This window comes from Flavobacterium circumlabens (genome assembly GCF_004345565.1).
Lineage (GTDB): Bacteria > Bacteroidota > Bacteroidia > Flavobacteriales > Flavobacteriaceae > Flavobacterium > Flavobacterium circumlabens.
On the sequence record NZ_SLWA01000002.1, the window covers coordinates 288,356 to 346,026 of the forward strand.

A 57,671-nucleotide genomic window follows, 5' to 3' on the forward strand; every position below is an offset into this window, starting at 1 on the left:
GTTAGGCAATTTTAGTAGTGTTGGATTGGCTCTTGTGGTATAGCAGCACAGGTAAATTACTGAAACAAACGTGTACCAAGGAAGTATCCGACCCTTGTAAAATGAAAAAATTTTCATAATTTTGGATTAGTTAAGTGAAACAATGTTTTATTTATTCTCCGGCTCTCTATTCGTGCGTCAACAGTGGATAGAGGGCCTTTTTTTGTTTAGTTTCAACAGGAAACCTTGTTGAAAATGAGAAAGTAGCATGAGATTTAAAAAGCCCATACTGTTTTACTAATTCAAATAAATTTAAACAGTACAGGCAGTAAATATCACAAAGGTTATTTCATAGGCAGGCAAATGATTAATTGTTAGACAAAAAAATTTATGCAACACTAATGAAATAAAGAAGATTGCTAAGAATAAAGCAGAGAAAAATTAAGACCTAAAAAAAGGCGCGGAACTCAGCTTATATTGTATAGGAGGTACTGGCGGTACCTTTACCACAAATAAGTGAGCCCACGCCATAAGCGTGAGCATCTTACTTATCTTCTCGTGGTATTTAAAAACGCCAGTTTTCCTATACGAGATTCAAAGCGAATGCTTCAATATTGTTTTGAAGAATCGCAAAATTACATTTTCATATTTAATGTAATGACAAATATAAGAAAATATTTTAAATTACCGATTTCGGTAATGAAATAATTCATTATAAAATACAAATTGCAGAATAAAAGTGCAATTATGGAAGAGTTTCAAACTGAAAGAATTAAGGAATTAGTAGCTGCAAAAATAAAGGAGATAAAAGGAGTTACCTCATATGCCGAAATAGCTGGAAAATGCAATACGAGTCAGGCTAAAATTAGCAATGCAGCAAATAATAAGATAGATTGCAGATTAAGTACTTTTATTGAAATAGCAACTGGAATGCGAATACATCCAAAAGAGTTATTTGATATAATGTTTGATTTTGATAGTTATTATGCGAATCTAGATGGGGCATTAGGAAATGAACAGAAACAAAAAGAGTTGCCTTGATTTCGACTTAAAAAAATATATTCATAAAATAAGACGCTGGTCAGCATCTTTATTCTTCGAATAATTTTAACATCATAAATTTAAGCTATGCAAAAAACAACTAAAGATACTAGTGCAGTTCAAGCTATAACAAACCTTGCTAGAATCAAGAATTCAGAAATCGGATATTACATTGAGCATTATTTAAGTTTCGGATATTATCGGGTGCGGGTTAGAAATGGTGGATTGAATATATCATTCGAAAAAGTTCAAGATTTTAATGCAACTGGAAAGTTGACAGACGAGCAAATTCAAGAGGTTGCGAATAGCTTTGTAAAAATGAAATAATTTCTAAAAAATATAAAGATGCTTGAAAGAGCATCTTTTTTTATTATACGGAAAACCGTAATAGATAATTATAATTGTTTTGTATTTTTATAATATTCAATAAAAAATAATGATATGAAATATAAATTTGGAGGTAGAAATAAATAGTCAACAATGTCTCTACTATTTAGATTATAAGTGTTAAGCAGCAAAAATTAAATCAATTGAAGAAAATATGAACGAAAATAGAAAGAAATCAAGCGAACTACTGAAAAAGATAATTTCAAGTGATACTTTCAAGCAACAGGAAAATCTTGTTGCAGAAAGAAGAAAAAGTATTAAAACCGGCGATAATGTTATCCATTTACAATATCTAGGAGTCTTTGAAAATGAAGAGATTGAAGATATAAATCAAATACTAAAAAAAGCGGAACTTGAATTGAGTTCATATAATTATAGTGGGATTGCGCAAAATAATATTGAAAGCTATACTTTAATTACATTTTTAGTAATAAATCAACCTTTAATTATTGAACTTTTAAAAGGTTTAGCGACAAATGCAGCTTGGGATATTATTAAAGAAACTATATTTTTCGCTAGAGATAAAATTAAGAGAAAGAAAATCAGTAAAGTGACTTCTGCATCTGTTGAAGAGAAAGACATAACATTTGGTTTAAAAGTTAATTTAGATGAAAACACAAGTTTCAGTTTTGAACTAAAAGGAAATCTAAGTGACGAAGTTATTGAACACTCATTAGACAAAGTACTTGATTTCCTAAAAGATCAAAAGATCAAGACTACTTATCAAATTCCGGATTTTGTGAAGTTTTCTGAAAAAGATAACAAATGGGTTAAAATTGATGTGATGAAAGAAATTAAAAAGAAAAGTAAGAAAGGAAAATAATTAGAAATAGACTGTGACTTATAAATAATTATTAAATGGCCACTATTTCAACAAGTTTCGTTATGTTAAAAAATGTAATATAAAATGTTGATGAATAGTCGTACCTATAATTCAATAAGCTCTTATATTTTGGTTATTTCCTAAAAAATCACCAGCTAAAAGAGAACGACAAATATTTAAAATTGGAGTGGAAAACTATAAAAAAGGTAAGGATTTTGAAGACTATATTGAAAAAGTATATAGGCTACTTCTGATATTAGAAACAAACACGGATGAAGAACCAGTTGTAATTTCAAGAAATGTAAAGCTTCTGAGGAATGGTTACACGGATGAGATTGACATTTTATATGAATTTGTAAAAGCGAGAGTCCGCCATAGAGTGGCAATTGAATGCAAAAAACATTCCTCACCGATAGCAATAAACCAAATAAGAGATTTTCATGCTAAAATTTCAAAATCACAAAACATAACTGGTGTATTTATATCTAATAGTGGCTTTCAATCTGGAGCAAAAAGTTATGCATCGGAACACGATATAATTCTTATGACTACAGATGATCTTCCAAATTTTTTCAATCTGGTTGGAAGTCGTTTAAAGCAGATATTTTTACCAAACGAGCATATTATTGGAGAACCATTTTATGTACTTATGGAGCATAATAATGGAGAATTAACTGGAACTTATCATATTGTAAGCTTTGAAAAGACTCCAAAAGTAATTATGTTATTTTTGTCAAAAAAACTAGCAAATGAATTTATCACTAGAAATAAAGAATTTGATCTTACTCCGAGAAGCTTAAAAAAAGAATCCTATGATTATATAATACTTTTAGCAAAAAAAATCAATGTAAAGTTTCAATTGATTCTAATGTATGATGACTCTAAAAGAGAAAACTGTCATTCTTTATGTATAGAACCCGAAGATTTAAAAAGAGAATTTTATGAATAAAAGCAATGTATTCTTGGATTCAAAATAGATGGATTACTCATAAAGTTAAATAACAAATAAATGGAAAGAATTACCCCTGATAACTACAGTCAAGTTTTAAAATCATTTTTAAGTCAAAATAAATTAGAGGTTCGAAAAGTTTCAAAAGCAATAAATTGCTCGATTTCAACTTTGGAAAGATTATTAAACAATCAAACTACTCCGACTAATGAAATGATAAAACAAACTGGACTATTAATTACTTTAGGTTTTGTCAAATATTCTAAATTAAGTAATGCTGAAAAAGAAAAGTTTTCTGAAAGACTTGGAACTGTAAGTGGAGCTGGAATTGGATTCGGAAGTATTACAGCTGTAGTTGGCGGGTTAGGAACTGCTGGTTTATCTGGTGCAGGAATAATGTCTGGGCTAGCCGCTATTGGTGGCTTTGTTGGCGCTGGTGCTGCAACAGGAATCGTAGTTGTAGCTGCAGTTCCAATCTTAACTGGAATTGCTGGTTAGGGGTTAATAAAAGGAGTAAAAAATCTTACTGGAAATTATAAGCAAAAAAACATCGTTATTGATGATCACTGGGAAATAACTAAATAAATATACTAGCAATAACAGTGATTCGCAAGATTAAGGTTTTAGCAGTTAAGCTATAGTCTCAATATTCAGATAAAAAACTATTCATCATATTTCTTTTTTTATTAATATTGTTAATATCAAAACTAAAAAAATGAATAATAATTCCGATCCAAATAAAGCTAATAAGGATAATCGCTCTAATCAATTAAATCCAAATAATTCTGCTTACGATAAGTCTCGTCAAGAAAATAATTCTAATACTAATTTCGATGATGATGACGATTATAGTTATGTTCCACCAACTAATAATAGCGGTAATGACGATGATTTTGATGATAATGAAACTTACGGGGATGATTGGGAATTTAATCATGATTAGAATTAAGCTATAGCTATTATCTTAGACCAATTAATCTTACTCATTAAATCGCAAAACTATGACTAAATATAAAATTGGAATTTTAGCATATGGTTCTCTAATTGACAATCCTGGAAAAGAAATCGAGCCTATAATTATCGATAGAATAAATTGTAAAACTCCATTCAAAGTTGAATTTGCACGCACTAGTAGCTCTAGGAGTGGTGCACCAACATTAATTCCTTTTGAGACAGGAAATGAAGTTAAAGCTGTTATTCTAGTTTTAGAGAATTCTACCGATTTATCTCATGCAAAATCAATATTATGGAGGAGAGAAAGACATAATTTTGATGATAAAAAATATGTAGAAGTTATAACTCCAACAAATAACCAAGTTGTAGTGAAGTATATTAGAGATTTCGAAAATGTTGAAACAGTTATTTATACATCAATTGGGAAAAATATTGACGGAAAAGTAACTGCTGAGAAACTTTCGCAATTAGCAATTGAATCCATACTCAGCAAAGCCGGCGAAAATAAAAAAGATGGAATTCGATATCTATATGAATCAAAGAACAATTCTATTGTTACAAATCTTAGTCAGGAATATGAACAAGCAATTCTTGATAAGACTGAAACCAAAATACTAGAAGAAGCTATTAATAAATTGGATTTACAAAGAAAAAATATAGCCGATAGGTAACGGAGTGCTTTACGAGTAAAAGAGTTGTTTGAATTTTAAGTAACTATTTACTTTTATATCATTTAATATATTCTATCATCAAAACATTTAATAATAGTAAGCTGCGAATATGTTTAAAGCTATTTAGTTGTTTCAAACTCAAAGACAGTTTTCCCATCACCAGCAATCGCAATATAAGCATTGAATTTTTTACCAGATTTACTTTTCATTCCTTTAATAAGGGAGGTTCTTTTTTCATTGACCAATTTCTCTATATCAGCTATGCTCAAATGGATTCCGCAAACATTACGAAACTGTATCCATTTGCAATTGTCATCGGGACATTTGACAAGTATATCTTTGATGAGTAATTGGTTGTTTCTGCATTTAGGACAAATAAGAGCAGGTAAATTTTCAGTTGCTATGGAAGCATTAAGAAGTTCTGCAGTGATAGAAGTTGCATAAGCTTCAATTTCCTTTTGGAAGACATCAAAATCAATTTGATTATGTTCTATTTTTTCTAAAGCCAATTCCCATTCGCCGGTCATTGCTACATCTGCAATTTTTTTATCTTTCACAAGATTATACACTTGCAGTCCTTTTTCAGTTGGTATCAGGGATTTTTTTTGCCTCTGAATATACTTTCTGCTAAAAAGTATCTCTATGATACCAGCTCTTGTCGCGGGCGTACCTATTCCAATATTTTGTAACGCTTTTCGTGCATATTCACTTTCAATTTCCTTTCCGGCAGTTTCCATAGCAGATAAAAGCCCCGCTTCTGTATATAAAACAGGAGGCTTCGTTTTCTTTTCCAGTACAACGGCTTCTTTGATTTTAACTTCATCGCCAACTTTTAGTTCTGGCAGCTCCTGAATGTGTTCACTGTCTTCGTCAAAAAAACTTCCTTTAATGGCACGCCATCCTGCCTGCATGACTTTAGAACCTTTCAAAGAAAAATCATAATGCAAAACATTTAACGTTATGTCTGTAATTTCTTTTATGCTAGCCTCGGAAACCGCTTCTAATAACCGTAGGGCAATCATATCATAAATAGAATTTTCTTTAGCAGGTAATACAGAGGGTATTTTCTCTGTAATAAGAAGTCCATGATGATCGGTCACTTTCAGGTCGTTAACTATGCGTTTATTCAATCGTCCCCATTTTATTCTGGCAAAGGCTTCTTTACAAGAGGGTTTGTTTTCCAATGCTCTGACCAGATTAGAAATTTCATCCCAAAGATCTTCCGGGATATATTTGCTTCCGGTCCTTGGATAGCTGATGAATCTCTTTTCGTAAAGGCTTTGGACAATAGAGAGCGTTTCTTCTGCTGAAAAGTTCAGCTTTTTATTGGCCTCTTTCTGTAGGCCCGTTAGATCAAAAAGAAGAGGCGGATGCTCTGTAATGGTTTTACTTTCTACGGAAGTAACATTGGCAGTTTTGCTTCGCTGAATGGACTTGAAAATAGCATCAGCTTGTTTTTTATCATCCCATTTGTTTTTGGAGAGGCTAATAAAGTTAATAAACTCTTTTTGATGGCTAAGCTGCAGCTGCCAGTACGTCTGAATTGTAAAACTTTTGTTTTCCAAATATCGTTTACAGATTAAAGCCAGCGTTGGTGTTTGTACTCTTCCTAATGTATAAATACTATTACCTGCAGAAATACTGAGTGCCTGCGAGGCGTTGATACCTACAAGCCAATCGGCACGGCTTCTTGCCCTTGCGGCCAGATACAAACCATCAAAATCACTGCCTGGTTTAAGATTATCAAATCCCTGTTTGATGGCTTTCTCAGTAAGAGAGCTAATCCACAACCGTTCAAATGGTTTCTTACATTGCAGGTATTGGTAGATATAACGGAAAATCAATTCTCCTTCACGTCCGGCATCAGTAGCCACAATAATGCTTTCACAGCTTTTTATTACCTGTGCGATGATTTTAAGCTGTTTTGCAGCACCTGTATCAGTAACATAGCCTTTCTCATTTTTTACTTTTCGAACTTTTAACAGAAAAGGCTTAGGCAATATTGGTAAGACATCTTTTTGAAAGCCTGAAAATCCATAATCTTCAGGCAAACCAAGTCCTACTAAATGCCCTAAAGCCCAAGTGACTATATAACCATTTCCTGTAAAAAAACCGTTTTCCTTATTTGTTGCGCCTAATAATAAGGCTATTTCACGGGCAACACTTGGTTTTTCAGTAATCACTGCTTTCATATCTTAATGTTTTTTATGATTACATTTTTCTACCTTTGCTCTTGGCTGGTGTGTTGTCTTGCTCTTCCTGTTGTTTCTTGCTGTCAGGTTCTTTCTGTCCTGATTTTAGTGGTTCTGTGCTATTTTTAGTCGCCTCATTGGTTTTACCTTCGGAATTAACAGCTGTCTGGGTTTTATGTTCTTCGGCTGGCTGAACCTTCACACTGTTAGGATTACTAAATGAAAACCCGGCTTTACCGGTATCTTTATTGAAAGTCAGATACCCTTTGTATTCTTTACCTTGTTTATCCACCAATCCGTCTACATAAATGGTTTTTCCTGCTGCAAATTGTTCGTACTGCTGCTCACTGAGCTCTTTCCCTCGTATGGTTTTTGGAACTTCTTGGTTTTGCTGCTGGTTATTTTGGGTTTGACCAGTACTCTGGGTTCTGTCAAATTGGAATTCGACATATCGTTTATCGGCATTAAACTGGACAGTAGCATTAAATGGATCCCCTTTTTTGGAGATCATCCCCTCGATGTAAAGCGGTTTGCCTTCCAGTAAGGTTTGTTTTTGTTCTTCATTAAGTTTGATTCCTTTGATTTCATCCGGGATCTTTATCTTATCCACATGAAGGGCTACTAATTCATTGGTAAGCCTGTCTACACTGATAATTGAGGGAACTGGTTCTCCTGTTTTGAGATTGGTAAGATCTACAACACGCCCCATATTGCCGGTTTTAAGCAGGTTGTCCTTATCTTCTTTGCTAAATTCATGCCCGAAAAATGGAAAATTTAATGTTGGTTCTTTCCTTATACCGTGAATGGCAACTACAACCTGTCCTTCTTCATTTGACTGTAATGACAGCCTTGCATCCATTCGTGTGATAGCAGTTCCTAAATTAAGGCTGATGGGAACCAGTTCATTTGACTTGTAGCCTTTAAGTAACGGTTCAAGCAGATTCATCTTTTCTAGTTTTTCTTTGCTGAGCCCCAGATTGTTCATGGTATCCCAATCGATTTGTTCTGGTTTAAAACGATACTCGCTTGTTTCTGTTGTTGTTTGTGTTGTTTCCATGTTTTTATGATTTTCTACTTTGTTATCTTTTTGTAATTCCATCTTAACTTCATATTCTTTCATTAGTTTTTCGCCTTCGGGCTTTGGATTATCAATCTGTTTTTGCATTTCTGCAGCAATACCTACAGACAGCAATTGTGGCACTTTGAAAAAATTGAAACGGGTCGGATTTTTTAGCTGGCTAAAGAAATTGGAAAAGAAGTTGGACAGCAAATCTCCTTGTTTATCAACCCGCATAAATTGATTTTGATTTTTTTTATCAGCGGGAACTGTTTCCAATTCTCCATTTTTATCAATTCCTTTTACATCCACAATTTTCATTTTTTCCTGGTCCAGTACTAAAAGAATGTCTGTCAGTTGCTCTGGAGTTTCTTGTTTGGGTTTCTCTTGTTCACTCATAATATATTTTCAGTTTTGTTAAAGTAGGATCGAAAGTAAACCAAAGCTCAATAGCCAGACTGTTCAAGTCTTTTTGAGGCTTTATTTGTCCGGAATTGTCTTAATCTGTTTTCTAAGTGGAGCAGAAAAGCTATCGCGGACAAACTGGTTTACATCAGATAGTTTATAGTACAGTTTGCCGCTAATGGTATAATAAGGAAGCTTACCCGAGGATCGGTAACGCTGTAAAGAACGTGAGCTGACCTTGAGCATCATAAACAGGTCCTGACTGTCCAGCAATTCTTCCCCATCAATAGCGCTCTTTTGTTTTTGGGTATTTTCAAAGTGTTCGCCCAGTATATCGAAGCGATCCATTATACGCTCCATCCATGACATAAATTCCATTCTGTCGATATTCATAATAGCTATGTTTTATCAATTACTAATTCTCGATTAATGATCTATGCAAAATTGGAACGCATTAATGACATTTTCTGCCAAGGCTTGCCAATTGAAAAGTATTTTTTTTGAGATTTCAGAAAAACAAACAATGGCTTGTTTATCAACGTTTGTTCATTTTTGTTGGTTGATAAACTAAGGCCGCAGGAGTATTCTGCCAATGGGTGGATATGGGCAGGTAATAAAAAAAGCAGTGTTTTTATGACACTGCTTTAGCTAAGAATGATATGTATGAATTTTATAGATCTTTATCCATATACTGATCTAAGGAAGTTTTGAGCTGGTCTAAAAACAAAGTGCGATTACCTGAGCGTTCTTTCATACGGTGAAAAGCATGGTGGATATCTCCTAATTGGATACGAAACACGATTTGAAAGATTAAGCTGATTTTGCGGATTCCAGTTTTACCGTTAGAAATTGCCCCCGATACATAAAGTGCATAAATCAACTCTATCAGTGCATTTTTCGATTCTGTCCAGAAAACATCTTTTGTGGATTCAGCATTCTGCAAAACCATATCGGGCTTGTCAACAGGATTAATTTTGATAATCAGGTAATTGTAGAGCAGTTCATCCGCTATGATACGGGAAACTTTATAATCATAGTAAGTAGAAAATTGAGTATCAACTTCAAAAATAAAACTGTTAAGACCAGTGTTTAGATTTATTTTTCCTAATTTAAAAAAGTCATGGTCTCTGTCGGTTCTCCCTGACCGATAATACCGGTAAAAATCAGAATTGCAAATATGTTCTTTATATTCATTCTTCAAATGCTGCAATTCACCGGAAAAATATTTATAATACATTTTTCCTCCATTTACCGGACAGGATGTTTCTATCCTGTACACTTTATTATAGTAAATCAACTTTCCAAGTATTTGTGGCTTAATAATTCTGAAGAATTCGATTTCTTCATTTGCCTCTGTAAAATGATGCTCCAAAACTTGCTTTTTCATTCCTGACAATAAATCCTGCAGGAAAATAATCATACGATAGGACTCGTCTATTACATGCACGGATTCCAAACTGATTTCCTGTTCTTTTTTTACGATACTGTAAAGGACATCTTTGTAAGGGGATTGTATCATATTAATAATATTATGCAAACAATATAATTCCATCTTTCAGGTTCATTCAGATCTCAGCCTTAAACGGTACTCCGAGGGGGACATGAAAGTTGATTTTCTAAAAAAATTGCTAAAAGATGAGGAATTACAAAAATGTAATTCCTCAATAATCTGCAAAATGGTCAAGTCATCATTTTGAAGCAAAATTTTAGCTTCCAAAATAAGTGCTTCTTCGATAAACTGCTTAACGGTCTTATTGGTGACCTGCTGTACGGTTTTACTAAGGTGTCCTTTTGTTATTAATAATGCATCAGAATAAAACTTGACACTATGCTCTTTTGCACAATGAAGCTCTACTAGTTGTAAAAATTGGAATACCAGTTTTTCCTTTCGGGTATGTTTTTCTTTTACATTACAGGAATCTTTGCTGTATATTGAAGCAAGCACATACAACAAAAGATTGAAGCTCAGCGACAGTACTTCGTTATAAAATGGATATTCATTTGTTTTGTATCTTTTGTTTCCTGTTAAAGCAAACAAATCATTCAGCAAAAGAGAATCCTCATCCTTGAGCTTTATTTTCGATGGAAATTTTGCGATAAAAAATTCAAAGAAACCTATGTTTGGCTTTCTTATTGTATTCTTAAAGATAAAACCTGGTGTAAAAGAAAGTAGGGAAATCTCCAATGTTTCACTCATCAATACAATCTCGCAAGAAGTTCTAACCGGTATTACAAGCAGTTCACTTTGGCATAAGTAATACTCCACATGATTTGCCCGCAAGGTTATACATCCTGAATTTATCAAAATTATAATGAAGTAACTGCTGTTAAAATATTGTTCCAGTGCAGCTTTCGAACAAAACCTTTCAAAAGTAAAGACCTGCAGGTCTGAATGCCGGTATAATAAACTTTTCTTTATCAAAACATTAATTTTAAACATTTGCTGTGATAAACCCTAAAGAAAATTTTGGATCATCAGTCTTGATAGGAACTATTGGACATTAATATCCACATCAAGGAAACGGACACAAATAATAAGTTGGCAAGGTTATCTGTAAAAAACAGAAAAGCCAGCGGTCGTACATTACGGGTTTTAACCTCATTTATGGATGGATAACCAATCATTTCATCAAATTTCGACAGCTCATAAATGAAATAAAGCTCGATAAGATTAAAAATGATTAAAAACACGCAAAAAACAGTTACGATTCTTTTTTCAATCTTGGGTGATAGATACATGATTTCTCTTTTTATAAATTATTTTGAATAATTCCGGACAGCAAAGCCATTCTTACCGTTTTAAAAGTAATTTCATCTGTGGGGATAAAATTATCATCCCTGTTACCAATAGCTGTGTCCCAATCTTTATCCCCACGCTTTTTTTCGTAAAAAAGGGAAGAGCCTGCAATCGAAGATATAGCGAGTATGACACACTTATCTTCCGATGTATAGGAAGTATCAGTGCTAATATTAGATTGATAAAGTGCTATTGACTGGAGCATACTTTGGTAATCACCATTATTGAATTCCATAATGTTTTCAATAAAGTTTGACAGACTGGCTTTCCCTGCTGCTGTCATAGAAGGATTATCGACGTTTAATTCAAATAGTCCCTGCGATTGGTTTACTGCATTTCTGATTGCATCGATTGATGAATTGGTCAGGTTTAAATTACCCGCAACCAATGATACTGTTGTATTTCCAGTGGGATGGATCGCCTGATTAATTGAAAGAATTGATTCAGAATCGAAAGTACTCTGATCATAAAATTGTGATAGCAGCTGATCGATTTGCAGAGTAAGTGAATTTTTAGCGAAACTGGATACATTGGATTTACTCAGCTTAGAGGTTGAGCCCTCAAGGGAATTAATTTCTTTTAATTCGCTATCCGCTGTAAAATCATTTGTGCAGGAAATCGACAGAATTGTAATGGTAAGTACCCATAATGATAAATTTTTCATGATTAAATTTGTTAAATGTGACCGGCTACTTTTTTTTTCGCCAGTTCATTTCCCCGGGAAGCAGAACTTTTATTTAGCACGATGCCAAACATTTTTGCTTTTGAATTCGGGACAAAGCTAGAAGCTGGATTTCAATCTCGCAAAAGATGTATTGTCGATTTTCGGAAAATAGCATATCGATTTTCGGAAAATCCATACCCTATTTTTTAAAAATATTCATCTCATTATCAATTGTTTATATTATATTTGATGTTCTTTTTTTTAGAAAAACTGTTCAAGAACATTTCTGGAAGACAAAACCCCTTTCTTTAGAAATTATCTTACAATAAAATAGTATACACTTTTATCTTAACCTATGATTAAAAAATATCTACTCGTTTTTTTCCTATGCCTGGGAAATCAGATTACAGCACAAGAAAGTGCCTTTAAAATTCCGGACTCACTTCTACGTAAAGATTATGACTATCTCTATGATAGGATTGACCAATCGCAAGGTGATACTATCAGGCAGTCCTTGTATTTAAAATCATTTTTATTAAAATCGAAGTCTGAAAAAAATTTCGAGGAGATAGTCAATGGATACAAAAATTACCTCCATCATTCACCCGATAAACTAAAACTCATTTATGCCGACAGCATGATATACAGTGCTAAGCAGTCTAAGGAGAATAATCTTATCGGTTCTGCTTATTTGTCAAAAGGGATCGTTTACTATGGACTGAAACAACATGATCAGGCATTGGACAATTACCTCATTGCAAATGATTTTATTTCAAAAACCAAAGACAATTATTTAATTCATAAAGTAAAGTATACAATAGGCCATATAAAATATTATCTAGGTTTTTATGATGAAGCCATATCGTTATTTCGGCAATGCATTGCTTTTTTTGAAAAAGAAGATCCAAGAGGTTATCTAAACTCACTTCATTCACTTGGATTGTGCTACAACAGAATTGGGAATTATGGCTTATGTTCCCAAACAAATAAAAAGGGTTTGTCAGAAGGAAAAAGGTTGGGTATCACTACGATGGATTCTTATTTTATTCATTCTGAAGGAATTAATCAATATGCGCTCAAAAATTATAGGGAGGCTATCAAGCAAATCAACTATTCTTTAGCTATTATAAAAGAAAAGAAGGACTTTGCAAACCAGGCTGTTGGTTATTTTTACATTGGCAAAAGCTATTGGCAGTTAAATGAATATGAAACAGCATTGCCTTACTTTAAAAAAGTAGTTCAGATTATTGAAACTAAAAATTATATTCGGCCAGATCTTCGTGAGAATTATGAGCTGATGATACGTTATTATAAGTCTAAAGACGATCTGAACAACCAGCTTTATTACATACAAAAGTTACTAAACATAGACAGGATATTAGATCGCAGGTATCGATATCTATCCCATAAGATCCATAAAGAGTATGACACCAAAAAGCTGTTGGCAGATAAAAAAAGTATAGAAAATATTCTTAACAGAAGAAAACACAATGATTTGATTCAGGGTTTGGTTATTGCCTTCTTATTTTTTTCCTTAATCCTTTTACTATACCGGAATATAAGAAATAAGCGTATATACAGACAAAAATACGAAGAACTAATGACTAAAGGTAAATCCCCCAAAGTTGAAGAGAAACAAATAACAAATGTAATTGCTGATATAAATCAGGATAAAATAAAAACATTGTTGAAGCAATTGGAGAAATTTGAAAAGGACGACAAATTCCTCGAAAAAGACTTGACTTCTAGCAAATTAGCTGTAGCCTTTGGCGCAAATGTAAAGTATCTGTCAAAAATAATTTATCACTATAGAGGAAAAAAGTTCGTCGATTACATTAATGACCTCAAAGTAGACTATTTAATTTCTCAACTGCAAAATGATAAAGCAGTTAGAAAGTATACCAATAAAGCTTTGGCTGAGGAAGTGGGATTCAGCAGTACACAAAGATTCACCAACGCTTTCTTTGCCAGAACCGGAATGCCAGTTTCCTTTTTCATTCAGGAAATTAAAAAAGAAGAAATGACTCATTTAGATGAAAAACAGAATTCTAATTTGAAATCCAATTAAAATAATTTAATTAAAAGTTACTTAAAAACTATTCTACTATTTAATTAACAGTTTTACCAATAATTAAAATTATACTAGAATTTTCTATTATAACAATATAAGGTAATTGCACTTTTTTTATTTTAGATGTAATATTAGGGTATTATAATTCAAAAAAACGAGCATAATAGCACCTAATACGGATTAAAACTCTGGGAATTTATTCTAAATCAGTAACTTCTCTATTTCATTCTTTTAAATTAATATAATTTGGATTTTAACGCGGATAAATATATATTGATAAATAGTCTTCTTACGTTCGTAAATGTAAAATTCAAGTTCTCTTGGATGTCAATTTCAGATATATTTGAGTGGACCAATAATAGATAAAATATTCTTTATTTTCTTTTTATAAATAAAAAACATGTTCTATGTATTAAGAAAATTTTCAATAATTATACTCAACGGGCTATATATAAATCTGAATATAACAAATAAGATTTCAAAATCGGGTTAAAAAAACGAGATAAATATTTCTCCAACTTAACTTGGTTAATATTAATTTTTTATCTTAAAAAAATATTTTATTTTATGAAATACTTTATGTTTTATTAAAAAATTTTATTCTTAATTTTTTTTTATGTTATTTATAATTTTACTTTTGGCAAAAATAATCTCACTTTAGTCTCCTTAGTAATTATCAAGTGCACGTGATAAAAAAATTTGGAAAAAAATGTGAATATTTTAGAAATGTAAATTATTTATTAATCATCTAAAAAAGAACGATGAAAAAATTAGCATTAAAAAACTTAAAAGTTAAAAAGGTTTCCAACGAGGAACAAAAATCAGTTAAAGGTGGACAAGAGGCAGAATTTTTATCTTTATGGAGCTGTAGCGATTCAACCAAATGTTGGAACGAAAAAACAGTTACATTATCTTGTTCTAGCTGTGATTTTGGGCAAGCATAATGATTTAATCAATTAATGTTTTGTAAATAAGGTAATACTTATAAAATCTATTTATTGGAACTACCTTCATTTAGGTAGTTTCCTTCTTATAAATTGAATATTAAAATCCTCTTGATTAATATTCTTTGCTTGGGTACTAATTTATGGCAAAAAATTATAGCTGTTTTATCACATAATTTTATGTCGTACATTTTATTATTTATACCAGTATTTTTAATGAACTCAAACATTTATGTTTTCTCAGGAGACTTTTAGTTCCAAATCATATCTAATCAATGCAAAAATGATTATTCTCTTTTAGAAAATAAAGGAAATTGTTTTATTTAGGAGAGCAAACGCATAGAGATGAGACTACTTTCGAGGAAAAAGTAAAAAATTATAAAAGAACTTAGTAACATATCTTAAAAAAAATATTTTATTTTATAAAATTAAGAAAATACAATGTATTTTCTTAAAATTTTTATTCTTAAAATTTTTTTATGTTATTTATAATTTTACTTTTGGTAAAAATAATCTCACTATAGTTTTCTTAATAATTATCAAGTGCACGTGATGAAAAATTAGAGAAAAATGTGAATATTTTAGAAATGTAAATTATTTATTAATCATCTAAAAAAAGAACGATGAAAAAATTAGCATTAAAAAATTTAAAAGTTAAAAAAGTTTCTAAAGAAGAGCAAAAAGCAGTTAAAGGTGGTTTTCTATCTTTATGGAGCTGTAGTGATTCAACTCAATGTTGGAATGAAAAAACAGTTACACTATCTTGTTCAAGCTGTGACATGGAGCCATATCTTCAATAAAATAATTATAACAAAAAGACCAATTGTTTAAAGGAACTACCTTTATTTAGGTAGTTCCTTTTTTTAAACATGTTATTTACTATTTTCTATGGATATTTTTTCGTTAGGTGCTACTTTATTGCAGAAAGTTAGATTAGTAATTCCACATACTTTTTGTATAAGGTTTTTTATGATTTTTGCAGGAATTGTAATGAATTCAACTTCTATGTTTGCCCAATATTCTTTTGGCTCTAAACTCTATTCGATGAGTGAAAAAAATGATTATTCTTTTTTGGAAAAAATTCTAAAAAACAAGCAAGTCGTTTTATTAGGAGAACAAAGTCATGGCGATGGAGCTACTTTCGAGGAAAAGGTCAAAATTATTAAATACCTAACAAATAAAGGAAAGTTTAATACAATCGTTTTTGAAAGCGGGATGTATGAAAATTATAAGGCGTGGAAATTATATTCTACAGGGAAAGCAACTTCATCAATTTATTATCAAAGCATTTATTCCTTATGGTCAACAACTCAATCGTTTCAAAAATTGTTAGATCATATTGATCGTAGAGCTATTTTAAAAGATTCAATTAAAATCATAGGTTTTGATTCGCAAGAGAAAGGAGAATTGTTTAAGAAATATTTTATTGATGATCTAAGAAAAACTTTTAATGATCGTCAAATTATTATTAATGATCAAACATATAATACAATAAAAAAAGTTTTTATTGATAAGGATTTGAAAGAATTTGCTGATAATAAAAAAGATTCCATCTATTTATATCAACAATATGAATTGCTATTAAGTTCATTTCAAAAGATGCATAATCTTAGTAAAGATGAGAAAATGATCAAGCAGGTCGTGCTGAGTCAGATTGCTCAAGTTGATTTTGATATCAAAGTTTTACAGGGCTATAAAATTGCTTTTCAAAATCCCAGAGATGCTCAGATGGCAAGAAACCTTATATTTTTAACAGAGTTATATCCCAACGAAAAAATGGTTTGTTGGGGAGCTTCTTATCATTTTTCAAATCGTATCAAGGATTTTGATTATACAGATATAACCGAAGATTATCTAAAGAGGCAAGTCGCTTTGGAGCAAACAAATTCAGTTAATCCCATTTCGACTTTTGAAGATGTAAAAATGCTTGGAGATGCACATCCAATGGGTGAGTTTTTAAAGAATCATTTCAAAAGTAAAATATACAGTATTGCTTTTTCGAGTTTTGAAGGAGAATACGGAATTGCGGAAGGTAAGTCTTATCCTATTTTAACACCACCTGCAAAAAGTGTTGAGCAAACTCTTGCTCAGGATAGCAACGATAAAATCTTTCTTAATTTTGATAAAAAATTTATGGGAAAATATTATTGTTCCGCACTTGGAAATATGCCTTTAAAAGCAAATTGGAATTCCATTTTTGATGGTTTGATTTTTATAAAAACAGCATTTGCTCCTCCATTGAGCTCTTATAAAACTCGTGACATTTCTTCTGCGGATAGTCAGAATTTTTCGATATCTGGTGAAACTTTAGATTTAGAAAGTGATAAAATTATTCCAAATGCAGATGTCTACCTAATGAATTGTAATAAAAGTGTAGTAGCCAATGACAAAGGGATGTTTCATTTTACAATACCAAAAAGTAGTTTTAATGATAAATTGATTATTTCAGCAATGGGTTATTATTCTGATACACTATCAGTTTCACAGTTAGAAAAATCCAATAAGGAATTATTGCAAATTAAGCTCAAGAAAGAAACTGATATAGGATTTTCTTTGAATGAGGTTTTGATTTCTTCTTCAAGAAAGAAAATGAATAATTTGTCCGCGAAAACAATCTTAAAAAAGGCTAAATCGGCTATCCAGTACAATTATTATCAGGCACCTTTTAATCAGAAATTCTTTTTTAGAGCACAAACCAAAAAACAAAGTGGTCTCACGTCTAATGAAAAAGCTTTTATAAATACTTATAGTCCCAATGGCTTTAAAGTCTCTCAAGATCCTGCAAGTAATTATTTTGGAGAGATACTTCAATATAAGAATATTGCAAATACTGAATCAAAGGAAAATTGGAAAGGAATTGGTTATTTAGGTGTAATTATTTTTAGAAGCATCTTATTAAGCAACCAAAATGTACTTTATAAGACGTCTTCATTTGATCTACAAAAGGAAAAAATCATAGAGTATAATGGTAGAAAAGTTTATGTAATCAGCTTTATCAATAAAGCTCCCGATGTATTTTCAACTGGCTTTGGAAACCCTCCTGCCAAGTCAGCTACAGGATATATTTATATAGATGTAATGTCCTTCGCTATATTGAAATTCGAACATTTTGTGGTATTGTATCCAGATCAACCTAATGATCAGGAAAATGTGATAATAGAATCAACTCATAAGATTACCGAGACATTTAAATTAGTGAATGGAAAATATTTTATGAATTACTGTAATGAAAAAGTAGAAAACAAATATTTATCCAAAAAAGACAAGAAACTTTTGAGCGAATTGAATACTAACTATGATTTGATGTCGGTAGACATATTAACCAATAACGTTGAGGTAATTTCCCGCCCGATTGACCGTTTGAAATTAGATATTAAAATCAAAGATAATCCCGTTAATTTGGATTATAATAACTTTCTTTTGGAAGATGAAGACATCAAGTTTTAAATATTTATAAAGAAAATGCAGAACATAGTTTTTGAAATTGAAAAACAAATTTGGGCAACAGTACCCAAAGAAAACAGAATAGGTATACTTAATGGTCTTTCAGGGATTGCATTGTTTTATAATTCACTTTTAGAAATTGATAATAATAATGAGTTTCAGGAAAAATTAATAAAAATTATCGAAAGGATTAATGATATCATCTCAGATAATGTCTCTCTACCATCTTTCTGTTCAGGATTAGCAGGTTATGGATGGGTTTTATTGAGGATTAATAATGAGATAATTGATATAGATGAAGATTACTTTTTGTCACTCGATGAAATTTTGCTAGAAGAATTGACAGGACAAGCTAATGAAGATGACTATGATTTTTTGCATGGGTCTTTAGGTATTTCTATGTACTTTGTTGAAAGATTTAAGCAAACAAAAGATGAGAGTATAAAAAGAATTTTGATTGATTATATAACAGAATTAATCGGGAAAATATCTAAAAATTTAGAAGGAGTATTGATTAGAGAAGATGGTGTAGACAAGTGTCATTATATTTATTTTGGTATGGCACATGGTATTGCAGGAGTAATAAATATAATGCTTTACATCAAACAAAATTTAGAAGTTCAAATAAATAATTTTGATGAATCAATTAGAACATGTATCGATTATTTAAACAAATTCAAAGGTTATAATGATAAATCAAAACAATTTTATCCGAATCATTACCTGACAGAAAATAAAACTTTTGCTCAATCTCGACTATCTTGGTGTCAAGGAGATCTTGGAATAGGTAATGCACTATATAACGCAGGGTTGTTTTTTAAAGATGCTAAATTGCAGATCGAAGGCGCTGAATTAATTGAATTTACAAAAAAAATCTCCTTAACCGATTCAGGAGTTAAAGATTTCGGTATCTGTCATGGAACTACTGGTATTATAATGCAGTATTATCTGGCAGGTAAAAGAAGTGAGTCAGATTACCAGAGTGTCATCAGTATATGGCTTGATATTTTACGAGATCAAACCAATGATTTCACCAGTTTTCTTGCGATGAATCATAAAGGTTACTTGGGGGAGACGAATATATTAGAGGGGTCAGCCGGATTAGGTCTGGTTTTACTCTCATTAGATGATAGAATAAAGCCGGATTGGCTAAACTGTTTAAATATCTACTGATAAAAAATAACGAGGTTTTTAGACATTCCTTTGTAGTGTTTTATCAATTGATACAAAATCATTATAAATCAGTAATTAATATAAATGCAGTTTTTTGATCACATAGTTATAAGGGCAGTTTCTTTACCAATTCAGTCTTATGAAAAAAATAGAGATGATTTGATTAAATTTTTCTCTGAAAATAAATTGTTTCATTTATCTCTCTTGGTTTCTTCAAGAACATTATATGAAGACATTAAAAAAAATAAAGCAGCTAAGATTAGTTCCACACTAGGAAAATATTTTTCCAGAGCGCATTTTAATCCAGTCCCTTTCGGTACTTTCAGCAGCGTTAGCTGTTTGAAATGGGGCGATAATACAAATATATCTAAATCTGATTTTCTTTCATTAAAGGTTGATTTTGATAGTTTTTATTATTTAAAGAAAGTTCAGAATTTATTAAAAGAGGAATGGAGAAACTATTCTTTTTTCACTAATCCCTCTATTCACTTTTTAAGTGAGTCTAAAATCAGTTTCTATAAATATGAGATTAAATCAAATGGACTTTTTGAGTCCAGTTTTGTTGAAATTGATTATGATGAAAATATAGAATGGTTAATAAATAAATTTGAAAGAGGAGCTAAAATTGCAGAAGTTGTAATTGATCTTTTAGAAAATGGTTTCCTGGAATCTGAAATAGATAACTTCCTTTTAGAAATAATTAATGCTGGCCTTATCATTAATGAAGTAAGTTATTTTCCATATAACAAGAAATTAAAAATTAATTTCAAAGGAATAAAGTCTGCCTTAATCAGTGAAAATGTTCATCATTTGAAAAGATCTGATGATTTTGATAATTTTATTCAGGAATATATAAAGGAACAAGATACTGATTTAAAAGAAGATAATATAGGATCTCAATTGCATAATGTAACCTCTTTCGAAGAAAATTTTGGAGTGCTAGACTCAAAAATAAAAGATAAAATTAAAAACTACATTGATTTTTGTCTCCATTACAATAAAAGTAATACAATTAATGAACGTTTAACTGAGTTTGGAAGTGTATTTTACCATAATTTTGATGATGGTTTTGTTCCTTTGGGTAAGGTATTTAATCCATATTCAGGTTTAAATTACAGTTCAATTAAAAGCAAAAAAAATAAAACTTTAAATTCGGAATTGCTTACTAAAATTGTTTTAGCTAAAACAGGTGAGGTTCACTTCTTATTGCCAAAAAAAGCTAGCGAAGAAATAGAAAACAACAGAAAAAGGCTTCCTGCAACTTGTACAGTTGTTTTTGAAGTTCTGTTTTGTAAAGAAACTGGAAAAGAAATAATTTATTTTAAACACTTAGGTGAAGCTTCTGCAATAAATTTAATAGCAAGGTTTGGTCACGTTACTGACAAAGTGATTGAAGATATTGTTAACTACGAAAAAAAGGTTAATGAAGGTAAAATTATTGCAGAAATCAACATGATTTCTAATTCAAGAAGCATTAATCTTTTTGCAGAACGACAGTATTATGATTACAATGTAGCATTAAATACTTCGGGTACTGTAAACTCAAATAGTATTCCCTTGTCTGATATTTTTATACGTTATGATGGAAAAAAGTTTATCCTTATCTCAAAAAAATACAACAAGGAAATTATTCCTAGAGTTACTTCAGCAATTAACCACAAAACATCCTCTTCGGAAATTTATAAATTTTTAAATGAGTTAAGATCACAAGATGGTGAGATTTACTCTGTTTATTTTGATTTTAATTTGTATAAAGATACATTAATGCAATATGTGCCAAGAATTTATCTTCAGGATGACATACTACTTCATCCTGCCCAAATTATGCTTGTTCATGATAATTGGAATCTTAAAGATTTTAAAGACTATTTATGGAGCATAATAAAAAGATACTCTTTTACTTCAAAAGTAACTCTGCAGGACCCAAAAGGAAATATAATCATAGACTTAGAAAGAGAAGATAACTTAGTCTTATTATTCGAACGGTTAAAAGAGACGGAGAAATTATATGTAACAGAATTTCTGTATGATTCGTTTGTCCCAGCAGTTACCAGAGATAATGATAATTTTTCTCATGAATTAATGGTTAGTGTTAAAAATACTCTATTTGAAAATAAAAAGACAAATCTAAATTTTTCAGAAGATGTTTCAGAGTTTAATAATACTCCAATTTTAGCAGATTGGCTGTATTTTGAGTTGTATTGCAATACATATGCAGAAAATGAAATCTTAAATTATATATATGATCAAATTATTTCGAAAAATAAAGTAGAGCAGTTCTTTTTTGTTCGATACAATAATCCTGATAATCATTTAAGAGTACGATTTAAAACTAATTCAACAGCAGTAAAGAAATTTATTATCTCAAAATTGGAACAATTAAAAGTTCAGAATTGGGTAATTAAATATCAGATACTCCCTTACAAACAGGAACTTTACAGGTATGGAGGAATGGATTTAATGTTGCTTACTGAGAATTTTTTCACTCTAGACAGTATAGATACACTGGAAAATGTTTTAAAGAAAGACTTAGAGATACAAGAAATATTTATTATCTCAGTGCTGAAACTAAAATATTATTTAAAGTTTTTTGATCTTAATATTGAGGAAATGATATTGTTTTGCGAGAATAATATACTTTATTTTTCTAATGAGTTTAATTTAAATGCAGATATGAGAAAATCTTTTAATAAAGACTTTTCTAAAATTAAATCTGAAATAGATCTATTTGATTATAAGAACTTTTTATATGATTCAGAATTTAAAATAGTTCTTAATAATGCCTTGGATAATAGCTATCTGGTAAAATACAGTTATATATCAGCTATTTTACATATGGGTGTGAATAGGGTTTTTAATGAGAATCAAAGATTTCATGAATTTAAAATGTACTATTTAGCAAAATGCTATTTGAATCAATTAAAATATACAACTAAAAACATAGAGTAATGATAAACGATAATTTATTAGAAAAAATTATAAGCCCTTCTAGTTTACAGGATTTTATGGAGAACTATTATGGCAAAAAGACACTGCACATTCAAAGAAATAACATTAGCTACTATGACTCGATAATATCTGCTTCAATTTTAGATGAAATTTTGACATCTACTATTTTGACTGAAAAGAATTTGAGAGTTTCTAAAATTGATAAACAGATTCTTAAGAAAGAGTATAGTGTTCATGATGAATTCTATAATGAAGATCAAATTAATATAGGTAAGATGATGGAACTTTTCAATGATGGGGCTTCTATTATTATTGATAACATATCCAAGTTCAGTCGTAATATCCTTGATCTTGAAATAGAGATTAGCAAAAAAATAGGTTATATTAAAAATATTTCATCAAATTTATATCTCACGCCGTCAGATTGTCAAGCTTTTCCTCTCCATTATGATACTTCCGAAATTTTTATTATTCAATTAGCAGGAACTAAAACATGGGAGCTATATGAGTATTCCAAGGAAGTTTATCCTTTGAAGAATTCTATAAACCATACTCTCCCAGAAAATACTTCCTGCATTAAAATTACATTGCAGCCAGGAGATATGATTTATATGCCTCGAGGGGTATCTCACAAAGTATATACAAATGATGAACCATCACTCCATCTTACTATAAGTTTGTTTCCTCAGACTTTCGTAGACCTTTTTGAATTGATGCATACAACACTCAAAAATAATGATAGTAATTTTCGTAAAAATATTACTAAACAGTCTTCTGTCACGGAGATTAAAAAGTTATTTACAGATAGTTTAGATCAAACTCAACTAACTGTTTTTTTAGAAACACTGATTAGTAGAAACAGATATAGTGAACTTTACCAATACACAGATATTATAAATAGTATTTTTGAAGAAGTTGATTTTAAGAAAACGGATTTTAAGTTTAGAAAATATGCGAATATTAATTATTCTCAGGGTACAAGTTTAATTCTATATGGAACTAAAAAAGTCGAAATTGAAGGTGATTTTTCTAATTTAAAACTGTTTCTCAATAATGATAGTGTTCTTAACTTAGAGAATATGAAAGTTCATTTTGAAGAAGAATTATCCGAAGAATTACTTTATTTATTATTACAAGAAGGTATCATCTATAGAATATGTTAAAAAAATTCCCAAATTTTATTCAGGCAGATTCTAAGGATTGCGGTCCAACTTGTTTAAAAATAATTTCCAAATACTACGGTAAAAATGTAAATATTCAGGAATTGAGGAATTACAGTGAAACTACCCGTGAGGGAAGTAATTTATTACTGCTAAGTGATGCTGCAGAGAAGATTGGATTTAGAACTTTGGGGGCTAAATTATCGGTAGTTGAACTTGATGAAATGCCAATGCCTTGCATTTTACATTGGAACAATAATCACTATGTAGTTTTATATGAAGTAAAGAAGCTAAAGTTTGAAAAAATCAAAAAGAAGTTAGGTAGAATTGGATTTAAATTTGATTTGTCGTTAGGTCAGGTATTTAAAGTTTCAGACCCTGGACGTGGTTTACTGGAATATAACAAAGAAGAATTTACCAAATCTTGGATTGGAAATAATGCTACTGATTTTACCCAAGATGGAATTGCTTTATTAATTGAATCTACTCCAAAATTTTTTGAATCGGAATTTGAACAAGATCGTAAAGGATTCGGATTTGAAATGCTGTCAAAATATGTCTTGCGATACAAATCATTCTTGGTGCAATTAGCTATCGGATTGTTTGCCAGTAGTATTTTACAATTAATCATTCCGTTTTTAACCCAAAGTATCGTTGATATTGGAATACAGAACCAAAACATAAATTTTATTTATTTAATTCTTTTCGCACAATTATTTCTTTTTGCAGGAAAAACTGGTTTGGAGCTTATCCGTAGTTGGATATTATTACATCTTTCCACAAGAATAAATATTTCTCTGATTTCTGATTTCTTCATTAAATTAATGAATTTACCCATTTCATTTTTTGATGTCCGAATGACTGGAGATATTATGCAACGTATTAATGACCATCGAAGAATTGAGAAAATCCTTACTTCTTCATCTTTGAATGTTTTGTTCTCTGTAATTAATATGTTCGTTATGGGCGGAGTTTTAGCTTATTATAACATCAAAATATTTTTTGTTTTTTTTGTAGGAAGTATTCTCTATTTCGGCTGGATTCTTTTATTTTTAGAGAGGAGAAAGGATTTAGATTACAAACGATTTTCGCAAGTTTCAGAAGAACAAAGTAAAGTTATGGAGCTTATTAATGGAATGCAGGAGATAAAATTGCATAATGCTGAAAAACAAAAGCGCTGGGGATGGGAATATGTGCAGGCTAGGCTTTTTAAGGTTTCTATAAAAGGTTTAGTTTTAGAGCAGACCCAAACTATTGGGTCGTCTGTCATTAATGAATTGAAAAATATTTTAATAATTTTTCTTTCTGCTAAATTGGTTATTGAAGGGGAGATTACACTTGGTATGATGTTGGCTATCAGCTCTATTGTAGGGAGTTTAAATGGGCCTATTATACAAATTATAGAGTTTGTCAGAGAACTTCAGGATGCAAAAATAGCATTGGCCAGGTTATCTGAGATTCATGATAAAGAAGATGAAACTGATCATGAATTTCTGCAAACTAATGATGTTCCTTTTAATGATGATATTAAAATTGATAATATTTCGTATCGTTATTTAGGTTCTGATGTTCCTGTTCTCAAGAATCTCAGTTTAATTATTCCAGCCAAGAAAATAACCGCAATTGTAGGAACGAGTGGCAGTGGAAAGACAACATTGATGAAATTGCTTCTTAAATTTTATGAACCTAATGAAGGTGAACTAAATATAGGGAGTACTAAATTAAAAAACATTTCCCAAAAAGCCTGGCGATCAAATATTGGAACAGTAATGCAGGAAGGATTTATTTTTAGTGATACTATCGCCAATAATATAGCTATTGGTGTTGATAAGGTTGATAAAGAAAGATTGGCTTACGCTGCGGATGTAGCTAATATTAAAGAATATATAAGCAGTTTACCTCTTGGATATAACTCAAAGATAGGTTCTGAAGGATTAGGAATGAGTACAGGACAAAAACAAAGACTACTTATTGCAAGGGCGGTTTATAAAAACCCTGAAATATTGTTTTTTGATGAGGCAACATCTGCTTTGGATGCCAATAACGAAAAAGAAATTATGCAAAAACTTGATATTTTCTTTAAAGACAAAACTGTCGTTGTCATTGCACATCGATTAAGTACAGTTATGAATGCAGACCAAATTGTAGTTTTGGATAAAGGAAAAATCATTGAGATTGGTTCTCATTCCGCTTTAGTAGAACAAAAAGGAAATTATTTTGAGCTAGTTCGAAATCAATTACAATTAGGAAATTAATTATGGCTGAAGATAATACTACATTTGAATTAAGAAGTGAAGAAGTTCAGGACATTCTAACAAAAGTACCGCATTGGATGATACGCTGGGGAACTGTTGTGATATTTGCTATTATATTTATGCTTTTTTTCGTGTCCTGGTTTATCAAATATCCGGACGTTGTAAATACCGAAATTGTCATTACAACCAATATTCCACCAGAGAAGATAGTCTCAAAGTCATCGGGTAGAATCGAAGCTATTCTGGTCAAAGACAAATCGATAGTTTCAAAAAATAGTACCTTGGCCATTATTGAAAGCACAGCCAATTACAATGATGTTTTTTTATTAAAAAAAATCGTTAATAATTATAATATCAACGATTCAAAAAAAGCTTTTCCTTTTCCTTTGCTAAAAAATGCGCAATTGGGAGAAATTGAAACTGCTTTTGCCGTTTTTCAAAAAGATTATGAGGCTGAACAATTAAACAAAGAATTACAGCCTTTTCAGGTTGAAAACAGAGCGCAGGTTTCAGAAAAAGTGCAGATCAAGGAAAGACTGGAAATTCTACAACAGCAAAAAGTTATTAACGAAAGCGAATTGCAGTTGCAGAAAAATGAAATTTCCCGTTTTGAAACCTTATTCAATAAAGGAATTATTTCGGCCCAGGAAATGGAAGCTAAAAAATTAGTTTATCTTCAGGCTCAGAAGAACTACAAGGGACTTTTATCGTCTATTTCTCAGTTGAGGTCTTCTTTGATTGACAATTCAAAATTAAGTCAAAATTCGCAGATAAGCGGCACTAAAGAGGAAGTTAACCTTGGTCGTAACATGGCACAATCTTTTTACCAACTTAAAAAAGTAATAAAAGATTGGGAAATGACTTATACACTAAAATCATCAATTAGTGGAGTGGTTACTTTTTTACAGGTTTGGACAGAAAACCAAACTATAAATGTTGGTGATAATGTTTTCTCTATTATTCCGGTCACTAAAAATGGATTTATCGGAAAAGTTAAAGCACCTGCTTTGAACTCAGGAAAAATAAAATTGGGACAAAAGGTTAATATAAGATTAGCTAATTTCCCAGACAGAGAATTTGGAGTTTTAAAAGGCAAAATTCAGAATATTTCATTAGTTCCCGATAAAGATGGGAATCTATTATTGGATGTAGCCCTTCCTGACGGATTACAGACTTCTTATAAAAAAGAAATCGTATTTCAGCAGGAAATGAAAGGAAGTGCTGAAATTGTTACAGAAGATTTACGCTTAATCGAAAGAATCTTATATCAGTTTAAAAGTATTTTTGAACAGGTATAGATTAGGTTTTGGGAATTGGCAAAAATTAAAAAAAGAAGGAATATTTTAAGTGAGCATATTATAAGAAATATCGATTATTTCAGTGATGATTATCAATATTCCCTATTGTAACATTCTTTAAATGGATAAAACAAAATTCAGTAATAAAAAATTAGGGATATTCATAAAAAGCTGTCAAAATACACATTTGGATTGCCATTTTAAACTATTTAATTGTTGCGTATGTGTGAAAAATATGAAAAAAGCGAATTATCAATCTATCAGATTATGCAAATTTTAATCACATCAGATTTTGACAAAACTCCTTTTAGGTAATTATTAAATGAATTTAAAAACAATCAAAATGTCAATGATTAATAATATAATATTTTTGATGATTTTAATTTTTTTTAACGCACCAGCACTAATTTCAAATAAAGAATAACCAATTGCTATTTTCAATATATTTTATTATTAATTTTCATATCCAACCTTAACAACTATACGCATGCCTTTGATATCCAAAGAAAAGTTTTCTGAAGCAGCCGGCATTTCTAAAATTCCTATCCCTGGATTTTCCTCTTATTTAATGAAAGTATTTAAAATCAATGATTTAAATACTATTGTAAAAGAGGGAAGCAATCTCGAGGGTGCTGATTTTGCTAATTATGTTTTAACGAAAATTGGTGTGAAAGTCCAATTTGATGCTTCAGAATTATTAAATATTCCCAGCGAAGGAGCATTTATAATTATTGCAAATCATCATCTATTCTTTTAGAGTTTGATTTTCTTTGAATCTTCAAAAACACACATTTTCTCTGAAATGCTGCATCTTCTAAACTGTAATCCAAATACGCACTATCGCCGTAAATAGAAGCTTCAGCTGGTAATTTATCTATCATTTTTCCAAGTGCTTTTGCATCGGCTGTTTTTCCTGGAGTGAAATGAAAAGCTATTGGTATTCCATCTTTTGTGGTCACTAATTGTACTTTAACCCCGTAAAAACAACTTTTCATACTTGCTGTGTAACCTCTCCATTTCTTCTCCTTAAGTATTTTGCAATTTGTGATTCTCATATTATTACAAACCGCAACTGGAAAAGAATCAATTATATACTGCATTTCACAGCAAAAGGTTTTAAATAAGAACTTACAATCTCAAATAGCTCATAAAGAAGCTTTCCAATTTTATGAAGACGCCTATTGAATCTACTTTTCTCTAACATATTGGGAATAAAGCAAAAAAACCAGTAAATCCTTGGATTTACTGGTTTAAGACATCTTTTTGAGGCTTTTTGAAAAAAATGAAAAAGGTTAGTTTTTCATGCTTTTGGCCTTCTGGGATCAAAACAAGAAAACCCCCTGTATTTGCACGGGCTTTTTATTCCGCGGAGAAAGAGGTACCGCTAACCATATATAGATCCCAGCAATTACTTGTGTTTTTAGATTTTTTTTAAACTTGATACACCCATAGGTACAGTACAAATTTAAATCTCAAATTTTCGTACAAATATAAAATTTCTGTCAAAAAAAGGATTAAAATGCCAATAAATCTATTGACTTTTTATGCGGTTTTATGTTTAATATGTTAATTAGCAATAGTGTATGTGAATTTTTAATTTAGCACGACCAATTAACTTTCTAACGATGAACCAACTGCAACAGTTTAGCCTCGAAATACCGTTTGAGGCAAGTTTTAAACTAGATGAACCGCTTTATTATTTTAAAGATTTTATAAAGATTGTGGCAGCTTTCGCCAATTTGCCCTTAAGGCTGGATCGCATAATTTAACATCAACCTTCCGATATTAATAATCCTAATAATGCAATCCTTCAAGTGTATTATAGTTAATCTGTTGCATGTAGCTTTCTAAATTCAGGTAAATCCTGTAATATGTTCCTCATAGAGATAATTTCTGATGATGTTTTGTCTGCTAAATTCAAAAGGTGTTCATCTATAATCATCTACGGTTTAGAAATCTTTAAATCAGGTTGTTTGGAATTTTAAAGTTTTTAGAAAACAAGTATTTATACGCGATTTGCATCCGCAGATTATAGTTAATTTCGATATGGTAAATGAAAGCAGGTGAAAGAACTAATTTAGCTCCAGCCCAAAAAATGCTAGAAATGGGTTGTCTATATTTTGTCCTTTTTATTTGTGATGAAATTGAATCGAAATAAGCTTGGATCAGCTTCTACTGATTAAGTTTCCTTTGAATATTAATACGTCATTTATAGAATATATGAAGTTTAGTATTTAAACGATTAATAGGGTTTTTAATCAATTTTTCATTGCTAAAAAATAAGTTATTTAAACATTAGTCTGACGGATTTAGTTTTTCGGCTTTAGAAAAAGCAGTAAGCAGAAAAGGGATTATAGGGTGTGAAGAGATTAAAACTTTTGATTATGCAGCATAGTAATTAGAGTAGCAGCTTCCTTCTTCAAAAAAAGCGGGGTTGCGAGAGATTTTAGATAAACCAAAAACTAGACCTTATGAAAAGAATAATTACTTTAATTTGCATGCTGCTGTGTTACAGTATGTTTTCACAGAAATATTTAGTGAAGAGAGACCTTATCGCTGCATTTTTTAAAGCAGGGACAGAGCCTACTTCATATGATATGATTCTCGAGGTAAAACTAGATGCCGACAACCTGTATGATTTTACATTGACCTATGATGGGAAGAAATCAGATTTTAAACTTAAGCCGCTGACCTAGGTTGAATTTGAAGTGAAACTGAAGCCTAAGATTATTGAAGTAGTTGGATATAACGCTACAGATAAAAATAATTTGAAGGCAGCCAATGCAATAGATTCTGCAGTGCTTTCTAACTCTATCGCTTTGCTGTTTACTCAGATTGTGTCGTATGTTAACTCAGAGGATGAAAGACCTCAAGTTGCCACAATCTACTTAAAGGAAGATCTCATTAATGTCTACTTCAATAAAAAAAAAGCTGAAGATCTTAAGAATCTCAATCCTTCAGGCACCCTTACAGATGTGAATGTTGAAATTTCCTTTTATGGAGGGTTTATAGAAAAAATACAGGTAAACGGTAAAGTCAAAGGTGCTGATGTATCCTTCAATAATAAATTCTCCATAGGTATCAGCGCAACAAAAAATATAGGCCAGTTTGCCGACAACAGGCTTTACAGCAATGAAAGATTCGAGGAAGCATTTTTTGCTACAGCAAATGGAAACAAAGGAGTAGCTCCGGTTCAGTATAATAAGGATGCCGAAAAGAGAAGTCTTTTTATAAGCGCATCGGATGTCATTCGATATGTGAAGAAGGTAGATGTGAATGCAAATGACATCAGTCCGGTTCCCCAGCTGGTATTACTGGATGAAAACCAGAAAACGGCCAAGCTGTATAAAGAAGAATCATCGAAACTTTTTGAGGCTACAGTCTACACTGATTTTTTCGGAGTATTTGATGAAGCAAGTCCAAACGGTATCATACAGACCGAAGTCAATAAGCGTTTCAATGTAGAGACTAGCAGGTTTGATATGAGAAATAAGTGTTGGGGCCTTTTATTTCCTCCGTTTTTTTTAGCTGAAGGAGTCGGTTTTTTCCAATTTTTTGATGCGAAATTCCAGTATTCCAAAATTGAGAAAAATAATAAGTTTCTGCTTCCTCAAACCTATGAGGAAAAAGACGAGAATGGAAATGTGCTTTCTTCGGAAAATTATTATTCGCCCCTTTCACTATACCAGCACAGAAATTTTGCAATCGGTGGCATTGCCAACCTGATGACCCTTGAGAACCAGAATGCCAAAGCCAATGTCTATCTCAACGCCGGGTTCCTATTTGGAAGAAGCGGGATTAAGGAAACCGCATTACAAGAAACCGGTACTTATTTAAGCAATTTGGAGATTCCAATTGAATGTAACTTTCACCTGCTGCCGGAGAAAAGGGTAAGTTTTATTCTGGGGGACAGGCTTTCTTGGTTTGACACTTTTGATTCGAATATTAATCTGAAATCAATTGAAGACTCGAAACTGACATCGAAAAATAAATGGCTGAACAGTTTTAACGTTGATGTGAATGTTGACATTTCAAGCACCGGGAAACTGTTCCTGAGGTATAAATTGATCCATGAGCTGGATAATATCAACAATAATTTCTCGCAGCTTCAGTTCGGCTACTCCTTTTTTCTGCTACAGAGCAACGGAGTAAAAAAAAAGAGCAGCTAGATTAAGAAATACAGAGTTGAGTTAAAATATAAATGTCGTAAATAATTTATCTTGTAAAAAACGATATATTTTAGTGTCTTTTCGGGCACAATAAAAAGCCGGCTTATGTCGGCTTTAAAACTTTATGGGTTTGCCTTTATCTGATTAAGATTTATGTTTAAAAAGCAGATACTGTATAAATACTGAATAAAGTCCAAGCGAAAGGTGGTCACTAGGGGCAGACAATGTTTTCAAGCGATCAATACACAGTGATTATTGGACTGGAACTGTTGCAGATAAAGCTTCTTGCAACAAGTTCGCTATCTATCCTCAAGCTTCAGGTTGGTGGACAACTTAAACGAGAAGTAAAGTATAATAGCACTATCGGATATTCCCTTATAGTTTTTATTGAGACGACTGATAACACACAAGATCTTTATATCCCTATTGCAACAAGGGTTGAGATGGAGAATCTTGTCAAGGTATAAAAGATTGAAAAAGAATCTAGCTGATCATTTTTGAAAGGTCATGCGGTTGAGTTTAGGTACTGTTACATCACAAAAACATCCTCAAAAACATCCTCAAAAGCTTCAGCTAAGAGTTTCAAATCTTCAGGTAAAAGGTTGGAATTCATTCCTTCTAAGTTTAGATGAGGGATAAATTTTTCATTTAATAGGTTTGTTTTTTTCTACTCAGTATACTATTTCTTATAGATAAATTAGATTTATTTTGTACCTTATTTGTACCATTACTTTGTAAAGTATTGATATACATATGATGTTAATTTTGAAGAAGTAAAATAATTCTTCTTTAAATAATAGTGAAAACCGGGTCAGAAATGATCCGGTTTTTTTATGCGCTATCATTACTTATATATAGACAAACTGACAATTGTCATTTCCTTTTCGGATTCTTTTTTGTAATATTACTAGGTAAATAATTTTGAATGAGAAAGATTAAATATAAGAAGGGGCGCAAGCTGCAACACATTACTTTAGAATATACAGGAACCCACAAAGAGCATGAAACAGAGCTGCAGCTTTTTGTATATGATGATGCCGATGTTATTGAATATGAAAAATTTACTGTAGCCGCATTAAATTCCTGCTTTGATTATACAAAGAATAACTGGCTTAATGTTCATGGTTTAAATGATATTGGTTTGCTTAAAACCCTTGGAACACATTTTAAACTGGATGATTTTTTACTGGCGGATATTTTAAATACCACCAAAAGAACGAAATTAGAAGAACAGCAGGATGTTTTATTCTTTAATATAAAATCTCTTTTACCTTCCGAATATTCGGATAATATTAGCGTTGAGCAAATTAGTTTTATTCTGAAAGATGGCGTTCTGATTTCCTTTCAGGAAAAACGAAGCGATTTCTTTACACACATTCGGGAACGACTTCGCACGCATGCGGGAATTGTGCGAACGAAAAAAGTAGATTATTTACTCTATCTGTTATTAGATGCCGTAATCGAAAACTTTTATATTACGATAGAAGACGAAGAAGATAAAATTGAAGAATTGATTAATTTAACCAAGAAAGGCGCAGATCCGGTAATACTGGAAAAGATTGAAAATCATAGAGATAATTTTAATTTTTTAAAACGTTCCATAATTCCGCTTCGGGATTCGCTGTATTATTTAAAAACGATTAAAGACGATGATACGAGTACTTTAATCCAAAAAGATACCTTTAATTTTTTCGTTCGGTTACACCAGAAAAGCTTAGAGCTTTTAGAACAGATTGAGTCAGATATGAGTTCATTGGAAAGTGCTTCAAATTTCTATTTTTCGGAACAAAGCCGTAAAATGAATGAAATCATGAAAACACTTACCATCATTTCAGCCATCTTTATTCCCTTGACATTTATTGTTGGAGTGTATGGAATGAATTTTGAAAATATGCCGGAACTGCGTTACAAATATGGCTATCATAGTGTTATGGTTGCTATGTTTTTTTTAGTGATCGCATTAATTATTTATTTCAAAAAAAGACGTTGGTTTTAACGTTAGTTTATCTATAAAAAAATATTAATTGTACGACATTTGTTTCGTTTCAAAATATAAATTATGAGTAAAGCAATATATATAGCCACAAGTGATCAGAATAGTGGAAAATCAATTATTACGCTGGGTTTGATGAGTATTTTGATCGGGAAAACCGCCAAGGTCGGGTATTTCAGACCTATTGTTGAAGATTTTGTCGATGGCGGGGTAGACAATCATATCGAAACAGTTCTTTCGCATTTTAATCTTGATATTAAGTTTGAAGACGCTTATGCGATTACGAAAAGTAAACTGATTAAAAAGAAAAATAAAGGAAAGATAGGAGAGGTTTTAGACTTAATTATCGAGAAATACAAACGCCTTGAAGAACGCTTTGATTTTGTTCTGGTGGAAGGTACCAGCTTTACCGGAGAAGGGACTTCTATTGAATTGGATACAAACGTTCTGATTGCAAAAAACCTTGGAATTCCAACCATAATTATAGGATCAGGAATTGGAAAAACGCTTGACGAACTGGTCGACAGTCTGCATCTGGTTTACGATTCCTTTAAAGTAAAAGAAGTAGAGGTCTTGTCTGTTTTTGCTAATAAAGTACAACCTGAAAATATTGAACTGGTAACCAAAAGTCTCCAGAAAAGCCTGCCGCCCAATGTTTTGATAAATACCATTCCGCTGATCTCAAGTCTGAACAATCCGACCATGCAGGAAATTGTCAACGAGCTGGATGCTAAGGTACTGTTTGGAGAAACTTATTTAAACAATGAAATAGGGCACTATAGTGTTGGAGCGATGCAATTGCATAATTATCTGGTTCATTTGCAGAATAACGCTTTGGTAATTACGCCAGGAGACCGCTCGGATATTATATTAGGGGCATTACAGGCAAACGAATCGGCTAATTATCCGACGATTTCCGGAATTATTCTTACCGGAAATATAATTCCAGAACAAAGTATATTAAAACTTATCGAAGGACTTTCGGCAGTTGTTCCGATCATTGCAGTTGACGGAGGAACTTACCACATCACTAATAAAATTGGCAGCATAAGATCTGAAATCTATGCCAACAACACACATAAAATAGAAACATCGATCAGTACTTTCGAAAAATATGTAAAAGTGGACGCTTTGTCGGAAAGGTTAATCACTTTTGTGGCAGAAGGAATGACACCAAAAATGTTTCAATACAATATGGTGAAAAGAGCGAAACAGCATCGCAAACATATCGTGCTGCCGGAAGGAAATGACGACCGGATCATTATGGCCGCTTCAAGATTATTGGATATGGATGTGGTTGATATTTCAATTATTGGAGATAAAAAACAAATTGAAAGTAAAGTTGCGGAACTCGGAATTACGTTTGATTTTTCGAAAGTTAATATCATCAATCCAATAGAATCTAAGCTTTATGAAGATTATGCCAATACCTATTACGAGCTTAGAAAAGCCAAGAACGTAAGTATTACAATGGCAAGGGATTTAATGGAAGATGTTTCTTATTTCGGAACCATGATGGTGTATAAAGGCCATGCAGACGGAATGGTTTCGGGAGCTGCACATACCACACAGCATACGATTCTACCGGCCTTGCAATTCATAAAAACAAAACCCAATTCATCTGTCGTTTCCTCTGTATTTTTCATGTGCATGGAAGATCGGGTTTCCGTTTTTGGAGATTGTGCCATTAATCCAAACCCAACCGCTGAACAACTGGCAGAAATTGCAATTTCGTCAGCAGAATCAAGTCTGGCTTTTGGAATTGAGCCCAAAATAGCTATGCTTTCTTATTCTTCCGGATCTTCAGGAAAAGGAGATGAAGTCGATAAAGTAAGAACAGCCACTGCCATCGTAAAAGCAAAACGTCCTGATTTAAAAATCGAAGGGCCAATTCAGTACGATGCTGCAGTTGACCTTACTGTCGGGAAAAGTAAAATGCCGGATTCTGAAGTAGCAGGTCAGGCGAGTGTTTTAATCTTTCCCGATTTAAATACAGGAAACAATACGTACAAGGCCGTTCAGAGAGAAACCGGAGCTTTGGCTATTGGACCAATGTTACAAGGTTTAAACAAACCCGTAAACGATTTAAGCCGTGGTTGTACCGTAGACGATATTATAAATACCGTAGTGATTACTGCCATTCAGGCACAGGGACTTTAATTAATTATGAATTATAAATTATGAGTTTTGAGTTATCATTTAAAAATCCGGAAAAAAAACTAAAAAAAGTAACTCAGTAGCTTAGAATCTTAGCACCTAAAAAAATGAAAATACTAATTATAAATTCAGGAAGTTCATCAATCAAATATCAATTAATGGTTATGCCCGAAAACGAAGTGATTTGTTCGGGAATGATTGATCGAATTGGTTTGGAAATTTCAAATATTACTTTTAAAACAGCATCAGATTCAGTAGAAGAATTACTTCCTGTTCCCAATCATAAAGTGGGTTTGCAGAAAGTAGCCGAAATGCTTTTAGATCCGGAAAAAGGAGTTATAAAATCGACTTCGGAAATTGCAGCTGTTGGTCATCGTGTCGTTCACGGCGGAAGTGATTTTACAGATACCGTAAAAATTGATGAGAAAGTAAAATTAAAAATCAAGCAGCTTTTTGAACTTGCACCTTTACATAATCCTGCCAATTTAGAGGGAATTAATGTGGCGGAAGAAATTTTTAATTCCGCAGAGCAAATTGCTGTTTTTGATACGGCCTTTCATCAGACAATGCCCGAAACCGCCTTTAAATATGCCATTCCGAATTATCTTTTAACAGAGAATAAAGTAAGGGTGTATGGTTTTCACGGAACCAGTCATAAATATGTTTCTGAAAAGGCAATTGGTTTTTTAGAGAACAGTTCAAAAATAATTACCATTCATTTAGGAAATGGCTGTAGTATGGCAGCTATCAAAGACGGAAAATGTATTGATACGACAATGGGTTTTTCTCCGTCAAATGGTTTAATAATGGGAACCCGAGCCGGAGATATCGACCAGTCAGTGATTTTTTACCTGATCAAAAATCTAAATTATACGGCTGATGAAGTAAATGCAATTTTACTAAAACAAAGCGGTATGCTTGGTCTTACAGGATACAGCGATTTGCGAGATATAGAATCGGAAGCTGAAAAAGGAAATAAAGATTGTCAGCTGGCTTTGCTGATGAATGCGTACCGAATTAAAAAGACGATTGGTGCTTATACCGCTGCTTTAAATGGTCTGGATGCGATTATTTTTACCGCCGGAATTGGTGAAAACTCATCCTACATGCGTAAATTGGTTTGTACGGATATGGAGTATTTCGGAATTGAATTAGATCATGAAAAAAATGCAGTTCGTTCTAAAGAAATAAGAGAAATCAATAAGTCCAATTCTAAGGCTAAAGTTTTAGTTGTTCCAACAGACGAGGAATATGAGATTGCAAATCAGGTGTATCAACTGCTTCAGAATTAAAAAACATATTTTATACCTAGAAAAAGCTCCCAATTGAGGAGCTTTTTTACATTCAAAAATTAATTATTTGTCAGTATCTTTGAATATAAATCCGAATATTTTGAAATCGATACTTTTAAAATTACTTTTCTTCCTTTTCATAGCTTCACAAATTCAGGCACAAGAATTACTTCCCTTTGTTGAAAATTACAGTAAATCAGATTATCAGGGCGATAATCAGATCTGGAATGTAGCACAGGGAAAAGATAATGCCATGTATTTTGCCAATAATCATTATTTGTTGCGATATGATGGGGTGATATGGGAGAAATATACATTACCCAATAAAACGATTATCCGTTCTATTTTAATTGAAGGCGATAAAATATATTCCGGTTCTTATAAAGAATTTGGTTACTGGTACCGTAAACAGGGCAAAATGCATTACGTTTCGATTACCAAAAACCTGCGTTTATTTGATGAAAAAGACAATGAAGAAATCTGGAAAATATTCAGGTTCAATGGATCGCTTTATTTTCAATCCTTCAATGATGTTTTTATTTATAATGGAAAAACCATTAAAAAAATAAAATTTCCATTTCTGATATCCTATTGTTTTTTTATAGACAAAAACCTTTACGTGGCTTCTGTTCAGGACGGTATTTTTAAGATGAACGGCAAAAGGATCGCAAATCCAAAAGGATGGAATATTCTGAAAAACACGGTAGTGCACGCTATCGAAAAATACAAAAACGAAACGTACATTTTTACACAGAAAAAAGGAGTTTTTATAGTTGAAAAGAAGGGACTCAGACCGTGGAATAATCCCCTGAACGAAACCTTAAAGTCAACCACTATAAATGTTGCCAAATTTATTAAAGGGGATAAACTAATAATTGGTACCGGAAATAAAGGCGTTATTATTTTAGACTTAAACTCAAATTTGTATAAAAACATTGATCGTAATAATGTTTTAATGAACAATTCGATTCTGAGTATTGGTTTTGATAAGGAAGATGATTTATGGCTGGGGCTGGATAACGGAATTGCTCATGTTGAAGTCAATTCTCCAATCTCCTTTTTCTATGATAATTCAGGCATATTAGGATCTGTTTATTCGGTGGCAACCACCAATAAAGGCTATCTGATTGCTTCCAATCATGGTATTTTTGAGTTTGGCTCCGGCAGGTTTAATATGCTGCCCAATACACAGGGACAGGGTTGGAATATTACCAAAATCGGCACTAAATATATTATTGGACATAATGACGGAACATTTTCTTATGATAATGGCTCCCTCTCTAAAATTAATGGCGCAAGCGGTGGCTGGAATTTATCTAAAAGCAGTATTAACAATACGTATTTTCAGTCGACTTACAGCGGTATCCTGGTGTATGATGATTTATACAATTTATCTCATTATAAAATAATCAAAGATCTTGCGAAACCGATCAAGTATGTTGCCCAAAATAAAAAAAATGAAATCTGGGCAGCGGATAATTATCGCGGTTTATATCGTGTCTTGCTGGATGATGACTATAAAACAAAAAAAATAGAGAATGTCACACAGCAAAGCAAAATAAAAAATGACTTTGGCATTAAGATTTTTGAATTTAGAAAAGAAATACTTTTTCTAATCGATAATTCCTGGTACACTTATAATTCTATTACCAATAAACTGGAAGAAAATGAATTATTTAATGCTAATTTCAGGAATGTTTCGGATGTTGTAGCAATAGATGAAGATCATTTTATGGTACTTCAAAACGGAATTTTATACCATATTTATGCGACCGGAAATAAATTTGTCTGGAATATTATTCAGGAGAAATATTATAAAGGAAAGCTGATCAATGAAAATTTACGAATTTTTAAAAATGACAATCATTATCTGTTAAATCTTGATGATGGTTTTATTTCCCTTCAATTGAAGTACGAAAACAAACAACATAAAGCATTAAGGGTAGAGGGCTTTAGTGATAATGTTCTAATTGCAGATAATTCTAAAATTAAATTCAATAAAGAGTTAAAAATAAATGTAATCTCCGGAATGTATGGAGCCAGTAAACCGAACTTATTTTACAAACTAAATAAAAGTAAAGATTTCACTCCAATTTCTGACGGAGTAATTTTACTTAATAATTTAAGCAGCGGTTATCATTCTATCGTTATTTATAAGCACGATGGTGCCAGTTATGAAAAAGTAGAAGATTTCTCTTTTAAAGTGGCCCAGCCCTGGTATTTTTCACTTTGGATGATTCTGCTCTATTTATTTGTAATTGCCGCAGTGCTGTTTTTGTATTATAAATGGAACAAACTTCGATACACCCAAAAGTTAAAATTACAGGCCGAAGAACTAAAGCATCAGCGGGAAATTCTGGAAATGGAGTTGAAAGCGGAGAATGAATTAAATGTTCAGGAATATGAAAAACATATTTTAGAACTTGAATTGCAAACAAAATCATCTGAAGTTGCGGGTAAATCATTATCGATAGCCAAGCAAAGTGAAATGATTGAAAACATACAAAACATCTTAGATTCAGAGAAAGATTTTAATAAACTTAAAAGTGAAATTAAAAAGGCAATTAAAATCAATGAAGTCAACAAACACGAATGGGAAATTTTCGAAACCAATCTGAATCAAATTCACAATGAGTTTATTATTAATCTGACAAAGAAATTTCCAAGTCTGACTCCAAAAGATATAAAACTGTGTGTTTATCTTAAAATGAACCTTTCTTCTAAGGAAATTGCACCTCTAATGAACATCTCATTTAGGGGTGTAGAATTACACAGATACCGCCTGAGAAAGAAATTAAACCTTAATCAGGACGAAAATCTGTCAAAATTTTTATTGACTGTGTAAGATTCGTATGTGTTTTTTAAACATAGTTTATTTTTCCGATTCTTTTTTTACATAATTCCAATACATCATTACTACATCATAACGTTATGTTAACGAAAAATTAAAACTTGTTAAAGTCTTTGTTTATAGATCTTTAATGAACTTTTATGATGTAGTGATGTAGCTGTGTAGTAGTGGTATTTGATGTACTACAACGTTGTAATTGTTTAATTTGGCTCTACTAACTTAAACGATTACAAACTGTATGAAAAATTTTATTTTTAGTTTTTTAGCACTCTTATTGCTGCCGGCTTATATGTCCGGACAGACAATTAAAGGAAAAGTATTAGATAGCAGCGGAATGGGAGTTCCGGGAGCTGTTATTAGTGCACCTCAATCAAGAACTTCTGCTGATGCTGATTTCGATGGTAATTTTACAATCAATGCCAAGGAAGGGGAGATGTTAAAAATCTCTATGTTGGGTTTTGAAGCTATTTCTGTACCTGCAACTTCGGCACCAATGACCATTACATTAAAAGAATCCGGTGACACTGCCTTAAAAGAAGTAGTCGTTATTGGGTACGGTACCAGAAAGAAAATTGATAATACTTCTGCAGTAAGCTCAATTAAATCGGAGGAAATTACCAAAATGAAAGTATTAAATGCTTCTCAGGCCATTCAAGGTAAGGCTGCAGGGGTTCAGGTATCTACTTCAGATGCACCTGGAAGTACACCATCCGTTGTTATTAGAGGAGCCGGTACTGCACTGGGAGGTAGAAACCCACTATATGTTGTAGATGGTATGCCTACTGAGAATATCAATAACATTAATAGCAATGACATCACCTCTTATGAAATTTTGAAAGATGCATCTTCATTGGCTATTTATGGAACAAGGGGTGCTAATGGTGTAATTATGATTACAACTAAATCCGGAAAAGGAAAACTTACTGTTGATGTTGAAAGTTTTGCAGGTTTCAGAACTCCGTTGAAAAAAGTTAAGATGGCAAATAGCGATGATTATGTTCGTTACAGTAACGCTGCTTTTATCAACGATTTTCCACAAGGCAGGTTCTCCGCTAATCAGCCTTATGACACTAATTGGCTAGACGAGATAACAAGAACAGGAACTTTTACTCAAAATAATATTGCAATTTCAGGATCTTCAGAAAATGTAAAATACTTCTTTAGTGTTGGAAATTATGAAGAAAAAGGAATTTTGAATGGATCTGATTATGGGCGTACTACTATCAGAAGCAATAACGAGTTCAAGCTTTCAGATAAAGTTAGAATAAGTCAAAATTTAAGTGTCAGTACTATAAAAAACACACCAATGCCTTTGAGTGCTTTTACTAATGCTTACAGACAATCTCCATTAGTTCCTGTACGTTATGCTAACGGAAAATATGGTGTACCATTTGTTTCAAATGGAATTGTGGATCAAACAGGATCATCATTTAATAATGTTGGTAACCCTGTAGCTCAATTGGATTATACAGATGAACAGCAACAAAGTGTTATTTTACAAGGTGGATTAAAACTGGACTATGATATTGTAAAATCATTAAAGTTTACTTCTCAATTTAATGGAGAATTTTACACCTACAAACAATATAATTATGTTGATAATAAGGCACTTTGGTCAGCAGCAGATCCTACGCGTGTAGAAGCTGATTATCCTGTAAGTTTGAATATAAATACTTTAACAAGAGGTAGAGACCAATATTTTAACTGGAATTTATCCAATTACCTTACTTATAATAAAGTTTTTGCAGAAATTCATGACGTTGAAGTTACCGCTGGTATTGAAGCTAATGTACAAGGAACCAGAGAGAAATTAACTATTGATAGAAAGAATGTAAATCCAAATTCTAACTATTGGTCATTAAAAGATATAAATGTTGCAAGTTCTGTAACTGGTTATAAAGATGAAGCTTTAAATCAAAGAAGATTAGCATCTTATTTCGCTCGTTTTCAATACAAATTGCTGGATAAATATTTGTTTACCGGTACTGTAAGACGTGACGGATCATCACAATTTGCTGAAGACAAACGTTGGGGAACATTTCCATCTGTTGGTTTAGGTTGGGTAGTATCTAAAGAAAGTTTTTTAAGTAATATAGAAACAATTAATTTATTGAAAATTAGAGGATCCTGGGGTAGATTAGGAAATCAAAATGTGCCATTAAATACTCAGGTATTTACTTCTGGAGTAGATTATCCGGATCTTGGCTCAGGTACTACAATTAATTCTCAGGTAGACCCTAATTTATCATGGGAGATTGTAGAAGAACTTTCAGGAGGTTTTGATTTTGAGTTATTGAATAATAGATTAAAGGGATCTTTTGATTTATATAATAAAAAGACAACCAATACAATTTTGAATGTTACACCATATTCGACTTCAGGAATTACATTAGCCACACCAGCACATGTTGGAGAAGTTTCTAACAAAGGTTATGAAATTTCATTACGTTGGGATGATAAAATAAATGATGATTTAAGTTATTGGGTAGGTGGAAATTTTTCTCATAATAAAAATGAATTAACAAGTCTTAAAAATGTTCAGTTAAATCCAATTATTGGAGGGAGTTTAGGAAATAGTCAAAATACCAAAATACTTGATAATACTTCGGTAGGACAGCCTTTAGGTAGTTTCTATATGTATGAATATGCTGGTGTTGATCCAACAAATGGGCAAATGTTATACTATAAAGCTAATGGGGACAAAGTTGCCCAAACAGGTTTAGATGAACTTAAAGATAAGAAATATGTTGGTTCGCTTTTACCAACTTCTACTTACGGGGTTACTTTAGGATTAAATTATAAAAATATTGATTTTTCTGTTGACGGTTACGGAACCGGAGGAGCAAAAGTATACAATGGTAAAAAAGCACAACGTTTTGGAGGTGAAAACATAGAAGCTTCGTCAACTCGTGATTTCTGGACACCAACTAATACAACAGCTTCTAATCCTGCGCCATCTAATGTAGTACCTTATGCTTCAACTTATTATCTTGAATCTGCAGATTTCTTTAGAATCAATAACATTACTTTAGGATATAAACTACCACTTAAAGAAGATCAGTTTATTAGCTTCTGTCGAATATATGTAAACGCAATTAATCCGTTTATTTCTCAAAAATTCTCAGGATTCTCACCAGATGTTACAAGTGATGGTAAATTGGTTGAGGGTACTCAAGGTGTTGAGTTAGATGCTTACCCATCATTGAGATCATTTGTTATAGGTGCTAATTTAAAATTTTAATATTATGAAAAGATTATATATATCAATATTTGTACTTTCTGGATTATTTTTTTCAGGTTGTTCAGATGAGTTTTTAGATGTAAATCCTACAGAATCAATTCCGGCTGATGTAGAGTTGGTAAATAACGATGCAGGTGCTAAAGGTTTTGTAACAGCAATTTATAATCATTTTTTAGGCTGGGAAATGTCTTCTTTTGGTTGGAATGCAGTTTCAAGTATTATTTCAGATGATGCTGATAAAGGTTCAGATCCGGGAGATGCAGGTGGTGATAAAGATATTATCGACGCTTTAACTTATAATGCTTCAACTGCATCATTTCAATCTACATGGAATGCTAATTATGCCGGAATAAACAGATGTAATCAGGCATTGGAGATTTTTCCTAAACTAGATAAAGTAACACCTGCTTTAAAAGTTAGATTAGAAGGGGAAGCTAAGTTTTTCAGGGCTTTTATGTATTTTACCTTAGTTAAGGGATACGGTGGAGTTCCTATTGTAGATCATGTGCCTGTTCCAGTTTCAGAAGAAGATAGAATAATGCAGTTAACTCGTAAATCACCTGCAGAAGTGTATGCTTTTATTGAAAAGGATTTAAATGACGCGATAATAAATTTACCTGAAAAATCAGCTTATGGGGCAGAAGACAGAACACGTGTTTCTAAAGGCTCTGCTTATGCTTTGTTAGCAAAAGTAAGTTTGTACCAAAAGAAATGGCAACAAGTAATTGACAATTGCGATAAAGTTACTGGATATTCTTTAGTATCGGATTATTCTTCTCAATTTAAAAAAGAAGGCGAATTTGGTCCGGAATCTATTTTTGAGATTGATGGAATAGGAGGAACTTCAAGTCCTGGATTTGGAATTGGTAATTATTCAGTTTCTCAGGCTCCGCGTGGAGCTGGAGGATGGGGATGGGGTTTCAACACTCCGACAGAAGGTCTTGCAAATGCTTATGAAGCAGGTGATGTCAGAAGAGCTGCTACTATCATTTTCAGAGGTTCAGTTTTATATGATGGAAGAGAAATACCTGAATCTGTAGCGAATGCAAGATATAATTACAAAGCATATTCATCAGATTTTTATAATCAGGAATTTTCAGATACAAATCTTAGATATTTAAGATATGCAGAAGTAATATTAATGAAAGCTGAGGCGCTAAATGAATTAGGTCAGACTGACGCAGCTATTCCTTTAATTAATCAGATTCGTAAAAGAGCGAATTTGGGTGTTACGCCATTTACTTCTCAGGCTGATATTAGAAAAGCAATCTACAAAGAAAGAAGATTAGAATTTGCTTTCGAACATGACAGATGGTTTGATCTTGTAAGAACTGGTCAGGCTGCAGCAGCAATGGCAGCAGATGGGAAAAACTTTATTGTTGGAAAACATGAATTATGGCCTCTTCCGACTTCATTCATAAGAGAAGCAGCCGGGCTTTCCCAACAAAACCCTGGTGGTTACTAGTTAAATTTTCAAAATCACTCCTTTCTTAATTTTGAAAGGAGTGATTTTTATTCATTGTTTTAAATTTTTTATAATGATTAGAATTTCAGTTTTAGTATTCGTTTTTAGTTTTTTTGGTTGCGGATCGAATCCTGATAAACCAAAAGAGAATGAAGCGGAAAATGTTACTGCTGTAAAATTAACAGACGACGAACTTTTAGATACCGTTCAAAAAGAAACCTTTAAATATTTCTGGGATTATGCTGAACCCAATTCAGGATTAGCGAGAGAACGTTTTCATCCCGATGGAATTTACCCGGATAATGATAAAAATATTGTTACCACAGGAGGTTCAGGTTTTGGATTGATGGCTATCGTTTCCGGAATGTCAAGAGGTTATGTTACAAAAGAAGAAGGCGTACAAAGATTAGATAAAATTGCCGATTTTCTGGCAAAAGCAGATCGTTTTCATGGCGCATGGTCCCATTGGATTGATGGAAATACCGGAAAAGTAAAACCATTTGGAATCAAAGATAATGGAGGAGACTTAGTCGAAACATCATTTTTAATTTCAGGAATGATTACCGTTCGGGAATATTTAAAAACCGGTTCTGAAAAAGAGAAAGCTGTAGCTCAGAAATATGACGCACTTTGGAAAGGTGTTGAATGGCAATGGTTTACCAATAATAAAAATGTGTTGTACTGGCATTGGTCACCAACCTACGACTGGCAGATGAATTTTCCGCTTGAAGGATATAATGAATGTCTGATTACTTATATCATGGCAGCTTCCTCGCCAACACACCCAATTGATGCAAAAGTTTATCACGAAGGCTGGGCCAGAAGTGGCGGCATTGTTTCTGCTAAAACGAAATACAATCTTCCGTTGATCTTAAAACACAACGGTGCAGAAGAATTTGGCGGTCCGCTTTTTTGGGCACACTATTCTTATGTTGGATTAGATCCAAATCAATTAAGCGATAAATATGCTAATTATTGGAATCTAAATGTAAATCAGGTCAAAATTGATTATCAGTATTGTCTTGAGAATCCTAAAAAATTCGGGTATTACGGAGCCAATTATTGGGGGCTAACGGCTTCTTACTCCAGAAATCCTGACGGATCGATCGGATATGATGCGCACATGCCGGGCAATGACAAAGGGGTAATTTCTCCAACCGCCGCAATTAGTTCAATAGTATATACACCCAAAGAATCTTTGGCTGTGATTCGAAATTTATACGAAAATCATAAGAAAGAAACATGGGGAAGTGCAGGTTTTTATGATGCAGTTGACCTGCAGAATAAATGGGCAGCGCAACGTTATCTGGCAATAGATCAGGGTCCCGAAATTGTAATGATCGAAAATTATCGTTCCGGTTTATTATGGAAATTGTTTATGAATGCTCCGGAAGTAAAACAAGGTCTTGTAAAACTTGGATTTAAATCAGGTAAATACGGATTCTAACAGGTATTACATGAAACATCTCACAACACTTTTAGTAGTCTTATTTTCAACAATTGGTTTTGCACAAACCGAGACAACCGGAAAGTTTAAAACAGTTGTAGTCACCAATTACGAGCTGGGGTATGCCTTGCACAAACCGGCCAGTACAAAAGATAAAAAGCCATTAATAGTATTTATATCCGGTGATGGAGAAAAAGGGACCGATATTGAAAAAGTCAAAATTAACGGCCCATTCAAATATTTAAAATCACACGCACTGGATGCCTATGTTCTGGCTCCGCAATGTAAAGAAGATGAAAATTGGGACATTGAATCCATTTATCAACTGATTCTAAAAGTTCAAAAAGAGAATAATATCGATTCCAGCCGAATTTATGTGACAGGTTTGAGTTCAGGAGGCTGGGCCACATGGAATTTAGCGCTCTCCCATCCCGATATGTTTGCGGCAATCGTACCAATTTCAGGATTTGTCGATTTGATTCAGCTGGAAGAGGCATGCAAAATAGCTCATATTCCAATCCGAATTTACCACGGATTATTAGATGATGTTGTAAAAACAGATTACGCTGTCACTATTTACAAGGAATTAAAAAAGTGTAATGCCAAAGATGTTAAACTGACCATTTTTGATGATGCCGGTCACGATAGCTGGACACGTGTATACGACAATCCCGATATTTATGACTGGATGTTGAAACAGGTTAAAACGAATAAGAACCAATAAACAAATCGAATAAAATCGCTTTGATTCTGAATTACAAACACAATGAAGAAAAGCGATTGCATGTTCCATTAAAAAACAAATATTATATACACATGAAAAACAAATTAGTCTTACTTTTTTTAGGATGTGCTGTTTTGGGTTACGCTCAAAAAAAGAACACTAAAAACACAGTAAAAATTAAACCAAAGTCTGAATTTGTAGCGGAGTTGATATCAAAAATGACGCTCGACGAAAAATTGGGTCAGCTAAATTTGCCAACATCCGGTGATATTACTACAGGGCAAGCCAACAGTTCTAATGTAGCCAAAAATATTGCGGAAGGTAAAGTCGGTGGATTGTTCAATATAAAATCGGTTCAAAAAATCAGGGAAGTACAAAAAATTGCCGTTGAACAAAGCCGTTTAAAAATTCCATTGCTTTTCGGTATGGATGTTATTCACGGTTACGAAACAACATTCCCGATTCCGTTAGGATTGTCTTGTACCTGGGATATGAATTTAATCGAAAGAACTGCCCAGATTGCCGCTCAGGAAGCAAGTGCCGACGGGATCAACTGGACATTCTCACCAATGGTAGACATTTCACGTGATCCGCGCTGGGGAAGAGTTTCTGAAGGTTCAGGTGAAGATCCGTACTTAGGGAGTCAGATCGCAAAGGCGATGGTAAACGGATACCAGCAAAAAGACTTATCAAAAAACAATACGATTCTGGCCTGTGTAAAACACTTCGCTTTGTACGGTGCGCCAGAAGCAGGACGTGATTACAATACAGTTGATATGAGTCATATCAGAATGTTCAATGATTATTTCCCACCCTATAAAGCTGCGGTTGACGCAGGTGTAGGTTCTGTGATGGCTTCTTTTAATGAAGTAGATGGAATTCCTGCAACCGGAAGCAAATGGTTAATGACCGATGTTTTAAGAAAACAGTGGGGTTTTAAAGGTTTCGTGGTCACTGATTTTACGGGAATTCCGGAAATGATCGAGCACGGAATGGGGAATCTTCAGGATGTATCCGCTTTAGCCTTAAATGCCGGAGTGGAAATGGATATGGTGGGCGAAGGTTTCTTAACCACTCTGAAAAAATCTTTAGAAGAGAAAAGAGTAACAATCCAGCAAATAGATCATGCTGTCAAACTGATTCTTGACGCCAAATACGATTTAGGATTATTCGAAGATCCTTATAAATATTGCGATGAAAAAAGAGCAAAAACCGAAATTTTTACGGCAGCCAGCAGAAAAGAAGCACGTCAGATTGCAGCACAATCCCTGGTTTTGCTAAAAAATCAAAATCAGGTATTACCCCTTAAAAAATCAGGGACTATTGCGCTTATCGGACCATTAGCGGATGCGAAAGAAAACATGCCGGGAACCTGGAGTGTCGCGACAAAAATGGAAAATGCAGTATCACTTTTAAGAGGAATTACAGAAGTTGCAGGTCCTTCCGCCAAAGTTTTATATGCCAAAGGAAGCAATTTAGATTACGATGAAACTTTTGAAACGAATGCAACAATGTTTGGTAAAACTTTACACCGTGATGGGCGTTCGAAAGAAGATTTATTAGCGGAAGCATTAAAAGTAGCCAATCAGTCTGATGTAATTGTAGCAGCATTGGGAGAATCTGCTGAAATGAGCGGAGAATCCAGCAGCCGTACCAATTTGGAAATTCCACAAGCCCAGAAAGATTTATTACAAGCCTTGATTAAAACAGGAAAACCGGTAGTGTTAGTTTTATTCGATGGTCGTCCGTTGATTTTAAATGAAGAAAATGCAACTGTTCCGGCTATCCTGAATGCCTGGTTTGCAGGAAGTGAAGCAGGCTACGCTATTGCCGATGTTTTGTTCGGGGACGTTAACCCATCCGGAAAACTGACAGCTACTTTTCCAAGAAGCGTAGGGCAGGTGCCGATTTATTATGCACACAAAAATACAGGGCGACCACTTTCTAACAGCGAAGGAAAATTTGAAAAATTCAGATCCAATTATATCGATGAAAGAAACGAACCGTTATTTCCATTTGGATTTGGGTTAAGTTATACCACTTTTGAATATTCAAATTTGAAAATCTCATCCGATAAAATGAACTTTAGCGGAAAAGTAAAAGTGACCGTTGACGTTGCCAATACAGGAAATTTTGACGGAAAAGAAACCATTCAGTTATATATCAGAGATTTAATCGGTTCCGTAACAAGACCCGTTAGAGAGCTGAAAGGATTCCAGAAAATAGCCTTGAAAAAAGGAGAAAAGCAAACGGTGACTTTTGAAATCACTGTTGAAGATTTAAAATTTTATAATTCTGATTTACAATTTGTAGCAGAACCGGGGCAGTTTGATGTTTTCGTGGGAACAAATTCAAATGCCGATAAGAAAGTTAGTTTTGAGTTAACTAAATAGTTGGTTTGTTAATTAGTAATTAGCCCTTCGGATTTGGTTAACCGAGGGGCTTTTTTTAAGCTAAAAATGTAAAGTATTGATAACAAAATAAGATCAAAATGAAAAGAGATAAATGGTTTCTCATACCGGTTTGGCTGTTTCTTATGGGACTGGTAAGTAATGCTTCAGCTCAGAATGTCCCCGGAAAAACAGCATGGTTTGATCCGGCGAAGCCCGCCACAACCTATTGTAACCCCATAAACATTGGATACAATTATACGACTCAGAATCATAATGGTATTCCGGAATCCAGACGTTCCAGTGCAGATCCGGTAATTATTACTTACAAAGGAGAATACTATTTGTTTGCGACCAATCAGGCGGGGTTTTTCTGGAGTAAAGACATGTCAGACTGGAAATTCGTATATGGAAGTTTTCAAAGAAATCCGGGCGATGATGATCAGTGTGCACCGGCGGCCTGGGTCGTAAATGATACTTTATTTTATGTAGGTTCGACCTGGAAAAAAGATCATCCGGTTTGGAAAACAGCGGATCCGAAATCAGGAAGATGGATCAGACATGTGAATACCGCAATGCTTCCCACCTGGGATCCTGCTATCTTTCAGGATGATAACAAAAAGGTTTATATGTATTACGGTTCAAGCGGAAAATTACCACTTGTAGGTGTTGAAGTAGATTACAACACCTGGCTTCCTAAAGGCAATCAGGCCGATTATGCCCAATTATACGCCGCTACAGAAGTAGAGGATATCCAGAAACCTTACGGACAGGCAAAAGCAGTGGTTGGATTAGATCCTGCAGCACATGGCTGGGAACGTTTCGGTCCCAACAATGATATGGAACCTGCACCCTGGGGAAATTTTATAGAAGGAGCCTGGATGACCAAACACAACGGAAAATATTACATGCAATACGGCGCTCCGGCTACCGAGTTTAAAGGCTATGCCAATGGTGTTCATGTGGGGGATAATCCTTTAGGGCCATTCGTATACCAAAAACACAATCCGATGTCGTATAAACCAGGCGGATTTGTAATTGGTGCCGGACACGGAAATACTTTTGCTGACAATTATGGTAATTACTGGAATACAGGAACCTGTAAAATTTCGATAAAAGACCGCTTCGAACGTCGTATCGATATGTTTCCGGCAGGATTTGATAAAGACGATGTGATGTATTCCATTACGGCTTATGGTGATTTTCCAATTGTATTGCCAACAGCACAAAGAGATCAGACAAAAGGCGCCTCTTCCGGCTGGATGTTATTATCGTATAAAAAACCGGTGATCGTTTCTTCTGCCGAAGAATGCAAAGAGGTTGAAACACACCGAATGGATCATGGACGCAAAAAAGTGTATGAGAAAATTTGTTACGACGCGACTAACTTAACCGATGAAAATATTCAGACGTACTGGTCAGCTACAACCGATAAACCGGGCGAGTGGCTGCAGCTGGATTTAGGAAGAAAAATGGAAATCAACGCGCTGCAAATCAATTATGCAGATCATAAAGCGACACAGTTTAATAAAGCGATGGACATTTATTATCAGTATAAAATCCTGATGTCAGATGACGCCCTAAATTGGACTCTGGTCGTCGATAAATCAAATAACGATAAAGATGTGCCACACGATTATGTTGAGTTAACAAAAGCGATTAAAGCGCGTTATATTAAAATGATAAACATTCATAATGCTTCAGGAATGTTTGCGGTGTCAGATTTCAGGGTTTTTGGAAACGGATTAGCCGAAAAACCAAAATCGGTTACTGATTTTAAAGTCAAAAGAAATACAGCCGATTCCCGTAATGCCATTATTTCGTGGAAAACGCAGACAGACGCTATTGGCTGCAATATTTATTATGGAATTACTCCCGATAAATTATATAATAGCATAATGGTGTACGGAGAGAGTTCCTATGATTTCAGAGGTTTAGACAAGGGAACAAAGTATTATTTTACAATTGAACCTTTTAATGAAAATGGAATCGGTATAAAGAATAAGATTATTGAGGTAAAATAATTTTTTTTATAATCAATTTTTTAAAACGCTGATTGCAACAAAAAAGTTCGTAATCAGCGTTTTTTTTGAGAAAAGGTTTCAGAAAAAGACGTTGGGTTGTAAAGAATTTTGTTCCTTTGTCTTGTTCGCAAAAGAAGCGGACAAGTAACCCAAAATGCTATAAAAACCATGAGAAAAACGATTCTTTTAACTGTTTTAGTTTTAAACGGATTGACATCTTTTGCGCAATCAAACGATGAAAAAAACATTAAATTATTCTACAAAAAAGCTTTAACCGAATCCAAATGTTATACCTGGCTTGAATACTTGTCTAACGATATCGGAAGTCGTTTATCAGGCTCTCCAACTGCTGAGGCAGCAGTGCAATACACAAAAACACAATTAGAAAGATTAGGACTTGATAAAGTATACCTTCAGGAAGTAATGGTGCCGCATTGGGTACGAGGCGAAAAAGAAACAGCTTATATCCTGGATGATAAAACAAAAACGGTAGTTCCGATTTGTGCCTTAGGCGGATCAGTGGCAACTGCAAAAACAGGGCTTACTGCTGAAGTAATCGAAGTACAGGGAATTAAAGAATTAGGAGCACTGGGAGCAGACAAAGTAAAAGGAAAAATTGTGTTTTTTAACAGACCGATGGATCCTGAAAATATCGAAACTTTCAAATCATACGGAGCTTGTGTTGATCAGAGATTTGCAGGAGCAAAAGAAGCTGCAAAATTAGGAGCAGTAGGAACAATTGTTCGTTCGATGAATTTACGTGTGGATGATTTTCCTCATACAGGAGCGCAAAGCTATGGTGATTTACCAAAAGAGCAATACATTCCAACGGCTGCAATTAGTACCAACGGAGCAGAATTATTGAGTGCAACATTAAAAAACAATCCGGCTTTAAAATTCTATTTTAAACAATCCTGCGAAACATTACCGGATGTTTTATCTTATAACGTAATTGGTGAACTTACAGGAAAAGAACACCCGGAAAACATTATGGTTGTCGGCGGGCATTTAGATTCCTGGGACTTAGCAGACGGTTCACATGATGATGGGGCAGGGGTAGTACAAAGTATGGAGGTAATCCGTATTCTTAAAAACTTAAACTACAAACCTAAAAATACGATTCGTGTTGTGTTGTTTATGAATGAAGAGAATGGTGGAAAAGGCGGAGCGAAATATGAAGAAGTTTCAAAGAAAAACAACGAGAACCATATTTTTGCTTTAGAAAGTGATTCAGGAGGATTTAGCCCAAGAGGATTTTCAATACAAGCGGATGATGCCAATGTTAAAAAGATACAAGGCTATAAAGACTTTTTCGAGCCTTATTTAGTGCACAGTTTTACTATTGGACATGCAGGATCGGATATTGATCATTTAACGTCTAAAGCGATTGTAAAAGCAGGTTTAAAACCGGATTCACAGCGCTATTTTGATTATCACCACGCAGCAAATGATAAATTTGATGCGATCAACAAAAGAGAATTAGAACTTGGGGCAGCAACAATGACAGCTCTGATGTACCTGATGGACCAAAACGGAATTGATGCGCCTAAGGCCAATTAAAATTTCATCAATAAAATAGAAAAGCTGCAAGTGGATAACTTGCAGCTTTTTTTTTTTGGAAGTAGTCAAAAGTGATCAGACTTTCATAACAATACAGTAATATAAAAAGGTGATCGGGATATTAGAAAGTAAAATCAGGATTTTAATTCCGATGTCTCTTCGCAGTTCCGGCATTCGTATAAAAAGGTCTGTCAGGTGCAATAGCATTATCGTATTCAGCACAATGGCCGAAAAAACAAACGGGCTTGCTATCACCAGAACATTTGAATTTTCATTCGAAAGAATGTACATGACAAACAGCAGTGTACTAATTATAAACGATCCGATTGTTAAGTCAATGGAGGCTGTTTCATCGAAAGTTTTTTTGTCAATAGTTTTCATGAGTCTAAATATTAAAAGTTTTCTGAATAGCGTGAATGGGTGTGAACAACATTTTTGAAAAGTCCAGATAATGAAACGGAAGCGCCTTTTTGCCTCTTTTGTATTGTTGCATGAAATAATTGATTTCTTTCATATAAAAGGGCGTTCCGGAGGCAATCACCAGAAATAAATACAAACTTTTTTTGCCATTCCCCAAAAGGTAATATTGCATTCCGATTTCTTCGCGTACCGAAATACCTGTATTGGTAAGGACGTGAATGATATCATGATCTTCCAGTTTTGGCTGAATATCAAAATGATTTTTAGAAAGGAAATTTCCTAATCCAAAACCTAAACTTCCTTCAGGGTAGTTTAATAAAGCAGTTTTGTCAATTTCCCACGGTTTATTTTTTTTGAAATACTTTTGGTAAGGCTGTTTGCTGTATTCGTATATTTTTTCGATAATCTGGTCTTTCATGACTTGCTTGTTTTTTAAAAGTTCTTTGAATTTCAAAGTAAATTAATAAATAAAAAGCCAATCAGGATTTCAATTGGCTTTTATGTTTTTTAATAGTTATCTATGATTGTTGTTAACAGTTTAGAATCGGCAAGATTAGATGGAGAAACAACTTCTTCTTCGAGTGGAATAGTAGTTCCATATCTTTCTTTCAGTACTTTTTTGACCCTTTCATCCTCCAGATTAAAATCTTTTAAATGTTGCAGTTTTGACAATTCAATGCCTGCACCATTTTTATAAATTTTCCAGACCAATTCAGAGCAGTAAATTCTGTCGTCAGTCCATTCGAAATAAGCGTCATATTCTTTGCCTTCAAATTGCTGGCTGTACTGTTTCATTTTTTGGAGAACTTCAGGTTTCAGTACACTGTCGTTTTTCAATCGTTTAACCACATATTTGCTGTTTTTTCCGTGTTTGATCCATTCTTCGAGCGGAGTAAGTTTAACGGGCTGAACGGCTTCAAAAACAAACCATTTTCCATTTATATCGTAAATAATTCCACAATGCGAAAACTTTGAATGAGTAGCTATACGAACTGCTTCACATTGTTTAGATTCCGAAGTTTGAAAAATTACATCACCATCTTTGTACTTGCCGGATATTGTTTTTTCCAGTTTATTTCCCGTAAATGGATTGTTCGGAAAAACCTTCAAACTAATAAACAACGCCAATCCAAAACTGATTAGGAATGTGATTACCGGAAATAGATATTTTTTAGATTTCATAAAGTATAAATTAAAGTACTTTGCGTTACAAAGTAAATAATAAAAAAATAGCTGCCAAATAAAAGGGCTGCTATTTTTTAAAATATAAAGTAAAGTGTTTTTAGAGTCTGAAAATTCCTCCGAAAGCAATAATTCTTTGGAAGAAAAGGAAATGCTGGGAAGCTTTATCTTCACTACTTGTGGTAGTTCTGATATCATTCATATCAATATAACCGCCTTTTAATTCTCCCTGAATATAGAAGTATTTGAAAAACGTAAAGTTAATGCCCGCTTTTGCAGATAAACCATAACCGGAAACATGAAAATCATCATGACGTTCTTTTCCTAAAAGTGTCGTATTGGTTTTAGGATATAAAACTCCGGCACCTAAACCTTCCGTTAGATTAATCTGTACTTTATCTGTATTAGTGATGCCAAACAATTTTGAAATATCATCATGTCTGGACACCTCCGTATTGACATAATTCAGACCATCTGTATGCTCGTACATTAAAAAAGCAGGAGGATTTCCCTGAGGAACATCAGAACCACCTTCCTGAGCGCCATTTAGAGACATATCTACAGGTCTGTTATTATAATCTCCGTTATAATAAGATCCGGCCTGATCGGCAGGTAAATTAATAGACCCCGTAACATTCGCAGTTTGATTCTGAGTCATTACATATTTCATGTGGTCCCAGCCAATCGAAACACTGTAATGATCACTAATGAAATATCCCATTCTGAAGTTAGTTTGCGGAATTGTCATGTTAGCAGGATTTACATAATCAATATGCCACCCTTTTGGTTTATCATGCGCCTTCATATCTGCAACCGTAAAATTATAATCTTTACCTCTAAAGTTCACATCAGATTTGGTGTAGCTATCTCTGTTTCCTCCCCATGAAACGAAGAATTTTCCTTTATTGTGAGCGGTGTATCTTTCTACTGCTATTTCTTCCTGAGCAAAAGTGTTTAATGAAACACAAATCAGAAAGAAAAATAAAATTTTTGTTTTCAATGAAATAGTATTAAAAATTAGAATGAATTAACTGTTTTTCTAATGGCAACCAGCTTCGTCATTAAACCTTCAAAATAGTCTAAATGCAGCATGTTGGCACCATCACTTTTTGCATTAGCAGGATCAAAATGAGTTTCGATAAAAATACCGTCAACTCCCACTGCGATACCGGCTTTGGCTACAGTTTCGATCATATCCGGTCTTCCGCCCGTAACACCAGCGGTCTGGTTTGGCTGTTGCAAAGAGTGTGTAACATCCAGAACCGTAGTCGCATATTGTTGCATAGTCGGGATTCCTCTGTAGTCCACAATCATATCCTGGTAACCAAACATGGTTCCACGATCTGTAAGCATTACATTTTCATTGTGGCAGTCTAATACTTTCTGAACCGCATGTTTCATGCTTTCCGGACTCATAAACTGTCCTTTTTTCAGGTTTACTACTTTTCCTGTATTGGCAGCTGCAACTACTAAATCTGTCTGGCGTACCAGGAAAGCAGGAATTTGTAAAACATCTACATATTGTGCCGCCATTTCAGCATCTTCATTGGTATGAATATCTGTTACGGTAGGAATATGAAAAGTCTCTGAAACTTTTCTTAAAATTTTTAATGCTTTTTCATCACCAATTCCGGAAAAACTATCAATTCGGGAACGGTTTGCTTTTTTAAAGGATCCTTTGAAAACATAAGGAATCTCAAGTTTGTCGGTAATACCAACTAATTTTTCAGCAATTCTAAGCGCCATTTCTTCTCCTTCAATGGCACAAGGCCCGGCAAGTAAAAAGAAATTTCCGCTATCAGTATGCTTAATTTGTGGAATATGTTGTATGTTCATAGTATGATTTTTTTGACTGTGCAAAGGTAGTTATGATTTATGAATCGAAGATGAAGATTTAAGTTTTTTTTATGAGTCCGATACGTATCGGAACACTGATTTACTCCGGTGTTTTTCACTTGAAAAAACAGGTTTGCTCAATAAAAATGATTTTCATTTCTATTGTGATTGAACTTTAGTGGAATTATGAGAATTTAAGTTAATTTCCTGCTTTGCTTTTTATAGTAAACTGCAAACAAAATTTGTCCGGTAAAAAATAAAATATTTGTAAAAATTCTTATAAAAATAACAGCCCTGATGGTTGTCATCACGCCCTCAGGATCGTTTGATCTAAAATGTAATATTGTATAAAGATCCAGTTTTGTAATTATAATCGCAGGAAGGGTTAATAAAAAATAAATGATGAACTTTTTGAAATTTACCTCAGTTATAATTTTTGAAAGTTTCCAATAATAAAAAGCTACAATTAATAAGATAATGAATTTAAGCAATGTTGCCAAAGGATAAATCGTGGTATGCCATCCGGGTATGACTGATGATAAAAAATTAGAAGTCAGATAGAGAATTGAATAAGGAAATAAAAGAACCAATAAAAAGATACAAATTAAAAAAGTGGTTTTTGTTTTCATCATGTTTATTCTTTCTTCAGACGCAATCCCATCGGAACCATTAAAATACCTTTTTCATAAATGTTCAGATACAGTTTTATGGGCTTCTTTTGTCCGTCCCATTTCAGTTCATAAACATTCAGGAATCCGGCTCCCATATCGCTTCTTTTGGTTGGGAAGGGACAACAGGTCTCTAATCGGGTATAGGTGATTTTTTCTCCGTTTGGTCCGGCCAGCGCGTTTAAAAAACGGGTTTCGTTCAGCGCTTCATCTTTGGTGTTTCGGTAAAAAATATTCACCGGGTAATCCGGATCATAACCGTATTTTTTATCATTGCTGAATAAAGTAATGACAAACGTATTGTCTTTTTTCAAAACTAAATCCGGAGCATTGTCATCTACATTTTTCAAAGTAGATTTGGTGCTGATACAAGAAGTTACCGAAATAAGCAAAACGATAAAAAGAGCTGTTTTTTTCATGTTAAATACGTGTTTTGTAGTACAAATGTAAGCTGTAAAAACGGTTTTTAAAATAATCTGGATTAAGAAAAATGCCGCCTGAAATGCGTAAATTAAGTTTAAATCTTCTGATTTTCTATTGTCAGGTTTTGATTTGAATTCAATTTTAAAATACCAGTTATAATCAGATACTGTGCCACAAGATAGGTTAACATGATGAAAAATGAACTTTTTTCAATTGGAGAGTGAAATTTGTTCACTGCCAAAATACTGTCTGAAGCAACAAAGACAATCGCACCAACAAAAACATATTGATTTCCGGGTTTTTTCCAGGTCAGGAATCCATTAAAGGCAAACAATAACATTAGTGAAATTACTGTCGCATATACAATTACAGGAATTTTTAATTCTCCTAAAGTGGGTAATAAAAGTGATAACATTCCGATTAAATAACAGCCAATGATAAGACTTCCGATTAAAAAAGCGGCTTTTGTTTTTTTATTGCGTGTTTTGGTTTGTTTATTAAAAAGAACCGAATAAATAACATGTGAAATAAGAAAAGCAACCAATCCGAGAATAAAATAGATCTCCGCTATGTCTGCAAAAAGCAAAATGACATCACCAATCCAAGAAAAAAGTAA

At 33.1% G+C, this 57,671-nt stretch carries 45 protein-coding genes and 1 pseudogene (2 of these 46 running past the window's edge); 30 read left to right on the forward strand and 16 right to left on the reverse strand.

Annotation, left to right across the window (positions count from 1 at the left end; translation table 11 throughout):
- A protein-coding gene (locus EV142_RS05820; RefSeq protein ID WP_127337585.1) for a SusC/RagA family TonB-linked outer membrane protein crosses the window boundary here: on the reverse strand, positions 1 to 117 show its 5' portion. It extends 2,907 nt beyond the left edge of the window; only the first 117 of its 3,024 coding nucleotides appear in the window; the start codon lies at positions 115 to 117; the stop codon falls past the left edge of the window.
- Between the two features lie 609 nt (positions 118 to 726).
- Here EV142_RS05820 and EV142_RS05825 point away from each other — a divergent pair.
- The 7 genes from EV142_RS05825 (at position 727) to EV142_RS05855 (ending at position 4,804) form a co-directional block, all read left to right on the forward strand.
- A complete protein-coding gene (locus tag EV142_RS05825) occupies positions 727 to 1,020 on the forward strand; it encodes a hypothetical protein (RefSeq protein ID WP_127337584.1) in 294 nt (97 codons plus the stop codon).
- Between the two features lie 87 nt (positions 1,021 to 1,107).
- Positions 1,108 to 1,347 (forward strand): hypothetical protein, encoded by a 240-nt coding sequence (locus EV142_RS05830; RefSeq protein WP_127337583.1) that lies wholly within the window; start codon positions 1,108 to 1,110, stop codon positions 1,345 to 1,347.
- Positions 1,348 to 1,561: 214 nt separating this feature from the next.
- Complete coding sequence (locus EV142_RS05835; protein WP_127337582.1) at positions 1,562 to 2,230, forward strand: hypothetical protein; 669 nt, start codon at positions 1,562 to 1,564, stop codon at positions 2,228 to 2,230.
- Between the two features lie 187 nt (positions 2,231 to 2,417).
- Positions 2,418 to 3,179, forward strand: coding sequence for a restriction endonuclease (locus tag EV142_RS05840; protein ID WP_158286300.1), 762 nt, complete (start codon positions 2,418 to 2,420; stop codon positions 3,177 to 3,179).
- A gap of 60 nt (positions 3,180 to 3,239) precedes the next feature.
- Positions 3,240 to 3,677 (forward strand): hypothetical protein, encoded by a 438-nt coding sequence (locus EV142_RS05845; RefSeq protein ID WP_127337580.1) that lies wholly within the window; start codon positions 3,240 to 3,242, stop codon positions 3,675 to 3,677.
- A 217-nt stretch (positions 3,678 to 3,894) separates the two neighbouring features.
- Complete coding sequence (locus tag EV142_RS05850; protein WP_127337579.1) at positions 3,895 to 4,122, forward strand: hypothetical protein; 228 nt, start codon at positions 3,895 to 3,897, stop codon at positions 4,120 to 4,122.
- A 58-nt stretch (positions 4,123 to 4,180) separates the two neighbouring features.
- On the forward strand, positions 4,181 to 4,804 hold the full coding sequence (locus EV142_RS05855; protein WP_127337578.1) for a hypothetical protein: 624 nt from the start codon (positions 4,181 to 4,183) through the stop codon (positions 4,802 to 4,804).
- Between the two features lie 119 nt (positions 4,805 to 4,923).
- Here EV142_RS05855 and EV142_RS05860 read toward each other — a convergent pair whose 3' ends face one another.
- The 7 genes from EV142_RS05860 to EV142_RS05890 all read right to left on the reverse strand — a co-directional run bounded on the left by EV142_RS05860 (position 4,924) and on the right by EV142_RS05890 (position 11,919).
- A complete protein-coding gene (locus EV142_RS05860) occupies positions 4,924 to 6,996 on the reverse strand; it encodes a type IA DNA topoisomerase (RefSeq protein ID WP_127337577.1) in 2,073 nt (690 codons plus the stop codon).
- A gap of 19 nt (positions 6,997 to 7,015) precedes the next feature.
- The gene (locus EV142_RS05865; RefSeq protein ID WP_127337576.1) at positions 7,016 to 8,452 is read right to left on the reverse strand and encodes a DUF4099 domain-containing protein; all 1,437 of its coding nucleotides are present in this window, start codon (positions 8,450 to 8,452) and stop codon (positions 7,016 to 7,018) included.
- Between the two features lie 81 nt (positions 8,453 to 8,533).
- Positions 8,534 to 8,851 (reverse strand): helix-turn-helix domain-containing protein, encoded by a 318-nt coding sequence (locus tag EV142_RS05870; RefSeq protein ID WP_127337575.1) that lies wholly within the window; start codon positions 8,849 to 8,851, stop codon positions 8,534 to 8,536.
- A gap of 277 nt (positions 8,852 to 9,128) precedes the next feature.
- On the reverse strand, positions 9,129 to 9,977 hold the full coding sequence (locus EV142_RS05875; protein WP_127337574.1) for an RteC domain-containing protein: 849 nt from the start codon (positions 9,975 to 9,977) through the stop codon (positions 9,129 to 9,131).
- A 42-nt stretch (positions 9,978 to 10,019) separates the two neighbouring features.
- On the reverse strand, positions 10,020 to 10,880 hold the full coding sequence (locus EV142_RS05880; RefSeq protein WP_158286301.1) for a helix-turn-helix domain-containing protein: 861 nt from the start codon (positions 10,878 to 10,880) through the stop codon (positions 10,020 to 10,022).
- A 53-nt stretch (positions 10,881 to 10,933) separates the two neighbouring features.
- Positions 10,934 to 11,197, reverse strand: coding sequence for a hypothetical protein (locus tag EV142_RS24210; RefSeq protein ID WP_127337572.1), 264 nt, complete (start codon positions 11,195 to 11,197; stop codon positions 10,934 to 10,936).
- An 11-nt stretch (positions 11,198 to 11,208) separates the two neighbouring features.
- Entirely contained in the window at positions 11,209 to 11,919 is a 711-nt protein-coding gene (locus tag EV142_RS05890) for a hypothetical protein (RefSeq protein ID WP_127337571.1), read from the reverse strand.
- A 355-nt stretch (positions 11,920 to 12,274) separates the two neighbouring features.
- Between EV142_RS05890 and EV142_RS05895 the strand changes: the two genes are divergently transcribed.
- The 10 genes from EV142_RS05895 (at position 12,275) to EV142_RS05935 (ending at position 27,970) form a co-directional block, all read left to right on the forward strand.
- The gene (locus tag EV142_RS05895; RefSeq protein WP_127337570.1) at positions 12,275 to 13,987 is read left to right on the forward strand and encodes an AraC family transcriptional regulator; all 1,713 of its coding nucleotides are present in this window, start codon (positions 12,275 to 12,277) and stop codon (positions 13,985 to 13,987) included.
- A 764-nt stretch (positions 13,988 to 14,751) separates the two neighbouring features.
- Complete coding sequence (locus tag EV142_RS05900) at positions 14,752 to 14,934, forward strand: hypothetical protein (RefSeq protein ID WP_127337569.1); 183 nt, start codon at positions 14,752 to 14,754, stop codon at positions 14,932 to 14,934.
- A 623-nt stretch (positions 14,935 to 15,557) separates the two neighbouring features.
- Positions 15,558 to 15,734, forward strand: coding sequence for a hypothetical protein (locus tag EV142_RS24000; RefSeq protein WP_158286302.1), 177 nt, complete (start codon positions 15,558 to 15,560; stop codon positions 15,732 to 15,734).
- 244 nt (positions 15,735 to 15,978) lie between these two features.
- Complete coding sequence (locus tag EV142_RS05905) at positions 15,979 to 18,381, forward strand: erythromycin esterase family protein (RefSeq protein ID WP_158286303.1); 2,403 nt, start codon at positions 15,979 to 15,981, stop codon at positions 18,379 to 18,381.
- 15 nt (positions 18,382 to 18,396) lie between these two features.
- The gene (locus tag EV142_RS05910) at positions 18,397 to 19,551 is read left to right on the forward strand and encodes a lanthionine synthetase LanC family protein (protein WP_127337567.1); all 1,155 of its coding nucleotides are present in this window, start codon (positions 18,397 to 18,399) and stop codon (positions 19,549 to 19,551) included.
- A gap of 84 nt (positions 19,552 to 19,635) precedes the next feature.
- On the forward strand, positions 19,636 to 22,500 hold the full coding sequence (locus EV142_RS05915) for a lantibiotic dehydratase (RefSeq protein ID WP_127337566.1): 2,865 nt from the start codon (positions 19,636 to 19,638) through the stop codon (positions 22,498 to 22,500).
- A complete protein-coding gene (locus EV142_RS05920) occupies positions 22,500 to 23,663 on the forward strand; it encodes a JmjC domain-containing protein (protein ID WP_127337565.1) in 1,164 nt (387 codons plus the stop codon). The genes EV142_RS05915 and EV142_RS05920 overlap by 1 nt, the downstream gene beginning before the upstream one ends.
- Complete coding sequence (locus tag EV142_RS05925; protein WP_127337564.1) at positions 23,657 to 25,915, forward strand: peptidase domain-containing ABC transporter; 2,259 nt, start codon at positions 23,657 to 23,659, stop codon at positions 25,913 to 25,915. The genes EV142_RS05920 and EV142_RS05925 overlap by 7 nt, the downstream gene beginning before the upstream one ends.
- Positions 25,916 to 25,917: 2 nt before the next feature.
- Positions 25,918 to 27,213, forward strand: coding sequence for an HlyD family secretion protein (locus EV142_RS05930; RefSeq protein WP_127337563.1), 1,296 nt, complete (start codon positions 25,918 to 25,920; stop codon positions 27,211 to 27,213).
- Between the two features lie 487 nt (positions 27,214 to 27,700).
- Complete coding sequence (locus tag EV142_RS05935; protein ID WP_127337562.1) at positions 27,701 to 27,970, forward strand: GNAT family N-acetyltransferase; 270 nt, start codon at positions 27,701 to 27,703, stop codon at positions 27,968 to 27,970.
- Here EV142_RS05935 and EV142_RS05940 read toward each other — a convergent pair.
- Positions 27,957 to 28,429 (reverse strand): annotated as a pseudogene (locus EV142_RS05940) (IS982 family transposase); the annotation flags it as partial. The gene EV142_RS05935 and the pseudogene EV142_RS05940 overlap by 14 nt on opposite strands.
- Positions 28,430 to 29,684: 1,255 nt before the next feature.
- Between EV142_RS05940 and EV142_RS05945 the strand changes: the two are divergent.
- The 13 genes from EV142_RS05945 to EV142_RS06005 all read left to right on the forward strand — a co-directional run bounded on the left by EV142_RS05945 (position 29,685) and on the right by EV142_RS06005 (position 52,526).
- The gene (locus tag EV142_RS05945; RefSeq protein WP_127337561.1) at positions 29,685 to 29,909 is read left to right on the forward strand and encodes a hypothetical protein; all 225 of its coding nucleotides are present in this window, start codon (positions 29,685 to 29,687) and stop codon (positions 29,907 to 29,909) included.
- 12 nt (positions 29,910 to 29,921) lie between these two features.
- Positions 29,922 to 31,382 (forward strand): hypothetical protein, encoded by a 1,461-nt coding sequence (locus tag EV142_RS05950; RefSeq protein ID WP_132033489.1) that lies wholly within the window; start codon positions 29,922 to 29,924, stop codon positions 31,380 to 31,382.
- 925 nt (positions 31,383 to 32,307) lie between these two features.
- Entirely contained in the window at positions 32,308 to 33,378 is a 1,071-nt protein-coding gene (gene corA / locus EV142_RS05955; protein WP_132033491.1) for a magnesium/cobalt transporter CorA, read from the forward strand.
- 63 nt (positions 33,379 to 33,441) lie between these two features.
- A complete protein-coding gene (gene pta / locus EV142_RS05960) occupies positions 33,442 to 35,535 on the forward strand; it encodes a phosphate acetyltransferase (RefSeq protein ID WP_132033493.1) in 2,094 nt (697 codons plus the stop codon).
- Between the two features lie 104 nt (positions 35,536 to 35,639).
- Positions 35,640 to 36,824 carry an acetate/propionate family kinase gene (locus EV142_RS05965; RefSeq protein ID WP_132033495.1) on the forward strand — a complete coding sequence of 395 codons (1,185 nt, stop codon included), beginning with the start codon at positions 35,640 to 35,642 and terminating at the stop codon, positions 36,822 to 36,824.
- A gap of 100 nt (positions 36,825 to 36,924) precedes the next feature.
- Positions 36,925 to 39,669, forward strand: coding sequence for a helix-turn-helix and ligand-binding sensor domain-containing protein (locus EV142_RS05970; protein ID WP_132033497.1), 2,745 nt, complete (start codon positions 36,925 to 36,927; stop codon positions 39,667 to 39,669).
- A 244-nt stretch (positions 39,670 to 39,913) separates the two neighbouring features.
- On the forward strand, positions 39,914 to 42,916 hold the full coding sequence (locus EV142_RS05975) for a SusC/RagA family TonB-linked outer membrane protein (protein WP_132033499.1): 3,003 nt from the start codon (positions 39,914 to 39,916) through the stop codon (positions 42,914 to 42,916).
- Between the two features lie 4 nt (positions 42,917 to 42,920).
- On the forward strand, positions 42,921 to 44,381 hold the full coding sequence (locus EV142_RS05980; protein ID WP_132033501.1) for a RagB/SusD family nutrient uptake outer membrane protein: 1,461 nt from the start codon (positions 42,921 to 42,923) through the stop codon (positions 44,379 to 44,381).
- A gap of 73 nt (positions 44,382 to 44,454) precedes the next feature.
- Positions 44,455 to 45,828, forward strand: a complete 1,374-nt coding sequence (locus tag EV142_RS05985) for a glucoamylase family protein (RefSeq protein ID WP_132033503.1) — start codon at positions 44,455 to 44,457, stop codon at positions 45,826 to 45,828.
- 10 nt (positions 45,829 to 45,838) lie between these two features.
- Positions 45,839 to 46,552: a carboxylesterase family protein gene (locus EV142_RS05990; RefSeq protein ID WP_132033505.1), complete on the forward strand. Its 714-nt coding sequence runs from the start codon at positions 45,839 to 45,841 to the stop codon at positions 46,550 to 46,552.
- Between the two features lie 92 nt (positions 46,553 to 46,644).
- Positions 46,645 to 48,945 carry a beta-glucosidase BglX gene (gene bglX / locus EV142_RS05995; RefSeq protein WP_132033507.1) on the forward strand — a complete coding sequence of 767 codons (2,301 nt, stop codon included), beginning with the start codon at positions 46,645 to 46,647 and terminating at the stop codon, positions 48,943 to 48,945.
- A 98-nt stretch (positions 48,946 to 49,043) separates the two neighbouring features.
- Positions 49,044 to 50,966, forward strand: a complete 1,923-nt coding sequence (locus tag EV142_RS06000; protein WP_132033509.1) for a discoidin domain-containing protein — start codon at positions 49,044 to 49,046, stop codon at positions 50,964 to 50,966.
- 168 nt (positions 50,967 to 51,134) lie between these two features.
- Positions 51,135 to 52,526: a M20/M25/M40 family metallo-hydrolase gene (locus tag EV142_RS06005; protein ID WP_132033511.1), complete on the forward strand. Its 1,392-nt coding sequence runs from the start codon at positions 51,135 to 51,137 to the stop codon at positions 52,524 to 52,526.
- A 75-nt stretch (positions 52,527 to 52,601) separates the two neighbouring features.
- On the opposite strand, the gene EV142_RS06010 is transcribed toward EV142_RS06005, so the two are convergent.
- From EV142_RS06010 to EV142_RS06040, 7 genes are all read right to left on the reverse strand, one after another.
- A complete protein-coding gene (locus EV142_RS06010; protein ID WP_132033513.1) occupies positions 52,602 to 52,907 on the reverse strand; it encodes a hypothetical protein in 306 nt (101 codons plus the stop codon).
- Between the two features lie 4 nt (positions 52,908 to 52,911).
- Positions 52,912 to 53,364, reverse strand: coding sequence for a hypothetical protein (locus EV142_RS06015; protein ID WP_132033515.1), 453 nt, complete (start codon positions 53,362 to 53,364; stop codon positions 52,912 to 52,914).
- Positions 53,365 to 53,453: 89 nt separating this feature from the next.
- Positions 53,454 to 54,128, reverse strand: a complete 675-nt coding sequence (locus EV142_RS06020) for a YiiX family permuted papain-like enzyme (protein ID WP_132033517.1) — start codon at positions 54,126 to 54,128, stop codon at positions 53,454 to 53,456.
- A gap of 100 nt (positions 54,129 to 54,228) precedes the next feature.
- The gene (locus EV142_RS06025) at positions 54,229 to 55,128 is read right to left on the reverse strand and encodes a hypothetical protein (RefSeq protein ID WP_132033519.1); all 900 of its coding nucleotides are present in this window, start codon (positions 55,126 to 55,128) and stop codon (positions 54,229 to 54,231) included.
- A gap of 17 nt (positions 55,129 to 55,145) precedes the next feature.
- The gene (kdsA, locus tag EV142_RS06030; protein WP_132033521.1) at positions 55,146 to 55,964 is read right to left on the reverse strand and encodes a 3-deoxy-8-phosphooctulonate synthase; all 819 of its coding nucleotides are present in this window, start codon (positions 55,962 to 55,964) and stop codon (positions 55,146 to 55,148) included.
- A 634-nt stretch (positions 55,965 to 56,598) separates the two neighbouring features.
- Positions 56,599 to 57,051 (reverse strand): 2-dehydro-3-deoxyphosphooctonate aldolase, encoded by a 453-nt coding sequence (locus EV142_RS06035; protein WP_132033524.1) that lies wholly within the window; start codon positions 57,049 to 57,051, stop codon positions 56,599 to 56,601.
- 98 nt (positions 57,052 to 57,149) lie between these two features.
- Positions 57,150 to 57,671 carry the 3' portion of a lysoplasmalogenase gene (locus EV142_RS06040; protein ID WP_132033526.1) on the reverse strand. The gene runs 177 nt beyond the window's last position, so the window shows 522 of its 699 coding nt (coding positions 178-699); its start codon lies off the right edge, out of view; it ends in the stop codon at positions 57,150 to 57,152.

Bases quoted from the DNA above. Each gene is read 5' to 3' on its own strand.
- EV142_RS05825 (WP_127337584.1), top strand. From the start codon at position 727: ATGGAAGAGTTTCAAACTGAAAGAATTAAGGAATTAGTAGCTGCAAAA.
- EV142_RS05830 (WP_127337583.1), top strand. From the start codon at position 1,108: ATGCAAAAAACAACTAAAGATACTAGTGCAGTTCAAGCTATAACAAAC.
- EV142_RS05835 (WP_127337582.1), top strand. From the start codon at position 1,562: ATGAACGAAAATAGAAAGAAATCAAGCGAACTACTGAAAAAGATAATT.
- EV142_RS05845 (WP_127337580.1), top strand. From the start codon at position 3,240: ATGGAAAGAATTACCCCTGATAACTACAGTCAAGTTTTAAAATCATTT.
- EV142_RS05850 (WP_127337579.1), top strand. From the start codon at position 3,895: ATGAATAATAATTCCGATCCAAATAAAGCTAATAAGGATAATCGCTCT.
- EV142_RS05855 (WP_127337578.1), top strand. From the start codon at position 4,181: ATGACTAAATATAAAATTGGAATTTTAGCATATGGTTCTCTAATTGAC.
- EV142_RS05860 (WP_127337577.1), bottom strand. From the start codon at position 6,996: ATGAAAGCAGTGATTACTGAAAAACCAAGTGTTGCCCGTGAAATAGCC.
- EV142_RS05865 (WP_127337576.1), bottom strand. From the start codon at position 8,452: ATGAGTGAACAAGAGAAACCCAAACAAGAAACTCCAGAGCAACTGACA.
- EV142_RS05870 (WP_127337575.1), bottom strand. From the start codon at position 8,851: ATGAATATCGACAGAATGGAATTTATGTCATGGATGGAGCGTATAATG.
- EV142_RS05875 (WP_127337574.1), bottom strand. From the start codon at position 9,977: ATGATACAATCCCCTTACAAAGATGTCCTTTACAGTATCGTAAAAAAA.
- EV142_RS24210 (WP_127337572.1), bottom strand. From the start codon at position 11,197: ATGTATCTATCACCCAAGATTGAAAAAAGAATCGTAACTGTTTTTTGC.
- EV142_RS05890 (WP_127337571.1), bottom strand. From the start codon at position 11,919: ATGAAAAATTTATCATTATGGGTACTTACCATTACAATTCTGTCGATT.
- EV142_RS05895 (WP_127337570.1), top strand. From the start codon at position 12,275: ATGATTAAAAAATATCTACTCGTTTTTTTCCTATGCCTGGGAAATCAG.
- EV142_RS05900 (WP_127337569.1), top strand. From the start codon at position 14,752: ATGAAAAAATTAGCATTAAAAAACTTAAAAGTTAAAAAGGTTTCCAAC.
- EV142_RS24000 (WP_158286302.1), top strand. From the start codon at position 15,558: ATGAAAAAATTAGCATTAAAAAATTTAAAAGTTAAAAAAGTTTCTAAA.
- EV142_RS05905 (WP_158286303.1), top strand. From the start codon at position 15,979: ATGAGTGAAAAAAATGATTATTCTTTTTTGGAAAAAATTCTAAAAAAC.
- EV142_RS05910 (WP_127337567.1), top strand. From the start codon at position 18,397: ATGCAGAACATAGTTTTTGAAATTGAAAAACAAATTTGGGCAACAGTA.
- EV142_RS05915 (WP_127337566.1), top strand. From the start codon at position 19,636: ATGCAGTTTTTTGATCACATAGTTATAAGGGCAGTTTCTTTACCAATT.
- EV142_RS05920 (WP_127337565.1), top strand. From the start codon at position 22,500: ATGATAAACGATAATTTATTAGAAAAAATTATAAGCCCTTCTAGTTTA.
- EV142_RS05925 (WP_127337564.1), top strand. From the start codon at position 23,657: ATGTTAAAAAAATTCCCAAATTTTATTCAGGCAGATTCTAAGGATTGC.
- EV142_RS05930 (WP_127337563.1), top strand. From the start codon at position 25,918: ATGGCTGAAGATAATACTACATTTGAATTAAGAAGTGAAGAAGTTCAG.
- EV142_RS05935 (WP_127337562.1), top strand. From the start codon at position 27,701: ATGCCTTTGATATCCAAAGAAAAGTTTTCTGAAGCAGCCGGCATTTCT.
- EV142_RS05945 (WP_127337561.1), top strand. From the start codon at position 29,685: ATGAAAAGAATAATTACTTTAATTTGCATGCTGCTGTGTTACAGTATG.
- corA (WP_132033491.1), top strand. From the start codon at position 32,308: ATGAGAAAGATTAAATATAAGAAGGGGCGCAAGCTGCAACACATTACT.
- pta (WP_132033493.1), top strand. From the start codon at position 33,442: ATGAGTAAAGCAATATATATAGCCACAAGTGATCAGAATAGTGGAAAA.
- EV142_RS05965 (WP_132033495.1), top strand. From the start codon at position 35,640: ATGAAAATACTAATTATAAATTCAGGAAGTTCATCAATCAAATATCAA.
- EV142_RS05975 (WP_132033499.1), top strand. From the start codon at position 39,914: ATGAAAAATTTTATTTTTAGTTTTTTAGCACTCTTATTGCTGCCGGCT.
- EV142_RS05980 (WP_132033501.1), top strand. From the start codon at position 42,921: ATGAAAAGATTATATATATCAATATTTGTACTTTCTGGATTATTTTTT.
- EV142_RS05985 (WP_132033503.1), top strand. From the start codon at position 44,455: ATGATTAGAATTTCAGTTTTAGTATTCGTTTTTAGTTTTTTTGGTTGC.
- EV142_RS05990 (WP_132033505.1), top strand. From the start codon at position 45,839: ATGAAACATCTCACAACACTTTTAGTAGTCTTATTTTCAACAATTGGT.
- bglX (WP_132033507.1), top strand. From the start codon at position 46,645: ATGAAAAACAAATTAGTCTTACTTTTTTTAGGATGTGCTGTTTTGGGT.
- EV142_RS06000 (WP_132033509.1), top strand. From the start codon at position 49,044: ATGAAAAGAGATAAATGGTTTCTCATACCGGTTTGGCTGTTTCTTATG.
- EV142_RS06005 (WP_132033511.1), top strand. From the start codon at position 51,135: ATGAGAAAAACGATTCTTTTAACTGTTTTAGTTTTAAACGGATTGACA.
- EV142_RS06010 (WP_132033513.1), bottom strand. From the start codon at position 52,907: ATGAAAACTATTGACAAAAAAACTTTCGATGAAACAGCCTCCATTGAC.
- EV142_RS06015 (WP_132033515.1), bottom strand. From the start codon at position 53,364: ATGAAAGACCAGATTATCGAAAAAATATACGAATACAGCAAACAGCCT.
- EV142_RS06020 (WP_132033517.1), bottom strand. From the start codon at position 54,128: ATGAAATCTAAAAAATATCTATTTCCGGTAATCACATTCCTAATCAGT.
- kdsA (WP_132033521.1), bottom strand. From the start codon at position 55,964: ATGAACATACAACATATTCCACAAATTAAGCATACTGATAGCGGAAAT.
- EV142_RS06035 (WP_132033524.1), bottom strand. From the start codon at position 57,051: ATGAAAAAAACAGCTCTTTTTATCGTTTTGCTTATTTCGGTAACTTCT.